53 protein-coding genes and 2 pseudogenes (2 of these 55 only partly in view) are annotated in these 57671 nt (G+C 58.3%); 19 read left to right on the forward strand and 36 right to left on the reverse strand.

Annotation, left to right across the window (positions count from 1 at the left end):
• The 8 genes from RWV98_RS13165 to RWV98_RS13200 form a co-directional block, all read right to left on the reverse strand.
• Window positions 1-1182: the 5' portion of a sulfatase gene (locus RWV98_RS13165; protein ID WP_317861298.1), read on the reverse strand. 348 nt of this gene lie to the left of the window's left edge; only the first 1182 of its 1530 coding nucleotides appear in the window; it begins with the start codon at window positions 1180-1182; the stop codon falls past the left edge of the window.
• A 16-nt stretch (window positions 1183-1198) separates the two neighbouring features.
• On the reverse strand, window positions 1199-1999 hold the full coding sequence (locus RWV98_RS13170) for an ABC transporter ATP-binding protein (RefSeq protein WP_442872062.1): 801 nt from the start codon (window positions 1997-1999) through the stop codon (window positions 1199-1201).
• Window positions 1965-2723: an ABC transporter ATP-binding protein gene (locus tag RWV98_RS13175; RefSeq protein ID WP_280961347.1), complete on the reverse strand. Its 759-nt coding sequence runs from the start codon at window positions 2721-2723 to the stop codon at window positions 1965-1967. The genes RWV98_RS13170 and RWV98_RS13175 overlap by 35 nt, the downstream gene beginning before the upstream one ends.
• Entirely contained in the window at window positions 2724-3509 is a 786-nt protein-coding gene (locus tag RWV98_RS13180) for an ABC transporter permease (protein WP_280961346.1), read from the reverse strand.
• Window position 3510: 1 nt separating this feature from the next.
• On the reverse strand, window positions 3511-4299 hold the full coding sequence (locus RWV98_RS13185) for an ABC transporter permease (RefSeq protein ID WP_280961345.1): 789 nt from the start codon (window positions 4297-4299) through the stop codon (window positions 3511-3513).
• Between the two features lie 347 nt (window positions 4300-4646).
• A complete protein-coding gene (locus RWV98_RS13190) occupies window positions 4647-5756 on the reverse strand; it encodes an ABC transporter substrate-binding protein (RefSeq protein WP_317861301.1) in 1110 nt (369 codons plus the stop codon).
• A gap of 232 nt (window positions 5757-5988) precedes the next feature.
• Entirely contained in the window at window positions 5989-7443 is a 1455-nt protein-coding gene (locus RWV98_RS13195; protein ID WP_317861303.1) for a response regulator transcription factor, read from the reverse strand.
• On the reverse strand, window positions 7440-9176 hold the full coding sequence (locus tag RWV98_RS13200) for a sensor histidine kinase (protein WP_317861305.1): 1737 nt from the start codon (window positions 9174-9176) through the stop codon (window positions 7440-7442). The genes RWV98_RS13195 and RWV98_RS13200 overlap by 4 nt, the downstream gene beginning before the upstream one ends.
• 258 nt (window positions 9177-9434) lie before the next feature.
• Here RWV98_RS13200 and RWV98_RS13205 point away from each other — a divergent pair, with 258 nt between their 5' ends.
• Window positions 9435-10211 carry a sulfite exporter TauE/SafE family protein gene (locus RWV98_RS13205; RefSeq protein WP_280961341.1) on the forward strand — a complete coding sequence of 259 codons (777 nt, stop codon included), beginning with the start codon at window positions 9435-9437 and terminating at the stop codon, window positions 10209-10211.
• A gap of 66 nt (window positions 10212-10277) precedes the next feature.
• On the opposite strand, the gene RWV98_RS13210 is transcribed toward RWV98_RS13205, so the two are convergent.
• From RWV98_RS13210 to RWV98_RS13220, 3 genes are read right to left on the reverse strand one after another with little or no spacing between them, the layout of a single operon-like run.
• Window positions 10278-11711 (reverse strand): 4Fe-4S dicluster domain-containing protein, encoded by a 1434-nt coding sequence (locus tag RWV98_RS13210; protein ID WP_317861306.1) that lies wholly within the window; start codon window positions 11709-11711, stop codon window positions 10278-10280.
• A gap of 42 nt (window positions 11712-11753) precedes the next feature.
• Window positions 11754-12305 (reverse strand): FumA C-terminus/TtdB family hydratase beta subunit, encoded by a 552-nt coding sequence (locus tag RWV98_RS13215; protein WP_317861307.1) that lies wholly within the window; start codon window positions 12303-12305, stop codon window positions 11754-11756.
• 2 nt (window positions 12306-12307) lie between these two features.
• Window positions 12308-13039, reverse strand: a complete 732-nt coding sequence (locus tag RWV98_RS13220) for a hypothetical protein (protein ID WP_280961338.1) — start codon at window positions 13037-13039, stop codon at window positions 12308-12310.
• Window positions 13040-13292: 253 nt separating this feature from the next.
• Between RWV98_RS13220 and ilvA the strand changes: the two genes are divergently transcribed.
• A complete protein-coding gene (gene ilvA / locus RWV98_RS13225) occupies window positions 13293-14504 on the forward strand; it encodes a threonine ammonia-lyase (protein WP_280961337.1) in 1212 nt (403 codons plus the stop codon).
• 43 nt (window positions 14505-14547) lie between these two features.
• On the opposite strand, the gene RWV98_RS13230 is transcribed toward ilvA, so the two are convergent.
• The 5 genes from RWV98_RS13230 to RWV98_RS13250 all read right to left on the reverse strand — a co-directional run bounded on the left by RWV98_RS13230 (window position 14548) and on the right by RWV98_RS13250 (window position 20912).
• Window positions 14548-15441 (reverse strand): Gx transporter family protein, encoded by an 894-nt coding sequence (locus tag RWV98_RS13230; RefSeq protein ID WP_317861310.1) that lies wholly within the window; start codon window positions 15439-15441, stop codon window positions 14548-14550.
• A 10-nt stretch (window positions 15442-15451) separates the two neighbouring features.
• Complete coding sequence (locus tag RWV98_RS13235; RefSeq protein WP_317861311.1) at window positions 15452-15823, reverse strand: NusG domain II-containing protein; 372 nt, start codon at window positions 15821-15823, stop codon at window positions 15452-15454.
• The gene (locus tag RWV98_RS13240; protein ID WP_317861312.1) at window positions 15813-16826 is read right to left on the reverse strand and encodes an FAD:protein FMN transferase; all 1014 of its coding nucleotides are present in this window, start codon (window positions 16824-16826) and stop codon (window positions 15813-15815) included. The genes RWV98_RS13235 and RWV98_RS13240 overlap by 11 nt, the downstream gene beginning before the upstream one ends.
• 163 nt (window positions 16827-16989) lie before the next feature.
• Window positions 16990-18717 (reverse strand): ammonium transporter, encoded by a 1728-nt coding sequence (locus RWV98_RS13245; RefSeq protein WP_442872063.1) that lies wholly within the window; start codon window positions 18715-18717, stop codon window positions 16990-16992.
• 107 nt (window positions 18718-18824) lie between these two features.
• Complete coding sequence (locus RWV98_RS13250; protein WP_280961332.1) at window positions 18825-20912, reverse strand: glutamine synthetase III family protein; 2088 nt, start codon at window positions 20910-20912, stop codon at window positions 18825-18827.
• 417 nt (window positions 20913-21329) lie between these two features.
• Here RWV98_RS13250 and RWV98_RS13255 point away from each other — a divergent pair, with 417 nt between their 5' ends.
• From RWV98_RS13255 to RWV98_RS13295, 9 genes and pseudogenes are all read left to right on the forward strand, one after another.
• A complete protein-coding gene (locus RWV98_RS13255; RefSeq protein ID WP_317861315.1) occupies window positions 21330-22427 on the forward strand; it encodes a class II glutamine amidotransferase in 1098 nt (365 codons plus the stop codon).
• Window positions 22427-23932 (forward strand): glutamate synthase-related protein, encoded by a 1506-nt coding sequence (locus tag RWV98_RS13260; protein WP_317861317.1) that lies wholly within the window; start codon window positions 22427-22429, stop codon window positions 23930-23932. The genes RWV98_RS13255 and RWV98_RS13260 overlap by 1 nt, the downstream gene beginning before the upstream one ends.
• A 215-nt stretch (window positions 23933-24147) precedes the next feature.
• Window positions 24148-24870 carry a glutamate synthase gene (locus RWV98_RS13265; protein ID WP_442872064.1) on the forward strand — a complete coding sequence of 241 codons (723 nt, stop codon included), beginning with the start codon at window positions 24148-24150 and terminating at the stop codon, window positions 24868-24870.
• A gap of 24 nt (window positions 24871-24894) precedes the next feature.
• On the forward strand, window positions 24895-26214 hold the full coding sequence (locus RWV98_RS13270; protein ID WP_280961329.1) for a glutamine synthetase family protein: 1320 nt from the start codon (window positions 24895-24897) through the stop codon (window positions 26212-26214).
• A gap of 40 nt (window positions 26215-26254) precedes the next feature.
• Window positions 26255-26824 (forward strand): ANTAR domain-containing response regulator, encoded by a 570-nt coding sequence (locus RWV98_RS13275; protein ID WP_317861319.1) that lies wholly within the window; start codon window positions 26255-26257, stop codon window positions 26822-26824.
• 131 nt (window positions 26825-26955) lie between these two features.
• Window positions 26956-27801, forward strand: a complete 846-nt coding sequence (dapF, locus tag RWV98_RS13280) for a diaminopimelate epimerase (protein ID WP_280961327.1) — start codon at window positions 26956-26958, stop codon at window positions 27799-27801.
• A pseudogene (locus tag RWV98_RS13285) lies at window positions 27798-29412 on the forward strand (CTP synthase). Before dapF ends, RWV98_RS13285 begins: the two are co-directional and overlap by 4 nt.
• Window positions 29402-30577 (forward strand): LL-diaminopimelate aminotransferase, encoded by a 1176-nt coding sequence (locus RWV98_RS13290; protein WP_317861322.1) that lies wholly within the window; start codon window positions 29402-29404, stop codon window positions 30575-30577. Before RWV98_RS13285 ends, RWV98_RS13290 begins: the two are co-directional and overlap by 11 nt.
• 62 nt (window positions 30578-30639) lie before the next feature.
• Window positions 30640-31290 carry a ComF family protein gene (locus tag RWV98_RS13295; RefSeq protein WP_317861324.1) on the forward strand — a complete coding sequence of 217 codons (651 nt, stop codon included), beginning with the start codon at window positions 30640-30642 and terminating at the stop codon, window positions 31288-31290.
• Between the two features lie 34 nt (window positions 31291-31324).
• Here the strand turns inward: RWV98_RS13295 and RWV98_RS13300 are convergent, their stop codons facing one another.
• The 6 genes from RWV98_RS13300 to RWV98_RS13325 form a co-directional block, all read right to left on the reverse strand.
• Window positions 31325-32428, reverse strand: coding sequence for a helix-turn-helix domain-containing protein (locus RWV98_RS13300; protein WP_317861326.1), 1104 nt, complete (start codon window positions 32426-32428; stop codon window positions 31325-31327).
• A gap of 152 nt (window positions 32429-32580) precedes the next feature.
• Entirely contained in the window at window positions 32581-32769 is a 189-nt protein-coding gene (locus RWV98_RS13305; RefSeq protein WP_280961322.1) for a hypothetical protein, read from the reverse strand.
• 92 nt (window positions 32770-32861) lie between these two features.
• A complete protein-coding gene (locus RWV98_RS13310; RefSeq protein WP_280961321.1) occupies window positions 32862-34070 on the reverse strand; it encodes an aspartate kinase in 1209 nt (402 codons plus the stop codon).
• Between the two features lie 111 nt (window positions 34071-34181).
• Complete coding sequence (gene thrB / locus RWV98_RS13315) at window positions 34182-35072, reverse strand: homoserine kinase (protein ID WP_280961320.1); 891 nt, start codon at window positions 35070-35072, stop codon at window positions 34182-34184.
• Between the two features lie 18 nt (window positions 35073-35090).
• Window positions 35091-36302, reverse strand: coding sequence for a homoserine dehydrogenase (locus RWV98_RS13320; protein ID WP_317861329.1), 1212 nt, complete (start codon window positions 36300-36302; stop codon window positions 35091-35093).
• A gap of 47 nt (window positions 36303-36349) precedes the next feature.
• Window positions 36350-36790 (reverse strand): ACT domain-containing protein, encoded by a 441-nt coding sequence (locus RWV98_RS13325; RefSeq protein ID WP_280961318.1) that lies wholly within the window; start codon window positions 36788-36790, stop codon window positions 36350-36352.
• Window positions 36791-37156: 366 nt separating this feature from the next.
• Here RWV98_RS13325 and RWV98_RS13330 point away from each other — a divergent pair, with 366 nt between their 5' ends.
• Entirely contained in the window at window positions 37157-38479 is a 1323-nt protein-coding gene (locus RWV98_RS13330) for a sodium-dependent transporter (protein WP_317861331.1), read from the forward strand.
• Window positions 38480-38541: 62 nt separating this feature from the next.
• Here RWV98_RS13330 and RWV98_RS13335 read toward each other — a convergent pair whose 3' ends face one another.
• The 9 genes and pseudogenes from RWV98_RS13335 to RWV98_RS13375 form a co-directional block, all read right to left on the reverse strand.
• The gene (locus RWV98_RS13335; RefSeq protein WP_280961316.1) at window positions 38542-38736 is read right to left on the reverse strand and encodes a helix-turn-helix transcriptional regulator; all 195 of its coding nucleotides are present in this window, start codon (window positions 38734-38736) and stop codon (window positions 38542-38544) included.
• 20 nt (window positions 38737-38756) lie between these two features.
• On the reverse strand, window positions 38757-39200 hold the full coding sequence (locus RWV98_RS13340) for a hypothetical protein (protein ID WP_280961315.1): 444 nt from the start codon (window positions 39198-39200) through the stop codon (window positions 38757-38759).
• A 106-nt stretch (window positions 39201-39306) separates the two neighbouring features.
• Complete coding sequence (locus tag RWV98_RS13345; RefSeq protein ID WP_317861334.1) at window positions 39307-40083, reverse strand: hypothetical protein; 777 nt, start codon at window positions 40081-40083, stop codon at window positions 39307-39309.
• An 81-nt stretch (window positions 40084-40164) separates the two neighbouring features.
• Window positions 40165-42094: pseudogene (gene ftsH, locus RWV98_RS13350) on the reverse strand (ATP-dependent zinc metalloprotease FtsH).
• A gap of 42 nt (window positions 42095-42136) precedes the next feature.
• Window positions 42137-42679: a hypoxanthine phosphoribosyltransferase gene (hpt, locus tag RWV98_RS13355; protein ID WP_280961312.1), complete on the reverse strand. Its 543-nt coding sequence runs from the start codon at window positions 42677-42679 to the stop codon at window positions 42137-42139.
• 5 nt (window positions 42680-42684) lie between these two features.
• Window positions 42685-44019 (reverse strand): tRNA lysidine(34) synthetase TilS, encoded by a 1335-nt coding sequence (tilS, locus tag RWV98_RS13360; protein ID WP_317861337.1) that lies wholly within the window; start codon window positions 44017-44019, stop codon window positions 42685-42687.
• A gap of 3 nt (window positions 44020-44022) precedes the next feature.
• Complete coding sequence (dnaB, locus tag RWV98_RS13365; RefSeq protein WP_280961416.1) at window positions 44023-45372, reverse strand: replicative DNA helicase; 1350 nt, start codon at window positions 45370-45372, stop codon at window positions 44023-44025.
• A 166-nt stretch (window positions 45373-45538) separates the two neighbouring features.
• Window positions 45539-45985, reverse strand: a complete 447-nt coding sequence (gene rplI / locus RWV98_RS13370; protein WP_280961310.1) for a 50S ribosomal protein L9 — start codon at window positions 45983-45985, stop codon at window positions 45539-45541.
• Window positions 45986-46006: 21 nt separating this feature from the next.
• Window positions 46007-48010, reverse strand: a complete 2004-nt coding sequence (locus tag RWV98_RS13375) for a DHH family phosphoesterase (RefSeq protein WP_280961309.1) — start codon at window positions 48008-48010, stop codon at window positions 46007-46009.
• A 154-nt stretch (window positions 48011-48164) separates the two neighbouring features.
• On the opposite strand from RWV98_RS13375, the gene RWV98_RS13380 reads away from it, so the two are divergent.
• Genes RWV98_RS13380 through RWV98_RS13390 form a run of 3 tightly spaced genes read left to right on the forward strand, consistent with a single transcriptional unit; the run spans window position 48165 to window position 49670 of the window.
• Window positions 48165-48536: a VOC family protein gene (locus tag RWV98_RS13380; RefSeq protein WP_317861339.1), complete on the forward strand. Its 372-nt coding sequence runs from the start codon at window positions 48165-48167 to the stop codon at window positions 48534-48536.
• Between the two features lie 28 nt (window positions 48537-48564).
• Entirely contained in the window at window positions 48565-49107 is a 543-nt protein-coding gene (locus tag RWV98_RS13385) for a chromate transporter (RefSeq protein ID WP_280961307.1), read from the forward strand.
• A complete protein-coding gene (locus RWV98_RS13390) occupies window positions 49104-49670 on the forward strand; it encodes a chromate transporter (protein ID WP_280961306.1) in 567 nt (188 codons plus the stop codon). The genes RWV98_RS13385 and RWV98_RS13390 overlap by 4 nt, the downstream gene beginning before the upstream one ends.
• Window positions 49671-49714: 44 nt before the next feature.
• Here RWV98_RS13390 and RWV98_RS13395 read toward each other — a convergent pair whose 3' ends face one another.
• The 5 genes from RWV98_RS13395 to hprK all read right to left on the reverse strand — a co-directional run bounded on the left by RWV98_RS13395 (window position 49715) and on the right by hprK (window position 54392).
• On the reverse strand, window positions 49715-50125 hold the full coding sequence (locus tag RWV98_RS13395; protein WP_317861341.1) for a C-GCAxxG-C-C family protein: 411 nt from the start codon (window positions 50123-50125) through the stop codon (window positions 49715-49717).
• 20 nt (window positions 50126-50145) lie between these two features.
• Window positions 50146-51399 (reverse strand): N-acetylmuramoyl-L-alanine amidase, encoded by a 1254-nt coding sequence (locus RWV98_RS13400; RefSeq protein ID WP_317861343.1) that lies wholly within the window; start codon window positions 51397-51399, stop codon window positions 50146-50148.
• 234 nt (window positions 51400-51633) lie between these two features.
• Window positions 51634-52554 (reverse strand): ROK family protein, encoded by a 921-nt coding sequence (locus tag RWV98_RS13405; protein WP_317861345.1) that lies wholly within the window; start codon window positions 52552-52554, stop codon window positions 51634-51636.
• 24 nt (window positions 52555-52578) lie between these two features.
• A complete protein-coding gene (locus RWV98_RS13410) occupies window positions 52579-53301 on the reverse strand; it encodes a phosphatase (RefSeq protein ID WP_317861347.1) in 723 nt (240 codons plus the stop codon).
• A 158-nt stretch (window positions 53302-53459) separates the two neighbouring features.
• Window positions 53460-54392 (reverse strand): HPr(Ser) kinase/phosphatase, encoded by a 933-nt coding sequence (gene hprK / locus RWV98_RS13415; protein ID WP_280961301.1) that lies wholly within the window; start codon window positions 54390-54392, stop codon window positions 53460-53462.
• A 280-nt stretch (window positions 54393-54672) separates the two neighbouring features.
• Between hprK and rpmB the strand changes: the two genes are divergently transcribed.
• The 4 genes from rpmB to RWV98_RS13435 all read left to right on the forward strand — a co-directional run.
• Window positions 54673-54861 (forward strand): 50S ribosomal protein L28, encoded by a 189-nt coding sequence (rpmB, locus tag RWV98_RS13420; RefSeq protein ID WP_280961300.1) that lies wholly within the window; start codon window positions 54673-54675, stop codon window positions 54859-54861.
• 97 nt (window positions 54862-54958) lie between these two features.
• Window positions 54959-55645 (forward strand): AzlC family ABC transporter permease, encoded by a 687-nt coding sequence (locus tag RWV98_RS13425; protein ID WP_317861350.1) that lies wholly within the window; start codon window positions 54959-54961, stop codon window positions 55643-55645.
• Entirely contained in the window at window positions 55646-55975 is a 330-nt protein-coding gene (locus tag RWV98_RS13430) for a branched-chain amino acid transporter permease (RefSeq protein ID WP_419195990.1), read from the forward strand.
• A 75-nt stretch (window positions 55976-56050) separates the two neighbouring features.
• Window positions 56051-57671, forward strand: the 5' portion of a protein-coding gene (locus RWV98_RS13435) for a Tex family protein (RefSeq protein WP_317861352.1). It continues 545 nt past the right edge of the window; the window shows 1621 of its 2166 coding nt (coding positions 1-1621); its start codon is at window positions 56051-56053; its stop codon lies off the right edge, out of view.

Here is a 57671-nt window from a genome sequence, read left to right on the forward strand (position 1 = left end):
TAGGGGCTGATTTTGCTTATCCTTTGCGGCGCGGAAATAGGTATATTTTCCGTCCGTCCACGCGACCTGCTTGCCGAAATAGCCGTACAGCGCGCCGTCCCGCACGGCTTCGGCCTGTCGACGCAGCAGCGGCAGCAAGCTGCGGCCATGCAGCGGGTATTGCAGCGTCTGCTCTGAAATGCCGAAGTACTCCATCACCGTGGGCATCACGTCGATATTTTGCGTCACCGCGCCGCACCGGCCGGGCGACACGCCCGGCGCCGCGATCAGCAGCGGGATGTGAAACACCTCGTTATAGGGCGCCATATAGTTTTTGGCCATGAAGCCGTGCTCGCCCAAATGATAGCCGTGATCGGTTGTCAGCACGACCATGGTGTCCTTCCACAGATCGTGCCGGTCGAGCACGTCGAGGATCTCACCGAGGTGCCGGTCGGTCATCGTGGTCAGCGCCTTGCAGCGGCGGCGCAAATGCGCGGTCTCCTCCGGCGTGAACTCATTGGGTGCATAGGAGGGGTGCGTGTAGTCCGGCCCATCATAGTCCCCCGCCTTCTCGTACAGATCCAGATAATATTTCGGGCAATCGTATGGCTCGTGCGGGTCGAACGCTTCTACCCATAGGAAAAAGTTATCCGCCCCATGGTTGTCCTCCAGCCATTCGGCGGCGTGCCACATGGTTTTAACGCTCGGATAATCATACTCGGTGCGGAAACGGGAGCGGTTTTCGCGTTCCGCCTCCGACCACGTGCCCTTGAAACCCGCGGGCGGCGTATCCGGCCGGATGCCGCTTTCACACGGGCGCGTCCAAACAGGGTCGCCCTCCTGCCCGCGGTTGACCTCCCACGCGGTAAAGCCCTTGGTATAGTTCTCGCCGCCGGGAATGACGTAATGCGCGTGGTCGGAAAACATTTGGGTGTGTATGTTCTTTTCCGCGCTCAGCACGCTTTGCAGCGACTGATCGAACGGCTCCATTGCGCCCCAAGGCTTTTCCAGAAAATTCAGCCGCCCTGTCATGATGTCGCGGCGGGCGGGCATGCAAGGCGCGGAGCCGCACCAGTGGCTGTCAAACACGACCGACCGGCGGGCCAGCCGGTCGATATTGGGCGTCATGGCCGGATCGTCCCCGCCGTAGGCCGAAAGCATGCGGCGGTTGAGCGTATCGCAGAGAATAAAGATCGTTTTCACGCGGCTTCCTCCTTTGTTACCACCATTTGATCAGATCGGTCACATGTTCGCGCAGCTCGACAAAGTCCTGCGCCATCACGTCGCGCGGCAGAGGCAGCGGATTTTGTATCACGGTCTTGATCGAGGTCGGCTTATTGGTCAGCACCATGATATTCTGGCCAAGGTAAACGGCTTCCTCAATATTATGCGTGATAAACAAAACCGTCGTCCCCGTGCGCTCCCACAGTTTTAAAAGCTCGTCCTCCAAACGGAACCGCAGGTCGATATCCAGCTGGCCGTACGGCTCGTCCATCAGGAGCAGCTCGGGGCGCGTGGCAAAGGCGCGCGCGATCACCACGCGCTGCAGCATGGAGACCGAGATTTGACCCGGATAGTAGTCCTGAAATTTGGTCAGGCCGACGATGTCGAGCATCTCCATCGCGCTCTCCTCGGCTTCCTTTGCGGGCACCTTCTTGATTTTCAGCCCCCACATGACGTTCTCCTTGACCGTCAGCCAAGGATAGGCCGAATACTCTTGGAATATGTACGAAATATTCTGCGTTTTGGGATCGACCGGAATGCCGTTCACCAGAATCTCACCGGCGGTCGGCACATACAGCTTGGTTAGGGTGTTTAAAAAGGTGGTCTTGCCGCAGCCCGTCGGGCCGACGATACACAGAAACTCGCCCTCCCGCACCTCAAAATTCAGGTTGTCCAGCACAAGGAGGTCGCCGAATTTCTTGGTCAGGCCGATCACCTTGACCTTTGCTTCTTTTTTTCTCTTGCATTTCGTCCCCTCCTTCTTACAGCGTATGGTCGACCACGTCGTTAATCTCACGCCGCAGGCGCAAAAACGCCGGGTCGGTATAGCTGCGCGGACGCGGCAGGTCGATCTCATACGCCGCCTTCACGCCGGTCGGGCAGTTGCGCAGCACCAGAATACGGTCGGCCAGATAAACTGCCTCTTCAATATTATTCGTCACAAAGATGACCGTGCGCTTTTCCTGCTGCCAAATGCGGGTCAGCTCCTCTTGCATCAGGTAGCGCGTTTGCGCGTCCAGATGGCCGAAGGGCTCGTCCATCAGCATCACAAGCGGCTCGTTGCAATAAGCGCGCGCGATGCCGACACGCTGCTTCATGCCGCCGGACAGCTTGATCGGATAAGCGTTTTCAAAGCCCTGCAAGCCGACCAGATCGATATAGTGCTGCGCGCGGCGGCGGCGCTCCTCCTTGCGCACGCCGCGCATACGCGGGCCGTATTCCACATTGCCCATGACCTTGAGCCATGGAAACAGCGCCGTTGTTTGAAATACCATGCCGCGTTCCGGGCCGGGCTTTGTCACCTTTTCGCCGTTTACCGTAATCTGCCCCTCCGTCACCTGTTCAAAACCGGCGATGGTGTTCAGAATGGTCGACTTGCCGCACTGTCCGGGTCCGAACAGCACGAGAAATTCGTTTTCACGCACCTGAATATCCAGATCTTCGATGACCTTGAATACGCCTTCCGGCGTGTCAAACTGCTTGCTCACATGGTCGCAGTGGATCAAAATGTTCTGTTCCATTTACTGTCCCCTCTCATTCCAGGCGCAAAGCCGGGCTTCCAGCTGCCGCATGATCGATACCAGCACCAGACCGGTCAGCGCGATGGCCACGATGCCGACCAGCACCTGCGGCATGTTGCTGGTCTCCTGTCCGCTGATGATGAGCCAGCCCACGCCTTCCGAGGAGCGGATCATTTCAGCCGCGACGATGGTGGCCCAGCTGCTGCCGATGGCCACTTGAAGACCGGCGAAAATATACGGCACGGTGGAGGGCATGACGATCGTGGTGAACAGCTGCCGGTCCTTTGCGCCCAGCATCTTGGCCGCGCGCACGATGGTTTCATCGACCGAGCGCACGCCCGAATAAGTATTAATGGTAATGGTCGGAAAGCAGGCCAGAAAGATCAGAAAATACTTGCTCATCTCCGCGAAGCCGAACCACGCGATCGACAGCGGGATCCACGCGATCGGCGGGATGGGCCGTATCAGCTCGATATAGGGCTTTACGATCGCTTCGAGCGGCTTGTACCAGCCCATAATAACGCCCAGAAGGATTCCCGCCGCGCAGGCCACCAGATACGGCAGCAGCATGCGGCGCAGGCTGGTCAGAATATGAAAGACCATGGTCTTGGTACCGATCGGCTCGACAAAGGAGGCGAAAAACTTTTGCAGCACCGTCACCGGGTCGGGCAGTATCTTGCCCAGCTCGGTGCCGTTCGTCGCCAAGAACCAAATCAGGCCGAACAGCAGCAGGCCGCCCGCGCCATAGGCTACCTTGCGGCCGTTTTTATTCCAGAATGCCGTCATATCAGTATTTTCCTCCCTTCAGCACGCGCTTTTCGATCAACGTGATCACGCCGGTCAGCGCCGCGCCGGTCAGGCCGATCACAATCATGCCGACGATCACGATATCCAGCCGGTAAATGCCGCGCGCCTGCTGGATCATATAACCGATGCCCTTGGTCGAAGCGAGCAGCTCCGCCGCGACCAGCGTCGTCCAAGCCGAGCCGAGGGCGATCTTGCAGCCGGTCATGATCATGGGCAGCGCCGATGGTATGGCGATCTGTGTCAGCAGCTCCCAGTTGGACGCGCCGAAGGTCTGGCCGACCCACAGGTGCACCTCCTTGGTCTGCTTGATGCCGGAATAGCTGTTGATGACCGTGGCGACCATGGCGGAGATAAAAATAACCAGCGCCTTGCTCAGCAGGCCGATGCCGGCGAGCGATACCATGACAGGGATCCAAGCGACGCCCGGCACCGTCCGGACCAGATCGAACACCGGCCGCACCGTCATTTCAATGCGGGGATACCACGCCATGATAATGCCGAGCGGAATGCCGAGGATCACGCCCAGCCCATAGCCCGACAGCGCTACCTTCAGGCTGGACAGCAGGTGCACGAACAGGGTGCCGCCCTCCGGGTTGGGATCGTACAGTTTTTTGATAAAGGTGCGGACGATGGTGTCCGGCGAAGGCAGGATGTTCGATCTGACCAGTCCCAATCCGGCCGTGACCAGCCACCACGCAAAGATACCCGCCGCAATGGAAAGAATGCTGAGCAGCAGATACCGATTGTTTTTCCACTTTCCGGTTTTCATACTTTTCCTCCGTTTCAAGCTTTGCCTGCCGGTATGACAGAATGATAAAAGGGGCCCATTTTCATGGGCCCCCTCAGGCTGTCAAAAAATTATTTTTGACAGCCTGTCGATCGAAACACAGCCCCATTTCGATCGAATATTCCGGCTTCTGCGCGCGCCTTGCAGGCACACTTGAAGTCGGCTTGTATAAAAACTGAGATACATGCTCCCAGTTTTTATGGATTTTGCCGATGCTGTCAAAATCCTATTTTATGCGCGCTGCGGCGCGAGGGGTTTTTTGACAGTCTGAGGGGCCCATTTTCATGGGCCCCATTTTTTGCCGTAAGCCCGGGGCAAATGGATTCTATTTAACCTGCGGTTTTTACCTCGATATCCAACGCGTCCTTGATCAGGCTGCCGTCGATCGCGTTTTTGACATTGTCCACCTGCGATTCCTCGATCGTACCGATGGAAGCAAAGAACTCGCCGGTGCCTACCATGCCGTATCCCAGCACGTAATCATCCGCCTGCATGTAGCTGGGCGTAACATAGGTGCGGGAGGCGATCTCCTGATCCAGCGCCTCTTCCGAGGTTGTCTTGCCGTTGTCGTTATAGAAATTGTAAGCAAATTCCTTGCGCACATCCGGATTGCTCTGCAGCTCTTCCGCCGCCTTGTACATGCCCTTTAGGAACAGCACGACATCCGCGCGGCGCTCCTCCAGCACGTCGTACCGCGCCAGAATACCGTTGAGAAATTCACCGCCGGTCGCATCCTGATAGCTGGCTACCTTTTTCATGCCCGCCTTTTCCATCTGCTCGACAAAGGAAAAATCCGAAACGCCGATCATATCGCCCTCGCCCGCAAGAAAAGCCTGCGCGGCGGCCGAGTTGTCCATGTTCAGGAATTCATAATCCTTGCCCGCGGTCAGGCCGAACTGATTCATGTAAGCCGCCGCCATGTGCTGCTGGATGGTGCTGGTCGGCCCTAAGATCTGCTGGCCCTTCAAGGTATCGGCGCTGCCGTACATATCGGGGTGCTCGGCGATTTCGCCCTGATGCGCAAACACCGCGTTGTCCGGCCGCGCGAACAGCCACGTGCTGTCTCCGATCGTATCGGTCTCACCGACCCATGCGCACAGACCGGAGGCCATGGAGAACACCGAAGCCAGCCCGTTGGACGCGATATCGAGCTGCTCCGCCGCGAGCCCTTCATTTTCCGGAGAGCCGTTCGGGAAGATCACCAGCTCCACATCGAGCCCCAAATCGTCAAAATATCCTTTTTCTTTGGCGTAAACGGTAGGCAACGAAATGATGGAGGACTGAACACCCACCACCAGCGGCTTGCTGCTGGCGCCGCCCGCGCCCGCGGTATCTCCGGAAGGCGCATCAGCGCTGTCCCCACAGCCGGATAAAACGCCCATCATCGTAGCGGAAGCCATCATGACGCTGAGCAGCCGCTTTCCCATATTCTTTTTCATCGTGTCACTGCCTTTCTTTCTCTTGATACTTCTTCTTAGTCCCCGGCGGGTCCGTTCGCCGCAAGGGGGTTCCCGATGCTGTCATTATGCCGGATTTCTGAACGGTCCGCCCCAGAAAAATCTTGACCTGTTTTTTCAACCTGTTGACTTCCGATCATGCCTCTCCGTCAACTTCTCCAATAAAGAAAGCAAAAGCATGGTCATATTGCACACAATACGGCCATGCTTTTGCTCAGTGCTTGCGACTTTCCGCCGGTGTGCCGCCAAACTGCTTTTTATATACCGATGTAAAATAGCTGACGTTGGGAATGCCGACCTGTTCGGCGATTTCGCTGACGCGCAGCTTTGTCGTCCGCAGAAGCCGCTGCGCCTCTTGCATGCGCAGCGTGAGCAGGTATTCGGAAAAGTTTACGCCCACCTCTTTTTTGAAACGGCGGCTGAAATACTCCGTATTGAGAAAAGCCGCCTTGGCCGCGTCTTGCAGCGTGATATTGTCTCGAAAGTGCTGCCGGATATAGCTTAGGGCCGATTCGATGTTTTCCGAATACCGCCTGTCGTTTTGCTCCAGCTTTTCCGCGAACTCGCCGAACATCTGCTGTAACTCCTCCAGATGCGCCGCGCCGACGATTTTAGCCAGCAGCACGGTCGTCGCCTGCGCGCTCTCCGCCGCCATTTCCGCGATAAAGCACAGCACCCGTTTCAGCCGTTCGGCGGGCACCTGCCGCTCGCACGCAAAAGCGAATAAACCTTCCGTCTGTTCGCGAAAGCTTGTCCAATCCCGCCCGGCCAACGCGTTGATCGCATTGTTGCGGAATACGAACATTTGCTTGAGCGCCGTTTCATTATCAATGGGATTTTGGGGCGGTTCCACGGTCCCTCGGTAAAAATCACGCGATAGGTTGCGTCTTGCATCGAGCAAGGCGCGTTTGAGTCCGGTCTCGTCATGATAGATGCCGCTGGCCCCCACCGGCTCCTCTGCGCAGGCGCGCAGCGCCGCGCAAAATTCAGCGAGCCGCCGCTGTTGTTCGCTGCCGCTCATGCCCCGCGCCAGATCGGCCAGCACAAAGATATCGCCGTCCTCGAGCGGCAGCGTCCATTGCCAGCGAATCCACGGAAAACGCATTTTGGCCAGACCGTCCAGCATGGATTTATTGTAACGGAACAGGCAAACAAAATAATCGCCCAGTTTATAGCTGAGCAGGTAGGCGCGCACGGTTTCACGATCCAGCAGATCGACGGCCGGATCGCTCAGCGCCTGATCCAGATACCGCCCGAACGACAGCCGCCGCGTCACGATCTGTTCCGGATGTTCGCGCAGCCGCTTTTCCGCGACCCGTTCCAGCAGGGTGCGCATGGTATCGGGTTCTATCTCGCTTTTTAAAATATAATCGGCGGCGCCCTGCTGCATGGCGCTGCGGGCAAACGCAAAATCATCGTGGCAGGTCAGCATGACCACATCGGTCTGCGGCCAACGCGCGCGGATCTGTGCCAAAAGCTCCAGCCCGTCCATGCGCGGCATGGTGATATCGGTGAGCACCAGATCGGCCGCCTGCTGCTCCAGCAGCCGCAGCGCGGCTGCTCCGGACGACGCGCTGACCACCGCTTCGCACGCCGCGCCTGATTCGCGGATGCAGTACGCAATATAGTCTTTGATCGGCAATTCATCGTCGACGATCAGAATTTTCACGGTTTATCCTCCTCCCGCACGATCACGATGCGAACGGTCGTGCCTTTGCCCTCCTCGCTTTCGATATCGATATGCGAACGTTCGCCAAACACATATTTGACCCGGCTGAGCACGTTTTTCAGGCCGATGCTGTTGATCGACCGCCGGCGGCCTTCCTCCGGTTCCCAGATATGCCGGAGCTGGCCGGGCGGCATGCCGCCGCCGTTATCCTCCACGGAAAGCACGATGTTGCCCCCAGAGCGGCAGGCGGTAAGCACGATCGCCCCCTCCGTCTCATCCAGCACGGCCAGCCCGTGAAAGATGGCGTTCTCGATCAGCGGCTGCAGGATCAGCGGCGGAATCATGAACTGTTCCAGACCTTCTTCAATATAGGCCGAACAGTGGAATTCCCGCCCATAGCGGCATTCCATCAGCGTGAGATAGCGGCGTACATATTCGATCTCATCATGCAGGCTGTGTCCATGCAGATCGGCCTTGATGGGAATATTCAGCATATCCATAAACGCGGAGAGCATTTCCAGCGCCCGCGCTCTTTGCCCCGTAACGATCAATCCCTTCACGTTCATCAGCGTATTGCGCAAAAAATGCGGGTTGATCTGCGCCTGCAAAAAGGCAAATTCAATGCGGCGCTTTTCATCCTCCTCCGCCTTGATGCTGCCGATTAGGTTGCGGATGCGTGTCAGCATCGCGTTATAGCCCGTGCTCAGCACCTCGACCTCGCGGTATTGGCGCTGCACCGGCATCAAGGCGAACTGGTCGCCTCGGATCAGCGCCATATGCCTTGCGCATTCGATCAGCGGGCGCGAAATCCGCCGGATTGACCAATAGCTTTGCAGAATGGAAAGTAGAAAGGCCGCCATAACGACAAGCAGCGTGATCAGAATGATCCGGCTGTATGAAAGAAAAAACTCGCCGACCGGCTGTTCTTCCACAAAGATCCAACCGCTGTCCGGGTCGCGGTAGCTCGACACCATCAGCGCCCGCCCGGCCTTCTTGGTCAGCGTATACGAGCCAAGCTTATATTGCCTTGTGAACGCTTCCACCGTGTACAGCCACACGCCGATCATGCTTGAGTTGGAGTGGCTGATGACGATCCCGTTTTCATCCAGTATGTAAATCGTGCTGCCGCCATCCAGCAGCTTCTGATAGGTGCGGAACAGCGACGACGGCGACGACGGCGACGAGCCCAGCAGGATTACGCCGATCGGCGCGCCCTGCCCATCATACAGCGTGTGCGCGTAGCACAGGCTGTAGCTGTCCAGATTCTTCGCATCCTGCACGCGCAGGTTCCAAGAGGTCACGCTTTCTCCGCTGAAATGCTTGATATACCAGTAGGATTGCATCATGCTTTTCAGCCATGCGTCGGAATGCGCGTACGAGGAGTACACCCGTTTATCGTTGAGCACCACGTCGATCGTGTAATCGCAGCCAAAGGTGGCGGCCTGCTTCTGTATTTCGCCAAGCAGATCGTTCACCTCGTTCTCGGGCAGATCCGCCGGTGCTGACCGGAATACAAAATAAGGCTCGATCTCCTCATAGATATGGCTCATGACACGGATCATGGTGCGGCGGTTACTGATATTGATCTCGCTGATCTGCTGCAACAGATCGACCCGCGCGTTGCCGCGTTCCTCCAACACGAAGCGGAAGGTCAAGACCAGCACCAGACACAACGCGCCCAGCAAAATCAGAATATTGTACACAAAGACACGTCGAAATATCAGTATCTTCATTTTGGGCGGTTTTCTGTTGTCGCGCTCAGCCGCCAATCCCATATCTGCTACGCTCCCATAATTCGTCAATTCTCGCGCTTCATTTTTTTCATTCTACCATCCTATCATCACGAATGCAACTTGAATAAATAACTGCGTTAAAAAAACAAAATATTGATAATAAATCACAAATCAACAACATTCTCCGTCGTTTATTCCCGATATAATGAGTAAAAATCCTTGCCTGTTCGGCGGGTTCTGGGAAAGAGGACGGATATAGTGACGGTGTATTTTCTCATCGCGATTTGCGCGACCACGGTCGGCGCGCTGACCGGCATGGGTGGCGGCGTGATCATCAAGCCCGCGCTCGATCTGCTTGGCGGCTATAACGCGGCGACGATCGGTGTGTTATCCTCCATCACCGTGTTTGCGATGTCGATCGTATCCATCGCCAAGCAGCTACGCCAGAAAACGCCGGTGCCGGGCGCTATCGCGTTGCCGCTGGCAATCGGTTCGGTGATCGGCGGCACGGTGGGCGAGCGCATCCTCAAAGCGCTGATCACCCTGCTGGGGGACAACCACGCGGTCGTGGTCACGCAAAACATTTGCCTGAGTATTTTGATCGGCGTGGTTTTTCTCTATATGCTGCACAAAAACAATCTGCCCACCTTACAGGTAAGCGGACTTCTGCCCTCCTCGCTCGTCGGGGTGCTGCTTGGTTTTTTTTCCTCTTTTCTCGGCATAGGCGGCGGACCGATCAACGTGGCGCTGCTCATTTTTCTTTTTTCCCTCAGCACCAAAACGGCTACCGTATGCTCGATCATCACGATCCTGTTTGCGCAAATTTCCAAGCTCGCCACCGTTTTGTTGACAACTGGCTTTGCTCCCTTCGATCTGAGCATGCTGCCCGTTATGGTTGCGGGCGCGGTCGCGGGCGGATGGCTGGGCGCGCGGCTGAATAAACAGCTTTCCGAAAAGACTGTGGAACGTGCGTTCAACGCCGTACAACTGCTCGTTTTGGCGGCTTGCCTATGCAACATCGTACGCAATCTGTAACCGGTCCGTTTTCCGCATGCAAAATGCCCCTTTCGAAAATCCGAAAGGGGCATTTTGATCTGCTTTTTAAACTTGTACCTTGTATTCTTCGATCGCGGTTTTAATTTCCTGTTTTTCGGCCTTTTTGCCGTACTGGTCCACCTTCACGCGGCTTTTCGGTTCGTGGTTTAGGCTGCACGCGCCGCCGACGCAGCCGCCGACGCAGGCCATACCCTCGATAAAGTTCTTATCCAGCTTGCCGGCCTTGGCCTTTAATAGCGCCAGCTTGCATTCCTCGATACCGTTGCACACCTCGGCCTTGACCTCGAAATCCAGCTTCTTTTCCTTGACCGCTTGCAGCACGGCCTCGGTCAGGCCGCCCGAGCGGCCAAAGATGCGGCCCCAAGGGGAAGCGTCCGCCAGCGGCGTTTCATCGAGCTGGTTCAGTTCGATCTCGCGCGCGTCCAGCATGGCTTGCAGTTCCTCAAAGGTGAGCACGCAGTCGATCCACAGGTCGACCGTCGGCTTCTGGCGTTCGGCCTTTTTGGCCGTGCACGGGCCGATAAAGATGGTCTTGACCGGCATTTCGCCGTTGATCTTTACATAGCGGCCGATCTCGGCCATGGGCGAAAGGTTATGCGAGATCTTGTCGCTCATCTCGGGCACCTGCTTTTGTATGTAAGAAACAAACGCAGGGCAACAGCTCGAAGTCAAAAAGCCCTTTTCAGCCAGCTCGTCGGTCTCCTTATCGGCAACCATGTCGGCACCCATGGCGGCTTCCACGACATAGTCGATGCCGAGCGCCTGAATCCCGGTCACCACCTGACCGAGACTGCAATCCTCAAACTGTGCGGCCAGCGCGGGCGCGACGATCGCGACCGTGCGATAGTTTTCACCGTCGCGCGCGTTGCGGATAATGTTGATCGCATCGACCATAAAGGATTTATCCATAATCGCGCCAAACGGGCACTGGTAGACGCACGCGCCGCACGCGATACACTTATCGATATTAATCTCGGCTTTTTTCTCCTCATTCATGCGGATCGCGCCGACCTTGCACGAGCGTTCGCACGGGCGCACATGCTCGGTGATCGCGCCATAGGGACAGACCTTGGCGCATCTGCCGCATTCAATGCACATATCAGGATCGATAATGGCCTTGCCGCTTTTAGATTTGGTAATGGCATGCTTGGGGCAGTTTTTAATGCAGCGCTGCGAAATACAGCCGCGGCACGATTCGCTGACCTGATAGCGCTCGACCGGGCATTCGTCGCACGCGATCGGGATGACCTCGACCACGTTCGGGTTGCGGCGGTCGCCGCCCATCGCCAAACGCACGCGCTCCTGCGCGATCGCGCGCTCCTTGTAGATACAGCAGCGCATGGTCGCCTTGGGGCCGGGCGAAATGATCTTAGGAATCTCGTAGTAGCTCTCCATCAGGTTGCCGTCGTACGCACGGCCGGCGACCTCTTTGAGCACGCGGTATTTCAAAAATTGTACATCGGTTTCAAAATTACGCACAGTAGTGTTCCTCCAGTCCCGATATCCTTATATCCTTGGGCCTTATCTTTTGTATTTCTCCATGCCTTCGCGGTACAGGTTGCCGCCCATGCAGTCCTGCGAAACGATGGCGCTGAAATTTTCCACCGTGAGCCGTTTGACCGACTCGCAGCCCAGCTCGTCATAGGCGATCACTTCCACGTTTTTGATGCTGGCCGCCTTAGCGGCGCCCGCGCCGCCGATCGCGACCATATACACCGCGCCGCATCGCGCCATGGCTTCTTCCACGGCCTTGCTTCTCACGCCCTTACCGATCATGCAGGCAAGCCCCGCGTCCAGAAGGCGCGGCGCGAACGGGTCCATGCGGCCCGAGGTCGTCGGCCCGATCGAGCCGATCACCTGACCGGGTTTTGCCGGTGTCGGACCGGCGTAGTATATGGCTGCGCCGTTTAGATCAAAGGGCAACTTTTCGCCCGCGTCCATCGCGGCGACGATCTTTTTATGCGCGGCATCGCGCGCGGTGTACACGGTGCCCGTCAGGCTGACCGTGTCGCCCGCCCGCAGACGGGGAGCCATATCTTTTAGCTGGTCGGTATGTAAATCGTAATGCGCCATGGTTATCCCTCCGTTTTGGGCTTGATGCCGCTGAGCATATCGCGAACAATACGGTTTTTCGGCTCCGCCGGCAGAACGGATTTGCTCAGCGTACCGCTGATGCGGTCGATCTCGCCGAGCACCTCGCCCGCCTTGCGCACCATCTCGGCGGATTCCGCCTGACTGCGCGAAAGCACAACCTTATAGTTTTCCTTCGCCGTGTCGAGCTGGCGCTTGACCGTTTCGATCATTTCCATCGATTGGCGGCGCAGCTTGGCCAGCTCGTTTTTTGCATCCTCTTCGATCTGCTTGGCGCGCCGGTAAGCGGACAGCTCCATTTCGGCGATTTTGTCCTTGGAGGCCGCGTATTCCCCGCACTTTTCCGAAAGCCGGGCGTTTTCCTCGGTCAGGCGGTCGTTATCCTCGGCAAGGGAGGCGGCGCGGGCGCTCTGCGCTTCGATTTCCGCCGTTTGCAGGGTGAAACCGCTTTCGATCTCGTCGAGCTTCAGGCGAATCTTGTCGGTGTCGAGCGTCATTTCGCCAAGGCGCTCCAACAGCTCCGCGTTTTTCGCGATCAGCTGATCGTTCTGCTCGCGCAGTTCGGCAAGCGCTGTTTGCGATTCGGTCAGCGCGCGCTGCAAGCTGTCCGTCTGCTCGTGGTATTGCCGGTCCATCTCTTCTATGTAGTGCAGCACATCCTCGCGGCGAAAACCGCCGAACGCAGCGCTGCGAAAGCCCTTTGCCTGTTCGTCCATTCCGTATATCCTCCATCGCCACGCGGGCGCGCTTCTGTCTATGTTAATAGTATAACAAAGTCCTTCCCGAATAGCAATACCAAAGAGAGAGTTGGCAAACTTTATCGCGCGTTTTCGCAGCCCCCCAAAATGCGTCCTTTCTTCCTATTAAAATAAAACGTGTTTTTCGCGCCGCGATCACGGTCACGCCCTTGCATTTGACGGTAAACTGTGCTAAAATAATGTTTATCTTGCTAAATGGAGAAAGAATATCATGCTTGAACTCAAGGATTTTGAAGCCGCCGCGGACCGTCTGAAAAATGTGATCCACGACGTTCCCCTGTCCACCTCCTCCACTTTTTCCGGTATGACCGGGGCCGAGGTGTACCTGAAATACGAAAACCAGCAGAAGACCGGTTCCTTCAAGGTGCGCGGCGCGTACAATAAAATCATGAAGCGCTACCGCGAGGGCGGGCTGAACGCGGTCGTCGCCTCCTCGGCGGGCAACCATGCGCAGGGTGTGGCTTTCGCGGCCTCGTCCGTCGGCGTCAAGTCGACCATCGTCATGCCCCGCTCCACGCCGATCGCCAAGGTCTCGGCAACCGAAGGCTACGGCGCGGAAGTCGTTCTGGCGGGCAATATTTACGACGAAGCCTATGCGCGCGCCTGCGAAATCTGCGAAGAGACCGGCGCGGAGTTCATCCATCCCTTTGACGACGAGGACGTGATGGCCGGTCAGGGCACCATTGCACTTGAAATTCTGCGTGATCTGCCGTTTGTCGATATGATCTTCGTACCGGTCGGCGGCGGCGGCCTGATTTCCGGCATCGCCACCTGCGCCAAGCAGATCAACCCCCGCATCCAAATCATCGGCGTGCAGGCCGAGGGCGCGCCCGCCATGGCAAATTCCTTCCGCACGGGCGATCTGACCCCGTCGGATTCCGTGCGCACCATCGCGGACGGCATCGCGGTCAAAACGCCGGGCGAGACCACCTTTGAATATGTAAAAAAATATGTGGACCGCATCGTCACCGTGTCGGACGCGGAGATATCCTCCACCGTGCTGCTGCTGCTTGAGCGCACCAAGCAGGTGGTGGAAACCTCTGGCGCAGCGTCGCTCGCCGCCGTGCTGAACGGCAAGGTCGATATCAAGGGCAAAAAGGTCGTATGCGTGCTTTCGGGCGGCAATATCGATGTGTCCTTTATCCACAAGATCGTGGAAAAGGGCCTTGTTACCCGTTGCCGCCATCTCAAGTTCTCCACCATCATGCCGGACGCGCCCGGCGCTTTGGAGCGCTTTGCCCATCTGGTGGCCGACCAAAACGCCAACATCATCCTGTTCCAGCATGACCGCGTGCAGGCCGATCTGGACATCGGCGAGGCCATCATTCAGGTCGTGTGCGAGGTCGGCGGCGTGGAGCACGGCAAGCGCCTGATCGACAATCTCACCCGCGAGGGCTATCAGATCTTTACCACACAGGTCTAAACACAAAAAACTGCTGCAAACTTTGCAGCAGTTTTTTTGCGTTTTATTCTACCGGTACGGTCTTATCGGCGGCGTTGTCGTCCGTCGCGTTGTTCACACTGTTCGTGTCGTTGTTCGGATCGTTGGTTCCGGTCAGCGCGTCGCCGGCCTCGTCCAGACCATCCTTAATGTCGTTGCCGGCATTTTCAGCCGCGTTGCCCGCGTCGTTCATGCCTTCGTCCACAGGGTTGTTGTCCGTGTTCCCCTCAGTCGTACCGTTGGTTGTTCCGTTATTGTTTGCATCGTTGGCTTCGTTTTTCTGATCGTTCGCCGTGTTTCCGCAGCCGGTCAGCAGCAGGGTAAACACCGCGAGCATAGCAATCAGCGTTTTCATTGCAGTTCCCTCCTTGCGTGTTTGCCGATAGTATGGCGAGGGAAGCGAAACATTATACGAAAAATTTGATTTTTTTAAATGCGTCAGCGCCACCGCGCAGGTAAGCCCGGTGACCAGTCCGAGCGGCACCGCCATCACGAGCAGGAACGGCAGGTAGGCGATCACGGCGTTTGTGCCCATCCAGAATACCGCCGCGATCATTTGGCCCACGTTGTGCGCCGCCGCGCCCGCCACGCTGACCCCGAGCAGCGAGCAAAACCGCCCCTCCGCTTGAAGAAGCGCCCACATGACAAGGAGCGACAGCAGACCGCCCGACAGGGAAAACAAAAAGCCGGTCACGCTGCCCATGAGCAGCGAGGATAAACCAACCCGGCAAACCAAAATGGCGAACGCTTCGCGCGGACGCAGCCGTGTCAGCGCAAAAAGCGTGACCACATTGGCAAGACCCAGCTTAACCCCGGGCACCGGAATGACCGCATCCAGCGGGAACAGGCGTTCCGCGAGGGAAAGCACGATCGCGAGCGCGGTGAGCAGGCCGCACAGCGTCAGTTTTTTTATCTTCATGCGCGCCCCCTTATGATACGATCGCGTCCACTTCGTTTTTTTCGCCCACCAGCTTTAGGACAACGCGGTTGGGCAGGCACACCGCGGCCTGCCCCGCGCGGGAAAGCGTGCCGGTGCGCACGCACACCTGATCGCGGCAGTCCGCCCCGGCCATGCGCGCGGTCAGTCCGTCGAGTACAATGGTATTGTGCCCGTCCAGATCGATGGTCTCTCGGGTATCCGGCGTGAGCGCGACGCGCTGCGTCAGTTCGCCGTCTTTCCAAATTTCGGCGTAGAGCCGGTCGCCCGCCGCCTGCATGGCCAGAAAAACCGCGAGCGCCGCCGCCGCAAGCAGCACGGCGGCGATGATGACGAAGTCGCCCCACCTCATTTTACTGCGCATAGGTATAGCCCTTGTCTTCTCCGTCAAAGGTAAAGGTGCACGCCTTTGCCACTGCGGGCGTGGTGTAGACCCGCTTGTCCGATGTGATGAACACCGCCGCGACGCCGTTCGCCTCACAGAAAGCCATGCCGTCCTCCAGCCCCATCACGAACAGGGCGGTCGTGAACGCATCCGCCCGGGTCGAATTTTCATCGATCACGGTCACGCCGCGCAGTCCGCTTTCCGCCGGGTATCCGGTGCGCGGGTCGAAGATGTGGTGATACCGCTTGCCGTCCTGCTCGAAATAACGTTCATAATCGCCCGAGGTAACGACTGATCGGTCCTCCACCGCCACGGTCGCGATATATTCTACGTTGTTATCCGGGTCGGCTATGCCGATCCGCCACGGCTTGCCGTTATTCGATCCGACCGCGTAGATATTTCCGCCCAGCATCAGCAAACCGGACGCATCCGCTTCCCGCAAAATGGCGGCGCATTCATCCGCCGCGATGCCCTTGGCGATACCGCCAAGGTCGAGCTGCGCGCCGCCCGCCAGCGAAACAAAGCCGCTGTTTTGATCGACTACAATGTTGGCCGCGCCAACGGTCAAAAGCGCCTCGTCTATCTCGCTTTGCGCGGGCACGCGGGGTTCGTCCGTGCCGATGCCCCATAGATCGGTCAGCCGGGCGGTCGTGGGATCGAACAGACCGTTTGTTTGTTCCGAAAGCGCCTTGGCCGTTTGAATATAGCCGCCCTCATCAACCATGCCGGTGCCTGACGGGGCGTGGTTGATCAAATAGACCGCGCTCGCCTTTACGTTGTTTTCCCCGCTGCGTGTGCGGGACAGCAGGCCTTCCAGTTCGTTTACCCGCCGTTCGCACTGCTGGGCGGCGTCTTGCCCCGTCTCCCCCAGCACGGTGACCGACATGAAGGTATCCATCGCGAAAAAGTCCGTCGAATATTCCTTGGGCGCGCACCCACAAAGCAGTAAAAGCGGCAAAACGGCCGCCAGCATTCGTTTCATATAGTATCTCCCGGTCTAATGATTTTCCTCACTTATTATAATGCACCGCCGGTCGATGCGCAATCCCCAATGCGCAAAAGCGCCCTCCGGATCAAATATCCGGAAGGCGCTTTTGCGAGGGATATAAAGATAAGGATAAGAAGGTGGTTAGGAGGCGGCGATATTATTCATCGTCCTGCAGCGCGTCGAAGCCCTCCGCGCCGGTGCGCACCTTGATGACGTTTTCCACGTTGTAAACGAAGATCTTGCCGTCGCCGATGTGGCCGGTATACAGGACCGCCTTGGCCGTTTCCACAACGGTCTCGACCGGCACGGCGGACACGACGACCTCCATCTTGATCTTGGGCAGCAGGTTCACATCCACTTCGGCGCCGCGGTAATACTCGGTCGCGCCCTTCTGCACGCCGCAGCCGATGACGTTCGCCACGGTCATGCCGGATACGCCGATCTGATTGAGCGCGTCCCTGAGCGCTTCAAACTTGGACTGCTTGGTAACGATGACGACCTTGGATAGCTTGTGCGCGCCCGCTTCGTCCGTCACTCTGGTAACGGGCACCGCGTGCTCGACCGCCACCGGCGCGCCCGCAGCCTGCACGGCCTGCATTTCGCCCGCCTTGGTGCCCAGCACCTGCGGAACGACCGGCATAAAATCCGCGTAGGCGGAAACGAGGCCGTGCTCGGGCTGGTCAAGACCCATGACCTCCTCCGCCGTGGAAACGCGCAGACCGATGGTGTGCTTGATGAGTTGGAACACGATGGTCATCGTGACGGCAACCCACGCGATGACCGCGACGACGCCGAGCACCTGAACGCCGAAGAAGCGGAAGCCGCCGCCGAAGAATAGGCCGAGCGGCGCGCCTGCGTCGTCCGTCAGGTAGTAGGCCAGCAGGCCGGTCAGCAGCGTGCCGGTCGCGCCGCATAGGCCGTGCACGCCGACCGCGCCGACCGGGTCGTCTACCTTGACCTTCTGGTCGATCAATTCAATGCCGAACACCACGACAAAACCTGCCACGATGCCGATGACCGCCGCGCCCACCGGCGTTACGGCGTCGCAGCCCGCGGTGATCGCGACCAAGCCGGCCAGCGAGCCGTTCAGCGTCATGGAGACATCGGGCTTCTTATAGCGCAGCCACGTGATGCACATTACCGTTACCGTAGAAACCGCGGCGGCAAGGTTGGTGGTGACGAACACACGGGCCGCGGTCTCGGCCGCGCCGCCCGAAAGGGCCACCGTGGAGCAGCCGTTAAACCCGAACCAGCAGAACCATAGGATAAATACGCCGAGCGCGCCCAGTGTGAGCGAGTGGCCGGGAATCGCGCGCGCCTTGCCGCTCTTCGTGTACTTGCCGATACGGGGGCCGAGGATCAGCGCGCCGACAAACGCCGCGACGCCGCCCACCATATGCACCGCGGCGGAACCCGCGAAATCATGGAAGCCCAGCTCGGCCAGCCAGCCGCCGCCCCAGATCCAGTGGCCCGAGATCGGATAGATCAGAGCCGAAATGACCATGGAGTAAATGCAGTAAGCGGAAAACTTGGTGCGTTCCGCCATCGCGCCCGACACGATGGTCGCGGCGGTCGCGCAGAACACGGTCTGAAAGATCAGCGTGGACCAGCTGTGTCCCTCGCCCACAACGCCGTCGGCCAGAAAATCAAAGCCGCCGAAAACGCCGCTTGCCGAACCGAACATAATGCCAAAGCCAAGCAGCCAAAAGATCGGCGTGCCGAGGGAAAAATCCATCAGGTTCTTCATGATGATATTGCCCGCGTTCTTGGCGCGGGTAAAGCCCGTTTCTACCATTGCAAAGCCCGCCTGCATAAAGAAAACGAGCGCCGCGCCGAGCAGGATCCAACCGGTGTCAAGCGCGCCTGCTAACATAGTGATGTCCATTTTGTCATGTACCCCCTTAAAATTTAAAAAGGCGTGTATTCTCCCCGCCTTTTACGGGGAAAATACACGCCTTTGTGTACGGGTCATTCAGTTTTTCCGCTGTGCGATCAAACGTAGAAGAGAATGTCGGAATAGGTCGGGAACGGCCAGCCCTTCTTAGCGACCAGACATTCCAGCGCGTCCGCCGGTTTACGCGCGGCTTCCATCGCGGGAATGACGGCGTCGTGGTAGTAATGGGCGCTCTGCTCCGCCGAGCCCTTGGGCGCCGAGGCCACCGCCTCGTCCAGCGCGTCGCAGTGGCTGGAAAGCGTTTCGATCAGGGACGAAAGCTCGGCAACCAATTTTGCTTCCATGCCGCCCGTTACGCCGATATCCTGCTTGAGGCGCGCGGTCTTGGCCACGCTCTGCTCGTATGCAAGGCACGCGGGCACGATCTCCTGCCGGATCATTTCGATCATGGTGAGCGCTTCGATGTGCAGCGTCTTGGCGTACTCCTCAAGCAGGGTCTCCTCGCGGCTTTCCATCTCCGCGCGGGTATAAACGTTGTGCTGCGCGAACAGCTTCAGGTTTTTCTCATCCGTGTAGTGCGGCAGCGCTTCGTCCGTCGAACGGAAATTGGACAGGCCGCGCTTTTCCGCTTCGACCACCCAGGCTTCGTCATAGCCGTTGCCGTTGAAGATGATGCGTTCGTGCTTTTTGATTTCGCGGCGGATCAGCGCGGACAGCGCGCTGTCGAAGTCCTCGGCCTTTTCCAGCTCGTCGCAGAATACGCGAAGCTCCTCCGCCACGGCGGTGTTGATCATGATATTGGCGCACGCGATATTAAAGGACGAACCCAGCATGCGGAACTCGAATTTGTTGCCGGTAAAGGCAAAGGGCGAGGTACGGTTGCGGTCGGTCGTGTCCTTCGGAATATCGGGCAGCACGGCGACGCCGAGGTCCATCTTGGTCTTTTCCACATCGGTGTAATCGGCGCCGGAGACGATCGCGTCCAGAATACCCTGCAATTCGTCGCCGATGAACATGGAAACGATGGCCGGAGGCGCTTCATCCGCGCCCAGACGGTGATCGTTGCCCGCGTTCGCCACCGAGATACGCAGCAGATCCTGAAACTCATCCACAGCCTTGATCACGGCGGTTAGGAACAGCAGAAACTGCGCGTTTTCGTGCGGGGTCTTGCCGGGCTCGAGCAGATTTTCGCCCTCGTCCGTCGAAAGCGACCAGTTGTTGTGCTTGCCCGAACCGTTGACGCCGTCAAACGGCTTTTCATGCATCAGGCAGATGAAGCCGTGCTTCTGCGCGACGCGCTTCATGACCTCCATCGTCAGCTGGTTATGGTCGGTCGCAATATTGGTGGTGGTGAACACCGGGGCCATTTCGTGCTGGGACGGCGCCACCTCGTTGTGCTTGGTCTTGGCGAAGATGCCGAGCTTCCAAAGCTCCTCGTCCAGCTCCTGCATGAACGCGGCCACGCGGGGACGGATGGAACCGAAATAATGGTCCTCCATCTCCTGCCCCTTGGGCGGCTTGGCGCCGAACAGCGTGCGGCCGGTAAAAATCAGATCCTTGCGCTTTGCATAATCCTTCTTTTCAATCAGGAAGTACTCCTGCTCGGGGCCGACCGTGGTGGTCACGCGCTTGACGTCCTTGCCGAACAGCTTCAGCACGCGGCTGGCTTGCAGGCTGATCGCGTCCATCGAGCGTAGGAGCGGCGTTTTCTTATCCAGAATCTCGCCGGTGTACGAGCAGAACGCGGTCGGGATGTATAGTGAGCCGTCCTTGACAAAGGCGTAGCTCGTCGGGTCCCACGCGGTGTAGCCGCGCGCCTCGAACGTGGCGCGCAGGCCGCCGGAGGGGAAAGAGGATGCGTCCGGTTCGCCGCGCACAAGCTCCTTGCCGGAAAACTCCATCATCACGCCGCCGTCGTCCGTCGGGGAGATGAAGGAATCGTGCTTCTCGGCGGTGATGCCGGTCATCGGCTGGAACCAGTGGGTGTAGTGGGTCGCGCCCTTGCTGATCGCCCAGTCCTTCATCGCCGTGGCGACGACCGCGGCAACGGCGGGGTCAAGCGCCTTGCCCTCCCGAATGGTCTGCTTGAGCTTCTTGAAGGTGTCCTTGGGCAGGCGCTCCTTCATCACGGTCTCGTTAAAGACCATGCTGCCGAACAGCTCCGGTACATTGCTTGCTGTGCTCATGAATGGTTCGCTCCTTACTGTAGTAACTTTACCTGTCATGATTTACCCGGATCCCCAAAAGAATGCGGGAAAATAAAAAAATGCGCTGCGGGTCGTGTTCCCACAGCGCCTTTGCTGTTTACACGCTAAATTATAGATTCGCCTGCCGCCTTTGTCAAGGGAAAACCCGTATTTTTTTCGTTTTCGGGCGTTTTTTATGATAAGAGAGTAAATCCGGCATGGTGAAGCGCCCGGTTTTTATGCAATTTGTGAAAACTTTGCGAAAAGGGCCCTTTTTCCGCTTGACGAACGCCCTTTCCATGCATTATGATTAAAAACACGGACAAAGGCGTCCGCTGCCCGGAAGGGGCCAAACTGCACGTTTGGTTCTTTTCGGGCGGCGGGCGCTTTTTTTGTTTTGATAAGGAGGAACCACCCATGCTGCAAAAAGAAGGTCAGGTACGCATTCCGGCCGGCTGCGCGATCTCCGGCATTTTCCATAAGGACGGCGCGCGCGAAAACGGCGCGCGTATCATAGAATCCATCCGCATGATGCACGACCGCTCCAACGGACTGGGCGGCGGCTTTGCCGGCTACGGCATCTACCCCGAATACGCCGACTACTATGCGCTCCATGTATTCTATGATACGCAGGCCGCCAAGGAAGAATGCGAACGCGAGCTGGAACGCCATTTCGATATCGTCAACCTTTCCAAGATCCCGACCCGCCGCCACCCCCGCATCAAGGAGGAGCCGATGATTTGGCGGTACTTTGTCGCCCCGCTGCCCACCCGGCTGGCCGCCAGCCAGATGGGCGAGCGCGAGTATGTCGCCCGCTTCGTCATCCGCATCAACCATACGCTTGCGGGCGCGTACATCTTTTCCTCCGGCAAGAATATGGGCGTATTCAAAGCGTCCGGCTTTCCGGAGGATGTGGGCGAATATTACATGCTGGAAAACTACGAAGCCTACTCGTGGACGTGCCACGGCCGCTACCCGACCAACACCCCCGGCTGGTGGGGCGGCGCGCACCCCTTTGCCCTGCTGGACTGGGCGGTGGTGCACAACGGCGAAATCTCTTCCTACGATGCAAACCGCCGGTTTATTGAAATGTTCGGCTACTCCTGCGACCTGCTGACCGACACCGAGGTGATCACCTATATCGTCGACTACCTCAGCCGCCGGGTCGGGCTGACGCTGGAAGAGGTCAGCCGCGTGCTCGCCGCGCCCTTCTGGTCCACCATTGAAAAGCAAGAGCCCGCTGAGCGCGAACGCCTGACCTATCTGCGCAACGCCTTCGCTTCCCTGATGGTGACCGGCCCGTTTTCCATTTTGGTTGGCTTTACGGGCGGCTTGATGGCGCTGAACGACCGGCTCAAGCTGCGCAGCATGGTCGTGGGCGAAAAAGACGAAACGGTGTTTATCGCATCCGAGGAGTGCGCGATTCGCCGCATCTCGCCCGAACTCGATTCGATCCGTGCGCCGCGCGGCGGCGAGGCGGTCATCGTCACCCTGAACTTTGGAGGGAATCAGTAATGGCTATCGATTTTTTATATCCGGAATACGAGGTCGTGCGCAACAAGGACCGCTGCATCTCGTGCCGCGTCTGCGAGCGGCAGTGCGCGAACGAGGTACACCGCTTTGACCCCAGCTTCGGCTACATGACGGCGGACGAATCCAAGTGCGTTTGCTGCCACCGCTGCGTCGCTCTGTGCCCGACGCGCGCGCTCAAGATCGTCAAGACCGACCATACCTTTAAGGAAAACGCCAACTGGACCGGCAAGGCCATTTCCGAGGTATACCGGCAGGCGGGCACGGGCGGCGTGCTGCTCTCCTCCATGGGCAACCCGGAGCGGGGCCCCATTTACTGGGATAAGATCTTGATCAACGCGTCGCAGGTCACCAATCCTTCGATCGACCCGCTGCGCGAGCCGATGGAGACCAGAACCTTTCTCGGCAAAAAGCCGGGTCGGATCGAACGCGACGAGGAGGGGCGCATCCGTCCCAACCTCTCCCCGCAGCTTAAGCTGAACATGCCCATCCTGTTTTCCGCGATGAGCTACGGCTCGATCTCCTATAACGCGCACGCCTCGCTCGCCCGGGCCGCCAAGGCGCTCGGCACCTATTACAACACCGGCGAGGGCGGCCTGCACGAGGATTTCTATGAATACGGCCCCCATACCATCGTACAGGTCGCCTCCGGCCGCTTCGGCGTACATAAAGATTATCTGGAGGCGGGCGCCGCGATCGAGATCAAGATGGGTCAGGGCGCGAAGCCGGGCATCGGCGGCCACCTGCCCGGCCTGAAGGTAGGCCCGGATATCTCCAAAACCCGCATGATCCCGGAAGGAACGGACGCGATCTCGCCCGCCCCGCACCACGATATCTATTCCATCGAGGATCTGCGCCAGCTTGTCTTTTCGCTGAAAGAAGCGACCGCATATCAAAAGCCCGTGCTGGTCAAGATCGCCGCCGTGCACAATGTCGCGGCGATCGCGTCGGGCGTGGCCCGCTCGGGCGCGGACGTGATCTGTATCGACGGCTACCGCGGCGGCACGGGCGCGGCGCCCACCCGCATCCGCGACAACGTGGGCATTCCGATCGAGCTGGCGCTCGCGGCGGTTGACCAGCGGCTGCGGGACGAGGGTATCCGCGATCAGGTGTCCGTCGTCGTGGGTGGCTCGATCCGCAACGCGGCCGATCTGGTCAAGGCTATCGCGCTCGGCGCGGACGCCTGCTACATCGCGACCAGCGCGCTGATCGCCCTTGGGTGCCACCTGTGCCGCTCGTGCCAGACCGGCAAGTGCAACTGGGGCATCGCCACGCAGCGGCCCGAGCTGGTGCGCCGCTTGAACCCGGATATCGGCTGCGAGCGCCTTGTGAATCTCGTCACCGCTTGGGATCACGAGTTGAAAGAAATGATGGGCGGCATGGGCATCAATTCGATCGAAGCCCTGCGCGGCAACCGGCTGATGCTTCGCGGCCTAGGCCTCACCGACCGCGAGCTTAAAATCCTCGGCATCAAGCACGCGGGTGAATAACGAAAGAATGAGGTAGGAGTTAGGAGTGAGGTAGGAATGAGGAGTTAGGAGTTGGATTATCGGCTTTGCCGATAATCCTAATTACCGAAGCGGTTGGCTTCCCAAACTTCCACCTTTCTAACGCCTCCTGCCGACGCTATCATTACTAATTACTAATTCCTAACTCCTACTTCCTAACTCCTAACTCCTAATTAAACGAAAGGGTGTTGATAAAAGTGACCATCACTGCAAACCTTACCTATTATAAAGAGCTGGGTGAAATGATCCGCGCGCAGCCGGACAGCGAGTTGACGATCGACCGGGTTGTGGGCCAGCGTTATATCGGCTGCGGCTCCGCCGGTAAAAGGCTCACGGTGCGCGGCACGCCGGGTAACGGACTTGGCCAGTACCTGAACGGCTCCACGATAGAGGTGTTCGGCAACGCGCAGGAAGCCGTCGGCGACACGATGAACGCGGGCGATATCATCATTCACGGCTCTTGCGGGGATACCTGCGGCTACGGCATGCGCGGCGGGCGCATTTTTATCAAGGGAAACTGCGGCTACCGCGCGGGCATCCATATGAAGGCCTATCAGGAGCAGTGCCCGGCGGTCGTCATCGGCGGGCGGGCCGGTTCGTTCCTTGGCGAGTATCTGGCCGGCGGCCTGATCTTAGTGCTTGGCCAAGGCGCCGGCGGCGCGTATCCTGTCAGCAATTTCTGCGGCACGGGTATGCACGGGGGCAAAATTGTGCTACACTGTGATAAAGTGCCAGAGGATCTGCCCCGTCAAGTGCTCGTACGCGAGGCAAGCGAAGCCGACCGCGCCGAGATCGCCCCCCATATCGACGATTACTGCCGCTTTTTCGGCGGCGACGCGGCGGCGCTCAAAGCCCAGACGTATTATGTGCTGACGGCCAACCCGGACGCGGGCTACCACCAGCTTTACACCTTTAATTAGCGCTAAAACAGGAGGTTCGGAACCATGGATCAGACCAAAAGCGAAGTGATTTCGTTCATTGAGGAAAACGATGTGAAGTTCATTCGCCTTGCTTTCTGCGATATCTTCGGCAACCAGAAAAATATTGCCATCATGCCGGCGGAGCTGCCGCGCGCGTTTGAAAGCGGCATCCATTTCAACGCCGCGGCGCTCAAGGGCTTTCTCAACGTGGCCGATTCCGACCTGCTGCTCTTCCCCGACCCGGCCACGCTCGCCGTGCTGCCGTGGCGGCCCAGCCAAGGGCGCGTGGTGCGGTTTTACTGCGATATCAAATATCCCAGCGGCGCGCCCTTTGAGGGCGACGGCCGCCAAATTCTGCGGAGCGCCTGCCGCCGCGCCCAGCGCGCGGGCTACTCGCTCACTATGGGCACGGCGAGCGAATTCTACCTGTTTGAGCTGGATGAAAACGGCCACCCCACGCTGACCCCGCACGACCACGGCGAATACTTCGATATCGCGCCGCTCGACCGCGGCGAAAACGTGCGCCGCCAGATCTGCCTGACGCTGGAGGAAATGGGCATCCAGCCGGAATCCTCCCACCACGAGCAGGGCCCAGGCCAGCATGAGATCGATTTCCGCTACGCCGAGGTCATGGAGGCCGCCGATAACTTTTTAACGTTTAAATCAGTCGTCAAATCCATGGCCATGGGCAGCGGCCTATTCGCCAGCTTTTTGCCCAAGCCCCTGCCCGACGCCCCGGGCAACGGCCTGCACCTGAGCCTTTCCATTTTTAAAAACGGAAAGAACCTGTTTCACCCCTGCTTCACCGAAGCAAAGGAAGGGCAAAGCTTTGTCGCCGGCGTGCTGCGCCGCGCGGCGGAGATCACGATTTTCGGCAGCCCGCTCACCAACTCCTATTCCCGCCTTGGCGAATTTGAAGCGCCCAAATACATCACTTGGTCGCACCAAAACCGTTCGCCGCTCATTACCATTCCCCTCATGGCGGACGGCATGCCAAACCGGCTGAAGATGCGCGCGATGGACGGCTGCATCAATCCATATATCGTGCTTGCGCTGATTATACACGCCGGGCTGGACGGTATCGACGAAAAGCTGCCGCTCGCGCCCGCGTGCGATATCGATCTGTTTACCGCCCCGCCCGAGGTCGTCGCGCGGTATCAGGCCCTGCCCGCCTCGCTGTGCGACGCGGTGCGGCTGGCACAGGCATCGGACTTTATTCGCGGCATTTTGCCCGCGCGCACGCTGGAAAGCTTTTTCGCCGCCAAACAAAACGAGCACGACCGCATCGCCTTGTCGGACGACCGGCTTTCCGCCGAGCGCCAGCTGTATTTCGAGCGATACTAAGCCTTTGTCCAACCCAATGGAGAAGGAGGGAAATCATTCGTTGGAACGCATTCTGATCGTTTCCGCAGCCGATAAGGCCTATCGCGCGCTCTGCTCCGTATTGACCGGCGGCGGCGTTAGGGCCGAATTTTCCCTTGCCCGTTCGGGGGCCGAGGCGCGCCGGGGTCTTGCCCAAACAGAATACAGCCTTATTTTTGTCAACACGCCGCTGCCTGACGAATTCGGCCACGAGCTGGCGCAGGCCGCGGCGCATGAAACGCTTGCGGGCGTGCTCCTTCTGGCCGCCGCCGAGGTATCGGACGCGGTCAGCGAAAAGGTGGAACTGGACGGCGTGTTCGTGCTGCCCAAGCCGCTCGACCGCGTGATGCTTTTTCAGGCGCTGCGCATGGCGCGCGCCGCGCGCAGCCGCTTGACCGGCCTGCAAAACGAAAACCGCAAGCTGCTGCGCCGGATCGAGGATATCCGTCTGGTGGACCGCGCCAAGTGCCTGCTCATCGAATGCCGCGGCATGACCGAACCGGAAGCGCACGCCTATATCGAACGCCGCGCCATGGACCGGCGGCAGACCAAGCGCGCCGCCGCCGAGGCGATCTTGAACGGCGAAGCTTGAACGGCTGAAAAATTTTTGTCTTTTTTTCTGCCGGATAGAGAATTTCGTACGATTTTATGATATACTGAATGGTGTATGAGCAGGTTTGAACCCGCCCATGCGCCATTTTTTAGTTCAAGGAGTGATTGCACGTGAAGCTGGCTTTCACCAAAATGCACGGCTGCGGCAACAATTACATTTATTTCAACTGCTTTGACCAGACGGTGCCCGATCCAGAAGCGCTATCCGTCCGGCTGAGCGAGCCGCATTTTGGCATTGGCGGCGACGGCGTCATACTCATTTCCCCATCGGACAAGGCGGACGCGCAAATGCGCATCTTCAACGCCGATGGGTCGGAGGGCAAGATGTGCGGCAACGGCATCCGCTGCGTCGGCAAGTACCTGTACGATAACGGCATGGTGAACGGCCGCACCACGGTTACGGTGGACACGCTTTCCGGCGTAAAAACGCTGCGGCTCGCCACCGAAAACGGCAAAGCGGTAACGGCTAGAGTCGATATGGGCGCCGCGATCCTGCAGCCGGACCTGATCCCGGTCGCGCTCGACGGCGACCGCGTGATCGACGCTCCCCTCGTCGTGGACGAAAAGGTTTACCATATCACCTGTGTTTCCATGGGCAACCCGCACTGCGTGATCTTCAGCGAGGAGGACATCGATTCGCTGGATCTGACCCGCATCGGCCCCAAGTTTGAACACCATCCGCTGTTCCCCGAGCGCGTCAACACCGAGTTTGTGAACGTTCTAAAGGACGGCACGCTCAAAATGCGCGTGTGGGAACGCGGCAGCGGCGAAACCTGGGCCTGCGGCACGGGCGCGTGCGCGGTCGGCGTGGCGGCCTGCCTTGGCGGGCATGCGCAAAAGGACAGCGATATCACCGTGCACCTGCGCGGCGGCGATCTTTTGATCCGATATACAGACGAAACCGTGTTCATGACGGGCGCGGCGACAACCGTATTTAAGGGGGAAATAGAGTTATGACAAAATACATCTTCGTGACCGGCGGCGTCGTTTCCGGTCTGGGCAAGGGCATCACGGCGGCGTCCCTCGGGCGGCTGCTGAAAAGCCGCGGCCTTAAGGTCGCCGCGCAGAAGCTCGATCCGTACATCAATGTCGATCCCGGCACGATGAGCCCGTTCCAGCACGGCGAGGTCTACGTCACCGACGACGGCGCCGAGACCGATCTGGACCTTGGCCACTACGAGCGCTTTATCGATGAGGATCTGAACAAGTTTTCCAACCTGACGACCGGCAAGGTCTACTGGAACGTGCTGAACAAGGAGCGCGCCGGCGAATATCTGGGCGAGACCGTGCAGGTCATCCCCCACATCACCAACGAGATCAAGTCCTTTATCCATTCGGTGGGTAAAAAGACCTCGGCCGATGTGGTCATCACCGAGATCGGCGGCACGACGGGCGATATCGAATCGCAGCCCTTCCTCGAAGCCATTCGTCAGGTCGCGGTCGAGGTAGGCCGCCGCAACTGCCTGTTTATCCATGTTACGCTCGTGCCCTATATCTCGGGCTCGAACGAACCCAAATCCAAGCCCACCCAGCACTCGGTCAAGGAACTGCGCGGACTTGGCATTTCGCCGGACATCATCGTCGCCCGCGTCGACCGTCCGATGGACGATGATATCAAGCGCAAGATCGCCATGTTCTGCACCGTTTCGGAGGACTGCGTCATTGAAAACCGCACGCTGCCCGTGCTGTATCAGGCGCCCATGATGTTGGAGGAGAGCCACCTTTCCGACATCGTCTGCCGCGAGCTCGCCATCGGCGCGCCCAAGGGCGACATGTCGGAATGGACCGCCATGCTCGAGCGCATCGCGGCCCGCAAGGAGCATGTCAAGATCGCGCTGGTCGGCAAATATGTAAAGCTGCACGACGCTTATCTCTCCGTTGCCGAGGCGCTTCCAGCACGGCGGCTATGAAAACGGCGTGTTCGTCGATATCGAATGGGTCGATTCCGAGGAACTGACGGCCGCGACCGTGGACAAGCTTCTGGGCGAGATTGACGGCGTTATCCTGCCCGGCGGCTTCGGCCCCCGCGGGATCGAAGGCATGATCTGCGCGGCCAATTATTGCCGCACGCAGGGCATCCCCTATTTCGGCATCTGCCTTGGCATGCAAATCGCTGTGATGAGCTACGCCCGCAATGTTTTGGGCTTTGCGGACGCGAATTCCAGCGAATTTGACGCCGATTCCACCCACGCGGTGATCGACCTGATGGAAAGCCAGCAGGGCATTTCCAAAAAGGGCGGCACGATGCGCCTTGGCGCTTACCCCTGCAAGGTGCGCCCGGGCACGATCATGGCTTCGGCCTACGGCGAGGAGATGATCTCCGAGCGCCACCGCCACCGCTACGAGTTCAACAATGTTTTCCGCGAGGAGATCGAAAGCCACGGCATGATCATTTCCGGCACCTCGCCCACGGGCGAACTGGTCGAAACGGTTGAGATCCCGTCCCATCCGTTCTATATCGGCGTGCAGTTCCACCCCGAATTTAAATCCCGTCCCAACCGCGCGCATCCGCTGTTCAAGGCGTTTGTCGCGGCATCTCTAAAAAGGAGCAACGAACATGCAGATTAATGAAAACTTTAACAATCTGGAACAGAGCTATCTGTTCTCCACCGTGGGCCGCAAGCAGCGCGAATTCGCCGCCGCGCACCCGGAAGCGGATATCATCAAGCTTTCCATCGGCGATGTGACCCGTCCCCTCGTGCCCGCCGTGATCGAAGCCATGCACGCGGCGGTGGACGAGCAGGCCCATCAGGAGACCTTCCACGGCTATGGAGACGAGCAGGGCTACGGCTTCCTGCACGACGCGCTGGTCGGCTATTATCAGACGCACGGCGTTTCGCTCGATACCGACGAAATTTTCATTTCGGACGGCGCGAAAAGCGACCTTGGCAACATCCTTGATATTTTCGGCACGGACAACACCGTGTTGGTGCCCGATCCGGTTTACCCGGTCTATGTCGACACCAACGTGATGGCGGGCCGCAAGATCGTGTTCGCCGATGCAAACGAGCAAAATGGCTTTCTGCCGCTGCCGGACGCTTCGGTAAAGGCCGATATCATCTATATGTGCTCGCCCAACAACCCGACCGGCGCGGCTTATGACCGGAAGAGCCTCAAGGCTTGGGTCGATTACGCGAACGTGCAGAACGCGGTCATTCTGTATGACGCGGCTTATGAGTGCTTCATCGAGGACGAGGCGCTTCCCCGCTCGATCTATGAGATCGAAGGTGCGAAAAGCTGCGCGATCGAGTTCTGCTCGTTCTCCAAGATGGCGGGCTTTACCGGCACCCGCTGCGGGTGGACGGTCGTTCCCAAGGCGCTGGCCGACGGACAGCTTAATAAAATGTGGCTGCGCCGCCAGACGACCAAGTTCAACGGTGTGCCTTATATCGTGCAAAAGGGCGCGGCTGCTTGCTTTACCGAAGATGGTCAGAAGCAGATCCACGAAACGCTTGCCTACTATAAGCAGAACGCGAAGGTGCTCTCCGAAACGCTTGACGAACTCGGCATCTGGTACACGGGCGGTAAATCCAGCCCATATCTGTGGCTCAAGTGCCCGAACGGCATGGGCTCGTGGGAGTTTTTCGATTACTTGCTTGAAAACGCGCACGTTGTCGGCACCCCGGGCGCGGGCTTTGGCAAGAACGGCGAAGGCTTCTTCCGCCTGACCGCCTTCGGCGATCAGCAGCGCACGCTGGAAGCCGCGGCACGTCTAAAGAAACTGCTTGGATAAATTAAATGGGCTGTCCCTCGCGGACAGCCCATTTTTTCTAACAGAAGGGAGGATATGGCTATATGGGTGTGATCTACCCAAAAAAGTGCATTCTATGCGGCGAAACGTTGCCGCTGGCGGGCACGGGCGCGGCCTTATTGTGCCCGGACTGCGCCCGCGCCGTCCGGCGGGATTACCGGGAAACGAGCGGCGTGCGTATTCCTGACACGGACGGCGCGGTAGCCTCCCTGCGCTACACCGGCCGCGTGGCCGAAGCCATGAAGCGCTTTAAATTCAGCCATTACCAGCACTACGCACCGTGGTTTGCCGCACAGCTCACGGCTGCGCTCACCGCCTATTTAGACGCATGGCAGCCCGACCTCGTCACCTTTATCCCCATCGGTCTGGTACGCTGGTATCAGCGCGGCTACAACCAGTCCGAGCTGATCGCGGCGGACGTTGCCGGGCAGCTTGGCCTGCCGCTCGTTCCCCTTCTGAAAAAGCGGCGGTTCGTGCGCAAGCAATCCGCCCGGCAAGGCAAGGCCGCGCGCACCCAAAACATCAAACACGCCTTTCTCCCCATGCCGGATCACGATCTGACCGGCAAAAATGTGCTTTTGATCGACGATATCATCACCACCGGCGCCACCCTTTCCGCGGCGGCGGATACCCTGCGCGCCATGGGCGCGGCCCGCGTGTACGCCGCCGCCCCCACGGTAGCGCGGCACAAATAAAAAACCGCCGTATAGGCGGTTTTTTATTTGTACATTACCACGTTTGCCAATCAAAGCTATCGCTCAGATCCAAACCGTAAGCGTCCTTTACGGTTACGTCAAAGCGGATGCTGCGCGCGCCCGCCGGTATCTCGTAGGCCGGGAACGCGGCGCGGCAATACAGCGTGGCGGAAGTCATCTCCTCCATATCGCTTTGGTAGCCCATATTGTCCAGCGCCACTGCACCGAGCTTAGTCTCGCCGGCGATCATGGTCGCGGTGCCGCTGACCGGATAGTTGCCCCCGCCATCGGGAATGGCTATCTTTAGAATAAAGGTGCTCTCCCCGATTCGATCATCCTGCCGATCGCCGCCTTCTGCCTCCATGCCTTCAATGGTGAGGGCATACTGGCTTCGCATGTCAAAATATTCCGTGACAGGCAGGCTACGTGTCTTACCATCCTTAGTCAGCAGCAAAAACGCCTGATAGCTGTCTTCCAGACCGATCCGCACGCTGGCGTTGTATGCGCCATCCACCCACGCGGCGTCGGCCGACTCGGTCGTTCCATTGCCCTTGAGCATGACCTGCGCGGTCTCGGCCTCGTCGCGCTCCACCGGTACGATCTGAAAGGTAAAGCACAGCTTGCCGCTGGCGCCGTCATAGTCGCACTGCTCCGTAAAGCCCGCGATATCTCCGCTTGTGAAGGAAGGCTGCGGCTCAGACGGTACATAGACCGTACCGCCGCCGAGCGGCAGGCTATCCACCTGCTCTTGCAGCCGCGCGACCCAAACGAGAGAAACCACGCTACATATCGCGCTCACGGCAAACAACAGCGCGAGGCCCCCAATGACCCACTTGGTCTTTTTCGTCAGCTGCGGCTGATCGGATACGGAAAAGCCCGCCGGCGTAACGACAGCCGCCTGCTCTTCGGAACTGTCCTGCTGCTCTTTCCCGGGGAATGGCTCGTTCGGCCGCAAGAGCGCGTCTACCGTCACGCCAAACAGCTTTGCCAGCTCGACCAGATTGTCCATGCCCGGCACGGCCTGATCGGCCTCCCACTTGGATACCGCCTGTCTGGAAAGCCCCAGCTTGTCGGCCAGCGCTTCTTGGCTCAAACCCTGTTCCCGGCGAAGCGCCGCGATCTTCTCTCCTGTCGTCATCACCCTTCACCTGCCTTTCTGCTTTCAGTGTGCGCTAAATACGCGCAAAACGCCACCAACCGGCCGTTTCTTTTTGTCAACCGGCGGTTGCCCCCTACAAAAAAGTCCCGAAAGATCACTCTTTCGGGACTTTTCACCTGCTATGTAGAACCTTACTCGATCCCTTCGTCCTCGCCCTCATGGCGATGATTCTCGGCATAATCGGGACATTTGGCCTTTGCTTCGTCCTCTGTGGCGTAAGGGCAGGCGCGCACGCGGCCCTCGGTCTCCTGCAGGGCGACACAAATCTTTTCTCCCGGATTCGCGCCTCGGCGGCGGAACAGACACCAAAGCTTTTTCATGAGGTTCCTCCTTTTTTACGCTTCGTTACATTTCTATTATAGCGTGGCGCACAGCGCTTGTCAACGAAATCGTTATAAAAATATCAATGTCTTTATTCGCCAAAGAACTGCTCATGAATGACCTTGACCGCCTTTTCGCTGTCCTCTTCATTGATCAGGACGGAGATCTTGATCTCAGAGGTGGAGATCATACGGATATTGATGCCCGCCATGGCAAGCGCTTCAAACATCTTGGCGGCAACGCCGGAATTAGAGGCCATGCCCGCGCCGACGATGGACACCTTGGCCACGCGCGTGGAGATGGAGACATCCTCATAACCCAGCATCGCGGCGTTATCGCGCAGGATCTTGCCGACGCGCTCCGCGTCGTCCTGCGGTATGGTGAAGGAGATGGACTTTTTATTGTCGCGGCCCACCGCCTGCAAAATGATATCGACGTTGACCTTGTGCTTGGCCATGAGAGAAAACACCTTAAACGCGGTGCCGGGCGTATCGTCCACATTGATAATGGCCACACGCGCGCATTTATTATCGCGGGCTACGCCGCTTACATTCAACTTTTCCATGTTAGAGCCCTCCTTGACTTTGGTACCCGGATTACGGGTAAAGCTGGAAACGACTTCGAGGTCGACGTTATACTTCTTTGCCATTTCTACGCTGCGGTTATGCAGCACCTGCGCGCCCAGACTGGCCAGCTCCAGCATTTCATCATAAGTGATCGCGTCGAGCTTGCGCGCGCCCGGTACGACGCGGGGATCGGCGGTGTACACACCGTCCACATCGGTATAGATTTGGCAAAGATCGGCGCCCAGCGTGGCCGCGATGGCGACCGCCGTCGTATCCGAGCCGCCGCGGCCCAGCGTGGTCAGATCGCCCATCTTGTTCAGGCCTTGGAATCCCGCGACGATCACGATATGGCCGTTGTCCAGCTCGGCCTTGAGCCGGTCGCCCGCGAGGCGCTTGATGCGCGCGTCGGAATAGTTGCTGTCGGTCTCCAGACCGATCTGCCAGCCGGTCAGCGATACCACCGCGTGGCCCAGCTTCTGGATCGCCATGGCCAGCAGGGACATCGAGATCATTTCGCCGGTATTGAGCAGAACGTCCATTTCGCGCTTGGACGGGCTTTCGTTCAGCTCGGCCGCGCGCTCGATCAGATCATCCGTGGTGTCGCCCTGCGCGGATACCACCACGACCACTTGGTTGCCCGCCTGCGCGGTGCTGGTCACGATATCCGCGACGTTTTTCAGCCGTTCGGTGTTGGCAACCGAGCTGCCGCCGAACTTTTGTACAATCAGACTCATAACTTTGTACCTTATCCTCCTTATACTCATCCCAAATAAAAACCAGCGTTTTTATTCACGCCGCCTTGGGCCGCGTGAGCGGGTCGCCCCGCCCGAGACGGTTACCGTCACTTAAAGCCGCTTCACGACCGCGCCGACTTCGTCGCAGCGCAAGAGCTGGGGCTTCCAATGCGGGTATTTCTCCTTGCAAAGCGCTTCGGCGCGCGCGATATAATCGCGGTCGCCCTTGTAGTTGATCGCAATGATGGACGGGCCGGCGCCCGATATGTACGCGCCCAGCGCGCCAAGCTCCTTCGCGTCTCGCGTGAGATCGAGGCCGCCCTCGATCAGCGGGAAACGATAGGGCTGGTGCAGGCAGTCGCCGGTGGCGACGTCCAAATTTTCCAGTTTGCCGGTGGTGAGCGAGCCGGCGAGCAGCGCGGCGCGCGCTAAATTAAACACCGCGTCGCGGTGGTCGATCGTTTTCGGCAGCGCGGCGCGCGCCTTTTCCGTGGAAAGCTTAAAATCGGGGATGAATACGATAAAATCGATCGCGCCGTGCACGGGCACGCGCACATGGTGCACATGGCCGTTTTCCAGCAGGGCCACGCAAAAGCCGCCCAAAATGGCAGGGGTGGAATTATCCGGGTGCCCCTCGATCGTCGCGGCCAAATCGATTACGGCCTGCCGGTCGAGCGGATCGCCAAGCAGCGCGTTCGCGCCCATGATGCCCGCGACCGTGCACGCCGAGGACGAGCCCAGACCGCGTGTTTGCGGAATGGCGCAGTCCTCCAGAATACGCAGGCCGGAAAGCGGCTTGCCGCATTCGTCATAGACGCGCTTGGCGCACTGGTAGATCAGGTTGCGCGCGTCCTTCGGCACATGCGCGCCGTTTTTATCCGAAATCTCGATGTGATCGGATTCCTCGATGTCGATGATGTTGTAAAGCTCCAGCGCAATGCCGATGGAATCATAGCCCGAGCCCATATTGGCGCTCGTTGCGGGAACGGTGATACGAACCATGCCTTTTCCCCTTTCCCGTTACAGCATACGCATGGCCGCGAGCACCTGCCCCTTTTGGGCCAGCTCGCTCGCCTTTTTCGCCATATCGTTGGTGGAGAGCTTGCGGGTGCGCACGACGACCACGCCCTGCACCGGTTCGGATACGCTTTCGACCGGCAAAACCGCTTCCGCGTCGGCGGAAGCGCCCTTGAAGCGGACATACCACGCGCTTTGCAGCGAATCGATCGGGCGGAGCAGATTCTTAGAGCCGTCGCCCCACATGATGCGGCGGCGGTGATCCGCGTGCTCGATAGAGTCCAGCATATCCGCCGCGACGGCGGAGGCGGTCGCGAGCTTGCCCGCGCCCTTGCCGTAGAACATCACTTCGCCGGTAGCGTTGCCGTCCACCATAATGGCGTTGAACACGTCCTCCACAGCGGCCAGCGGGCTTTCCTTATGGATCAGGTGCGGCGCGACGTAGGCGTAAGCCGTGCCGTCCTCGCATCGCACCGCGCGGCCCAGCAGCTTGATAACGCAGCCGAGCTTGTCGGCGTTGGCAACGTCCTCGAGCGTGATCTTGGTGATGCCCTCGCAGCTGACCGCGTCCGGGTCAAACTTATCGCCAAAGGCCAGATCGGACAGGATGCATATCTTACGGCAGGCGTCGTGTCCCTCGATGTCGGCGGTCGGGTCCTTTTCCGCATAGCCGGATTCCTGCGCCTGCCGCAGCGCATCCTCAAACCGAACGCCGTTATGGATCATCTGCGTTAAAATATAGTTGGTCGTACCGTTTAAAATACCGCAGATCTCGTTAAATTCATTCGCGGCCAGACATTGCAGCATGGGGCGGATGATCGGGATGCCGCCGCCGACCGACGCTTCAAACATGTAATTTACGCCATGCTCCTCCGCAATGCGGAGCAGCTCCTCGCCGTGTGTGGCGACGAGCTCCTTGTTGGACGTGCACACGCTTTTGCCCGCTTCGAGGCAGCGCTTGGTAAACTGGTAGGCCGCGCCTACGCCGCCCATGACCTCGGCCACGACCGAGATCTCCGGATCGTTTTCGATCACCGCGAAATCGGTCACGAATTTATGACCATAGGGCAACGCGGAAAAATCGCGCAGATCGAGCACATATTTCACCTCGACCGGCTCGCCGACGACGCGCGCGATCTTTTCGGCGTTCATCTCGAACACCTCATATACGCCCGAGCCGACCGTGCCGTGGCCCATAATAGCTGCTTTAATCATCTTTCTATGCTCCTCCCGGAATATCTATGTTGTGCCTCCCCCATCGTTCACTCAGAGGCTAGGATTTCTACCTTACCGACGCCGTCGAGCGCTTCCGCGCGGTGCATCAGCTCTTCCACCGAATATTTCATTTCACCCGTGCGGGCCGCGATCGTCACGGAAGCCTGCCCGCGCATGGGAATGGACTGGTTCACGGTCAGCAGGTTGGCGCCGGAACGCGCCATCAGCCCCAGAATGCTGGAAAGCACGCCGGGCTGATCGTGCAGCATGAAATGAAAGGTGACGATCCGATCGGTCGTTACCTCAAAGAAAGGCCGCACGCCATCCTTATACTTATAATACGCGCTGCGCGACAGACCCGCGATCTTAGCGGCTTCGCTCGCCGTGGCGGCTTTGCCGGAGGCGAACGCTTCGTTCGCTTCGATCACGCGCTGGAACACTTCGGGCAGCAGCGAGCGCTCCACCAGATAATACTTCGGTTTTACCATGCGTTGTCCTCCCTAAAAAGACAAGTGTCTTTTTCACGCTTCAATAGCATACCATACCGCGTGCCACAAAGCAAGGGAATATCTGATAAATTTCTTCATTTTCCGCAATTCCTTTTGACAAATATGACAAAGCGCCCTGTTCGCCGGACGCACGCAACCGCCAAAGCGTAACCTTTATTTCTATGGAATTCGTATATGGTCTTTTGCACAATATCTGTGGTATAATAGCCGCAAAACGGCTATTATACCCTGATTAAATTAATTATACCATCAGCGGCATTTGAGACATGTCAAGGCTTTCAAAAATACCGCCGCTGTGGTATAATATTAAAGCTTGTGACAAATAAAATCGGAGAGTAAAGAAACATGCAACAAAAAAACGGTAACGGCACTTTTTCCTCCAAGATCGGCTTCGTGCTTGCGGCTGTCGGCTCGGCGGTCGGCATGGGAAACATTTGGCTTTTTCCTTACCGCACCGGACAATACGGCGGCGCGGCCTTCCTGATTCCTTATCTTCTATTCGTCGCCCTGTTCGGCTATGTCGGCCTATCGGGTGAATTTGCCTTAGGCCGCCTGACCGGCACCGGCCCGATCGGCTCGTACGACTACGCGGTAAAGTCGCGCGGCAAAAAGGGCGGCTCTATTCTAGGCGCGATTCCGCTGTTCGGCTCGCTCGGCATCGCGATCGGCTACGCCATCATCGTCGGCTGGGTGGTCCGCTCGGCGGCGGGAGCGCTGACCGGCACGCTGATGAACACCGAACCCGAGACTTTCTTCGGCCAGATGAGCGGTGCACACCTTTCCAGCGTGCCGTGGCACATCGTCGTCGTGGTCATCACGGCAGCCATCCTCATTTTTGGTATTTCAAGCGGTATTGAGAAGATCAATAAGGTGATGATGCCCGCTTTCTTCATTCTGTTCCTTGTAATCGCGGTACGCGTCGCTTTTCTGCCCGGCGCGTTCGAGGGCTATAAATACCTGCTCGTACCGGATTGGAGCTACCTGAAGAGCCCGGAAACCTGGATCATGGCCATGGGACAGGCCTTCTTCTCACTTTCGGTCACGGGGTCAGGCATGATTATCTACGGTTCGTACCTGTCCAAAAAGGAGGACATCGTGCATTCCTCGGTCATGACCGCGGTGCTCGATACCTGCGCCGCCATGCTGGCGGGCTTTGCGGTCATTCCGGCGGTTTTCGCCTTTGGCCTTGATCCGCAGGCCGGTCCCAAGCTGCTGTTCATTACCCTGCCCCGCGTATTCCAGCAAATGCCCGCAGGCCGGTTATTCGCTTTCCTTTTCTTTATTTCGGTGCTGTTCGCAGGCATCACCTCGCTGGCCAACATGCTGGAAGCGGTATCCGAAGCCGCCCAGACCCGCCTTGGCCTAAAACGAAAGACCGCCGTACTGCTCGCGGCGCTTGCCACACTCATCGTCGGCCTGTTCATCGAATACGAGCCCTACATGGGCGCGTGGATGGACGCGATCACGATCTATGTCGTCCCGATTGGCGCGGTGCTTGGCGCGATCATTATCTACTGGGTGCTCGGCGTGACCAAGGTAAAGGAAGAGCTGATGCAGGGCCGCGACAAGCCCCTCTCCCGCTCCTTCGGGTTTCTCGCCAAGTATGTCTATGTATTTCTGGCCGCCGCTGTGGTTATTTGCAGCTTCATTTACGGCGGTATCGGATAAAAACTCATGAAAAAGCTGGCGACCATTGGTCGCCAGCTTTTTATTCAATCATCGTTATGCAGTTATGCATCTAAAAAGAAAATGCTTTCCACCGGCCGTTCCAGCAGACGCGCGACCTTCATGGCCAGCTCCAGCGTGGGATCGTATTTGTTGTTTTCCATGGCCACAACGGTCTGACGCGATACGCCGAGCAGATTTGCCATGTCCTCCTGCCGCAGCCCCTTCGCCTTGCGCAGCTCTTTAATATTATTTCGCATAAGCAGCCGCCTCCCTTTGCTTACAAAGCTAGACCAGCGATTGTCAGCAGGCCACCCAATATGCCGATCAGCGCGGCAATGCCGACAATCCAGAGCAGCGTTTTCCAAGGTGCATACGGCCGGTATTCCTCGTCGCCTTTCGTATTACGATAGCGCAGCACGAGCGTCGCGGTGCCTTGTGTCAGTAAGCCGAGCAGCAGCACGAGATTCGAGAGCGGCAAGGCCTCCCGTTTGACAAAGGAACTGTAAAATGTACAGCCAAGCAAACCAAATAACATGACATTATAGGCGATCACCACCGCTTTATACTGTATCACACGTTCCATTTCATCCATTTTGGTCACACCGAAGCGCTCCGCGACCGATCTTGCCCGTTCGGACTTTCCCTTCCTGATCCAATACGCAAAACCAAAGGACAAGCCCAGCAATAAGCAGGGTATTGCAATAAAAGCCACATATCTCATTCTCTAATCCTCCTGACAAAATGTTAAATTGTTTTGACATATGTATTATATGTCCTACTCAGCAAAATGTCAAGAACTTTTTACATTAGAGCTTTACTATGCGCTTTTATTCCTGCACCGCATTGCTTTCCACCTTGGCGCGCAGGATGGCGGCATGCAAACGAATGCTTGGATCGGTACGGCTTTTCTCATCCGCGCGGAGAAACAACTTGTTTTCCATGCCGCCGAGTCGATAGGTGACGGTGACAACGCTCGATTCGTTGCGCTCCTTCTTCGGCGCGGCGAACGCCAGAAAGCCGAGCGCCAATAGCCGCGTGGCGGTAAAGCGCTGAGAAAGCTGCTCAGTCGTGAACAGTTCCGCGCTGATGATATCCTGCAGGGGAATGGCAAACTGCTTTTTGACAACATGGTACTCGATCCGGTCCGCATAGACAAACAGCATGCCGCTTGACGACTTTTGCAGATAAGGATAACCGCCGCAATAGCGGCAGGGTAAAATCTCCTTTGGCCGTTGGGGCTTATCGTGTTTCCGGGTCTCGGTCTCGATTTCCGCTGAAATCGGCGCTTTGACAAAGGAGAGCACCCGCTCCACATTCGCCTGATTTTTGCCCCAATCAGCTAACTGCAGCGAGGCTTCCAACCGCGAGGATACGCGGACCAGCGTTTCCGCAGCACTCAGGCGGTCGATCCATATGGAGATCGACTCTCCCTTATTGGAATACCGCCCTTTATCCGCGTGCACGTCTAAAGAATAGCCGTTTTCCGTCTGCGCCGAGCGGTCAAGATGCAGATCCGTGGCCACGCTAATGCTTTGTACCAGATTTTCACGTGCCTGTTCCGCGCTGTATGGAAAACGCGCCTGTCCGGTTGCTTCTTTCGGCACTGCTTTTCTCTCCCTTCCCAAATAGAAAAAGCGCGCGGCAAACCCTTTGGTCTGCCGCGCGCCCGTTTCGCACGTTATATTTTACGGCTGGCTGGATTTCCGCTCGCCTTCGGGCGTGATCACGGTAGCCTCTGCCTGTGTCTCGGTCTTTTCATTGTTCAGCTCTTCCAACAGGTCTTCGCCGACCTGTTTATCCGGTACGAGCTCTCCGTTGTAGACCTTCTTAAACACATCGCCATCCATCGTTTCATTGCGGATCAGATATTCGGCAACGCGCTTCATTTCCTCGCGGTGCTCGGTAAGCAGCTTTTCGCAGCGGCGGTGCGCCTCTTCGATGATGCGGTGGATCTCCTCATCGATCTCGGCGGCCTTGACCTCGGAATAGCCCTTGCCCGCCGCAAAGTCGCGGCCAAGGAAGATCTCGCCGTTGTCCGCCGCGTAATCGATCGGGCCGATCCGGTCGCTCATACCGTAGCTGGTGACCATGGCGCGCGCCATCTGCGTGGCCTGCTTGATATCGCCGTACGCGCCGGTCGAAATATCATCCATCACCAGCTGCTCCGCCACACGGCCGCCGAGGCATACGATAATGTATTCCTCCATATAGCCGCGGGTGCGGTAGGCCTGATCCTCCTCGGGCAGCGGCATGGTGAAGCCGCCCGCGCCGGAGGAACGCGGAATAATCGTCACATGGTGCACCGGATCCTGCGTGGGCAGCACGTGGAAGCAGACCGCATGACCCGCTTCGTGGTAGGCGGTCAGCTTTTTATCTTTCTCGGTGATGATATGGGTCTTCTTTTTCCACGCCCATGACGACCTTGAGGAGCGATTCCTCGATCTCTTCAAGCGTAATGAATTTCTTATTGCGCCGCGCGGCAAGCAGCGCCGCCTCGTTGAGCAGGTTTTCCAGATCGGCGCCGGTAAAGCCCGCCGTCGTCTTGGCGATCGAGTCGAACTTTACGTCCGGATCGAACTGCTTATTGCGCGCGTGTACCTTCAGGATGGCTTCGCGGCCCTTGACGTCGGGCGCGCCGACGTAGACCTGCCGGTCGAAACGGCCCGGACGGAGCAGCGCGCCGTCCAGAATATCCTTCCGGTTCGTCGCCGCGATGACGATGACGCCTTCGTTCGCGCCAAAACCGTCCATCTCGACGAGCAACTGGTTGAGCGTTTGCTCGCGTTCATCGTGTCCGCCGCCGAGGCCTGCGCCGCGCTGACGGCCGACCGCGTCGATCTCATCGATAAAGACGATGGAGGGCGCGTTTTTCTTGGCCTGCTCAAACAGGTCGCGCACACGGCTCGCGCCAACGCCGACATACAGCTCGACGAAGTCCGAACCCGAGATCGAAAGGAAGGGCACGCCCGCCTCGCCCGCGACCGCTCTTGCGATCAGCGTTTTACCGGTGCCCGGAGGGCCCACCAGCAGCACGCCCTTGGGGATGCGCGCGCCAATCTGCACAAACTTTTGCGGATTTTTCAAAAATTCAACGATCTCCTGCAGCTCGGCCTTCTCTTCGTCCGCGCCCGCCACATCTTCAAACGTGACCTTGCGCTTATCATCCTGCGCCAGCTTGGCGCGGGCCTTGCCGAACTGCATCGGATTGCCGCCGCCGCCCGATTGCTTGTTCATCATAAAATACCAGAACGCGCCGAGCAGGATGATGAGGATCAGGTAGGGCACAAAGCTGGCCCACCACGGGATATTTTGCGTTTTGTACGTGAAGTCCTGCAGCGTGCCGTTTTCCATCTGCTCCAGCAGCTCGGGCTTGAGGTCGTCGTGGAAAACGCCCACATAATCGCCAAGGTCGAAGGAACGCATCGAGCCGTCCTTAAGCTGCATGGTGATGATCTGGTTTTCGTCTACAACGGCCTTTTCGACTTGCTCCTCTTTAAACAGGCGGACAACGTCGGAATACTGGATCTCCTCAGACTTCTGCGACTGGCTGAGCACATAGCTGACGCCCGCCAGCAGGAACACCAGTATGATCAGGTAAAGGCCAAAGCCTTTCATTTTGCCTTTCAATTCGGTACCACACCTTCCTTTGGGGTAATTTTACTCCGCGCCGTAAACGGCCGGCTTTAGAATGCCGATATACGGCAGGTTGCGGTATTTCTCCGCGTAGTCGAGCCCGTAGCCCACGACAAATTCATCCGGGATCTCGTAGCCGAGGTAATCGACCTTTACCTCCACCTTACGGCGGGAGGGTTTGCTTAAAAGCGTGCACAGGCGGATCGAGTTCGCGCCGCGCGCCGTGAGTATCTGCATCAGGTAATGCAGCGTGACGCCGGAATCGAGGATATCCTCCACGATCAGCAGGTCGCGCCCGTCGATCGGCTGTTCGATATCCTTGATGATCTGCACCTCGCCCGTGGTCTTGGTGCCCTTGCCGTAGCTCGATACCACCATAAAATCCACATTGCAGGGTACGTCGATCTGCCGCGTCAGATCGGCCATGAACACGTACGAGCCCTTGAGCACACTGACGATCAGCGGGTTTTTATCCCGATAATCCTCCGTGATGCGTGCGCCGAGCTCCCGCGCTTTGTCCTTTAGCTGCTGTTCGGTGAACAGCACCTCTTTGATGTCGTTCCTCATTGCCGTTAGATCCTCTCAAATCTTATTTCTATGCTATCGCCGCCCAATGGGCGGCGGGAACAGTCCATGCCCAGCCCTTCGACCGCGATGACGCCGTCCCGGTCGGCCACTACGGCCAGCCGGTCGCGTTCCTCACGGGGAATGCGGCGGTCGATCATCAGCTTTTTCAGCGTCCGGCTGCCGCCTCCGTCGGTCAGACGCAAGCGATCGCCCGCTTTACGCGCGCGAACGGACAAGGTTTCAAAGTTTATTTTACCACAATCCACGCAAAAAGTATTGAATGAATTGTAAAAAGCCGAATTTTTTTCTTGCCGATCAAGCGTGAGCCACGTGCCGGAGGGGCCGACCGGACCATGAAACGGAACGGAAAGGGGAATTTCGTCAAAACGCGGCGCTTCTTCCGCCTTTTGCACTGCAACGGTGTCATAGATCCGATACGCCCGATAGCCGCCCGGCAGATCGAGCGCGGCGGAGGGATCGTCCGCGCGCAGCAGCCCCTCCAGTAACGCGATATGCCGCTGCGCGGTCTGGCGCGGAGGCACCCCCGCTTCCGCAAGCAGCAGGCGCAGCGCGCGCGAACACACCGCGCCGTCTGCTTTCAGCAGGGTTTTCACGCAAAAGCCGCCGGGCCGCCGCGCGGTTTTCAGCGCTTCTCCCGCGAGCTTTTCCAAATAGATCTCGTCCTGCCGCGCGAGCGCGGTCAACCGGCTGACCGCCGCGCAGAGCGCGGGATTGATATCGCGCAGCACGGGCACGACCTCGTGCCGGATACGGTTTCTCGTATAATCCACGGAAAAATTGGTGCTGTCCGTTACAAACGGCTGGCCAAGGGAGGCAAGGTAGCTTTCGATCTCCGCCCTGCCTGTTTCCAGAAGCGGACGCACGATCGCGCCGCGCACGGGCGGAATACCGCCGAGGCCCTTGGGGCCGGTGCCGCGCGTTAAATGAAACAGCACGGTCTCCACGTTATCGTCCGCCGTGTGGGCTGTCGCGATACGCGCGCCCCGCGCGTCCTCCGCCAGCATTTGATAGCGCAGGTGCCGCGCGGCGGTCTCGATGCTTTCGCCCCGCTCCGCGGCGGCTGTGCGGATATCCGCGCGGCGGACCGCAAGCGGCACGCCGAGGGAAGCGCACAGGGTTCTGACAAAGTCCTCATCCCGCTCGGCTTCGTCCCCGCGCAGGCAGTGATTCAAGTGAAACGCCCGCGCCCGATAGCCCAAAGCGAGCAAGGCGCGCAGCAGCGCCACCGAATCCGCTCCGCCGGATAGAGCGACGAGCACCTCGCCGCCGGGCTCTAACATGCCGTACCGCGCGATCGTATCCGCTACTTGTTTCAGCATCGTCTACGCCTCGTGCACACGGTCGGGGTTGGAGAAGGTCGTATACTGGCCCACCCATTGCAGCTCGATCGTGGTGGTCGCGCCGTGCCGGTTTTTTGCCAAAAGGATTTCGGCGATGTTTTTCATTTCGCTCTCGTCGTCGTAGTAATCGTCGCGGTAAATAAACATAACAATATCGGCGTCCTGCTCGATTGCGCCGGATTCACGCAGGTCGGACAGCATCGGCCGTTTATCCGCGCGCTGCTCGCTCGCACGCGAGAGCTGCGACAGACAGACGACCGGCACATTCAGTTCCTTGGCCATGATCTTGAGGCTTCGCGAGATCTCGGCCACCTCCTGCACACGGTTATCCGAATGGCGGCCGCCCGAATGCATCAGCTGCAAATAGTCGATCACGATCAGCCCAAGCTCGTCGCCCAGACGGCGGCACTTGGCCTTGATCTCAGGCACGGTGATGGCCGGATTATCATCCACATAAATGTCCACGCCCGCGAGCACCGAAGAAGCGCGCGCGATCTTGACCCAATCATCCGGCGTGAGGTTGCCGGTCTTCAGCTTCTGCGATTCGATCAGCGCTTCGCTGGAGAGAAAACGGCTGGCGAGCTGCCCCTTGCCCATTTCGAGCTGGAACACACACACGCCCGTTCCCTTTTTGTAGCCCTTCGGCTTGCCCTTGACCGCCGCCTTGGCCGCGTTGAGCGCGATATTCAGCGCAAACGCGGTCTTGCCCATGCCGGGACGCGCCGCGATCAAAATAAGGTCGGATTTGTTCAGGCCGGTCAGCGCGGTGTCCAGCGCGTGGAAGCCGGTCGACAGTCCGGGGATATCGCTGTCCGACTTGGCGCGCTCGTCCAGCTCGTTGTAAAGGTCGGCAATGACCTCGCTGAGGCGGGACAGGCCCTTGATCTCGCGCCCCTGACGGATCGCGTAAATGCGCTGCTCGGCCAGCTCGGCGATTGAAGAGGCTTCTCCCCGCGCCTCCATGGCGTTCTGCTGGATCTCGGCGCCCGCGTCCGCGAGCTGCCGCAGCAGGCTTTTGTCGCGCACGATGCGCAGGTATTCGCCCACATTGCGCGTATTGGGCGTTACCTCCATCAACTGGAACAGATACGCTCTGCCGCCCGCCTCGTCATAGTAGCCCATGCGCGTCAGCATATCCAGCACCGTGACCGGGTCGATCCGCTGCGCGCCGTTAAACATGGAATAGATCACTTCAAAAATGCGCTGGTTTTCCTCCGCGTAGAAGTCCTCCGCGCGCACCTGCTCGATCACCTCAGGGATGCAGCTCGGGTCGACCAGCATCGAACCGATCAGCGATTGCTCCGCCGAAAGATCCTGCGGCACCTGCCGCATTAAAAGTTCATCCACGTTGGCATCCCCCCTTTTAATTCTGAGTTAGTAATTAGGAATTAGTAGTTAGTAATTAATTGGACCGCACCCCATTATCGCCAACTCACAAAATAGTGCCATTGAAGCCCACCCCGCAATTACTAATTACTCATTACTAATTACAAATTTATTACGCCTCAACAACCTGCACGAGGATCTCGCCCGCGATCTCGGCGTAGAGCTTTGCCTTGATGCGGTGCACGCCGAAGGTCTTGATCGGCTCCTCGAGCACGATCTTGTTCTTGGGCACATTGACGCCGTACTGCTTCTTCAGCTCCTCGGCGATCTCCTTGGCTGTGACGGCGCCGAACAGACGGCCGCCCGCGCCGCCCTTGGCCGGAACCTTGACGGGGCTGATTTTCAGCTTTTCCGCCGCTTCGCGCGCGGCCTGCTGCTCCTGCGCCACACGGCGCGCGTGCGCTTCGTCCTGCGCGCGCTTGACGTTCAGGTTATCCGCCGTAGCCGGCTCGGCCAGCCCGCGGGGCATCAGGAAGTTGCGTCCGTAGCCCTCGCTGACCTCGATCAGGTCGCCCGCTTTGCCCTTGCCCTTAACATCCGCTTTTAAAATGACTTTCATCGGTATTTGCTCCTTTTATTCTTAATTGTTATCGTTTGATTTTTCAGACTGCTGATCGCTGAGATAGCCGGCGATCGCCTCGGTAATCACGCGGCTTGCTTCCTCCGCGGCCATTCCACGCAGCTGCGCGCCCGCGGCCGCGTGGTTGCCGCCGCCGCCGAGCCGCTCCATCAGCAGCTGTACGTTGACCTGCCCCGCCGAACGGGCGGAAACCGCCATATCCGGCCCGCTGCGAAACGCCACAACGCTTGCCCGCGTGCCGATAATGGAAAGCAGCTCGTCCGCCGCCTGCGCGGCCGCGACGCGGTCGATCTCTTCCGCGCTCACCGCGAGAATAACGCCCTGCCCGCAGTCCTGCGCGGAGGAAATGAGCTTTTGCCGCTCCATATACTGGTCAAAGGTGGATTGGAACAGATGCTTGACGTCGGACACCTCCGCCCCGGCGCGGCGCAGATAAGCCGCGGCTTCAAAGGTGCGCACGCCCGTGCGCGCGGAAAAGCCCTTGGTATCCAGATAAATGCCCGCGAGCATTGCTTCGGCTTCGCCGGCGAGGATACCGGTGGTCGGCACTAAGTACTGCAATAGCTCGCTGACCAGCTCGGAAGCCGAGGAGGCGTACGGCTCATGCAGATTGACCACACTGTTTTCGATATAATCCGCCGCGCGCCGATGATGATCGATCACCGCGACCTTGTTGATCGACTGCAGCAGCGCTTGACTTTCCACATAGCCGGGGCGGTTCACATCCACCACGATCAAAAGCGTGTTGAAATCGCAAAGCACCATCGCGCGTTCCGCGTCGATGAATACATCCTTATATTCGGGAAGGCTTTCCAGATGGCCGATCAGTTCGGACGCGACCGTATGCTCCCGGTCAACGACGATATGCACCGGCTTGCCTTTTTCGCGCGCCGCGCACACCATGCCGGAGGCCGCGCCGATGGCATCCATGTCCGAATTACAGTGGCCCATGATGAGCACCTGCGAGGAATCGCGGATGAGCTGGCTCAGCGCGCCCGCGACCACACGGCTTTTGACCTTGGTGCGCTTTTCCATCTCTTCGCTCAGGCCGCCGTAAAACTCAAAGGAATACCTGTTTTTGATGACCGCCTGATCGCCGCCGCGCGACAGCGCCATATCGATCGCCAGACCCGCGTAGCGATAGCTTTCCGCCAGAGTCTCGCCGTCCTTGCCGATACCGATCGACAGCGTGGCGACGACGCCCTCGTGGTTCTGGATATCGCGCACCTCCTGCAAAACAGAGAACTTTTTGGCCGTTAGGTTGGCCAGATCGCTGTTTTCCAGAATAAAGATATATTTATCCCGATCGTACTTGCGCAGGATCGCGCTGCTGTCCTTTGTCCAGCTGGAAAGCCGCTTGTCGATGCCCGCCAAAATCGCCGATTTTTCAGAATCGGTCGTGTTCTTCATCAGTTCTTCGTAGTTGTCGATCGCGATGACGGCGATCGCGGGGCGGCTGGTCTCGGCTTCGTCGCGGAGGTGCACGAACTCGGTGCAGTCGATAAAGTGCAGCACCATCAACTGGCCCGCGCCGCCGGAAACCATACAGCCGTATACTTCAAAGCTTTTTTTGCCGATGCGCAGCTCGGCGGGCATTTGGTTCTTGCCCTCAATCAGCCAGCGGGTCTCAAAGGTAGGGGCCAGCTCGCTCATGCGCATGTGCACCGCGCCGCCAAGCTGTCCGGAAAGCTCGGCAAACGCGTCGTTCGACCAAATGATCTCGCCCGTCGTCGCCAGCGCGACGACCGTCGCCAGCGGCGAACGAATGATGGACGGGTGGATGGTGCCATCCGTATTCAGCTGGATATTATCCATCAGTTCCTGTGTGCGCCGCTTTTGCTCGGCGCGCTGCTTCATGGAGATCAGACGCAGCAGCACGCAGATCACGATACCCGCAATGCCGTAAGGCACCGAGTATAACAGACCGGCCACCGCAAATAATAGAAAAATGATAAGAAACAGCGTCTGCCCGGGCTGCAGCGACCGTTGAATTCGTTTATGCAATCGCTTCGTCCTCCTTTCGGACGCAAATATTCACGTTAATTATAACATTGCCTTGGGGTATTGTAAACAAAAATCGCCTGCGCGGATTGTCTTTTTGCCCAATTCGTGATACAGTATCCGCAGGAGAACCGAATGAATAAGGAGGAAAACCATCATGCAATTCCGTTTTGCCCACAATAATCTGAACGTACTGGACTTGGACAGATCGCTCGCCTTTTATAAGAACGCGCTCGGCCTTACCGAGGCGCGGCGTAAAGAGGCGGCGGACGGCAGCTTTATCATCGTATTTCTGTCCGATGGCGGGCTGACCCCCCATCAGTTGGAGCTGACTTGGCTGAAGGACCGCAAGGAGCCCTATAACCTTGGCGAAAACGAGTTCCACCTTGCTTTCCGCGTGGACGATTACGAGGCCGCGCACCAGAAACATGCCGAGATGGGCTGCATCTGCTTTGAAAACCCGACCATGGGCATTTACTTCATTTCGGACCCGGACGGCTACTGGCTGGAGATCATCCCCACAAAGTAATGAGCCGCCGAAAGGAGCGAAGCTTTTCTTGAACCCCTATCTCGATCTGTTCCTTACCTTTGCGCGCGTCGGCGTGTGCACGTTTGGCGGCGGCTACGCCATGCTGCCGCTGCTGCAGCGCGAAGTCGTTGAGCGGCGCGCTTGGGCGACCGATACCGAATTGATGGATTATTACGCGATCGGTCAATGCACGCCGGGCGTGATCGCGGTGAATACCGCTACCTTTATCGGCTATAAGCAGCGCGGCGTTTGGGGCGCGATCTGCGCCACAGCCGGCATGGTTTTTCCATCCCTCGTGATCATCACGGCCATCGCGGCCTTTATCGCACAGTTTTCCCACCTTGCAGCCGTGCAGCATGCCTTTGCGGGCGTGCGGCTGGCGGTATGCGCGCTCGTGCTCCGCTCGGTCTACCAGATGGCGAAAAACGGCGTGATCGATCTCACCACCGGCATTTTGCTTGTTGTCACTTTTGCCGCGGTCGCATTTTTGGGGCTGTCTCCGGTGTTGATGATCGTGCTTTCCGGGGTGATCGGCGTGATCGCCGGTCTGATCAGGAGGCGGCGCCAATGATCTATTTACAGCTGTTTTGGGAATTTTTCAAGACCGGCCTGTTCGCGGTAGGCGGCGGTCTGGCAACGCTGCCCTTTTTGCAGCAGATCGCCGCGCGCTATCCATGGTTCACGCCGGACGATCTGCTCAATATGATCGCCGTTTCGGAATCAACGCCCGGGCCGATCGGCGTCAACACCGCCACCTACGCGGGTTTCCACGCCGCGGGCCTGCCCGGCGCGCTGACGGCCACGTTTGCGCTGGTGCTGCCCTCGGTCGTGATCATCATGCTGGTATCCCGCGCGCTGCAGCGGTTTCGCGATAGCGCGCTGGTGCAGGATGTGTTCTACGGCCTGCGGCCCGCGTCCGCCGGGCTCATCCTCGGGGCGATCTGGGGCGTGTTCCTATCCGCGCTGTTCCACATTGAACGTTTTGCGGGACTGTCCTCGCTGCCCAGCGTGATCAATCTGCCCTCGCTTTTGTTTTTCGCGCTCATGCTGCTGGCCGTGTGTAAGCTTCCCCGCCTGCATCCCATTCTGTTCATTCTCTGCGGCGCGGTCTGCGGCGTTGTATTTCAATTTTAAAAAAGAGGCCGGTAAAACGCAATCCGCGTTTTACCGGCCTTTCCTTACTTATTTTCCAGCAGCTGTTCTTCGATCAGACGGCATGCGTCTTCGATACAGCCGGGGCAGGTGCGGCGAACAACGCCGTCCGTCATGCCTTTCAGCTCATGGCAGAGATAGGAGCCGTTTTTCTCCTGAAACGCCTTACCGAGCGCACGGGTTGCCTGATAGGTCCGGCCCTTGGTCTCGCCCGGGTGCGCGGTGCCCTTGCTGCCCATCACGCCCGCGAGCATGAACGCGCCGGTCAGCGCGCCGCATACCTCAAACAGGCCCATACCGGAGCCAAAGCCCTCCGCCATTTTAAAGGCGGTTTCCTCATCCAGATCGAAAGCGTCACAGTAGGCGCAAACAACGGACTGCGCACAGTTGTACCCCATCTTATGCAGGCGCTCGGCCCGCTCCATTCTGGTTTCCATTTTCTTAAAGAAGCCTCCCCTTAATACTCTACCTGCGAGAAATAGCTCATAATCGCCGTGCACTGCGCGCGCGCTTCCGCTTGCCAGTCCTCTTCGCTGTCGATAAACTTCGCGTCCTCCGCGTTGTCGATGAAGCAGAACTCACTGATCACCGCGGGAATCTGCAGTTTTGCCGCGATGCGGTTGGTGTAGTAGTAATCGCCGTTCGAGCCGACGCGGAACCAAGTCGGGCGAATGGTCAGCCCCAGCTTTTCATATTCGTAGGCAAGCTCTTCCGCGAGCAGCTTGGTCGGCCCGCCGTTCTCATCCGCGATCTGCGCGAGCACCTGCGCGCCGCGCGCCTGTGTATTGGCCGCGTTATGGTGCAGCCCGAAGAAAAGATCAACCGAATCGACATATTCCTCCATCAAATCGCCGCGCAGCGACAGCGAGGAGCCTTCTTCCAGCGAATCGCGCACCATAATGACCGTTACGCCCTCGTCTTCGAGGTATTCCTGTAAGTACTGCGCGACATAAAGGTTAATATGCTTTTCATCCATCCCCAGCTCTTCGTTCTTTGCGCCGGGGTCGCTGCCGCCATGGCCCGCGTCGATGATTACGGTGATTTTGCCGTCGAGCTGTGAGGTACGCGGCTCCGGCTCGGGTTCCGGCTCAGGTTCGGGCTTCGGGGTGGGTTCGGGATCAGGCTCCGGATCGGGCGTGGGCTCGGGTTCGGGCTCCGGGGTTTGGATCAGCACGGTCTTGCTCGCGCTTTCATACAGCGCGGTGAAGCCGATCTCGCTTGCCAGATCCGCAATCTTAAAGTAGTTATTGCCATTGATGTTGTAACCGCTAACCGCTACCTTCTGCCCGTCCAGCAGTATCTTGGAGGACGAGGCGGAAACGCTCAATTTACCGGAAGAGGAGACCGCCATTTCCCCGCCCACGGCGGAATATTTGGAATTGCTGATCATATTAATCGCCTGCGCCTTGCTATCCCATTTAACGTCGAACGTGGCGGTGGAACCGCTGAGCAAATAGGCGATATCGCGCAGTTTAAAATAATTGTACCCATCCACATTATATGCCTGCGGCTGCACCGCCTTGCCGTTTACCTTCACCTTGTGCGTGGAAGGCACGACCTTGGGCGCAACCGAAGCCGCCTTTTCAGGCGTTTTTTGCTGTACCGCGGGCGTTCCCAGCTCCGGATCGATCGCGGCGTTCGCCGCCAAAGCCTGAGCGGGCAGTAAAAAGAAAAAAGCGCATAAAAGCGCCGCAAAGCGTTTGAAATGCATGGTGATCCTCCATAGTCCTGCGCGTGAACAGCTTCCACAGGAAGCCGAGATAGTACGGAAAGTATATCACCAAATCCGATATTTTTCAATAAAAAACGGGTTACTTCGACTAATTTGTAATATTACAGCGCCCAATGCCGTATCCGCCCAATGCCTATATACAAAAAAGCAGCTTTCCCGGATGCGGCTTGCAAGCCGTTTGCCGAGAAAGCTGTTTTACTCAAATTTCTTATATCAGAGCATGGCCGCGCCGATCAGGCCGGCGTCGTTGCCAAGCTGCGCGACCACGAGCTTAGTGTTTCTTTCTTCACAGCGAAAGGTGTCGTGCTCGGTCAAACGGCGCAACGGCGCGAGCAGCTTTTCGCCGTAACCGGCCAGCCCGCCGCCCATCACGATGCATTCCGGCTGGAAGATGTTGATCACGTTGGACAGGCCGCACGCCAAATTGCGGCAGTATTCCTCAAACAGCTCGATCGCGAGCTCGTCTCCCTCGTCCACCGCGTCGCAGATCATTTTGGCGTTGAGCTTTCCCTTGTACGGCATCATGCTGCTTTCGCGGCCGGCTTCCAGCGCCCGCTCGGCGAAATTTACAAAATGCATCGCCGAGGCGTATGCTTCCAAGCACCCCAAACGGCCGCAGTTGCACGGCTCGCCGCCCTGATGGATCACCATATGGCCTATTTCGCCCGCGATGTCGTTGAAGCCGGAATACAGCTTGCCGTCTATCACGATGCCGCCGCCCACGCCTGTGCCGAGCGTGATCATGACCACATCCTTCGCGTTTTGCGCCGCGCCCGCGATCGTTTCGCCAAGCGCCGCGCAGTTCGCGTCGTTATCCAGCCCCACCGGGCAGGAAAACTCCGGCTCGAACGCGTGCGCGAAACCGACCTCGTTCATGCCGAGATTGGTGCCGAAGATCAAACGGCAGTTTGCCTTATCGAGCGAACCCGGCACGCCCAGACCGATCTGCGTCACCCGGTCGGGTTCTATGCCATGTTCGGCGCACAGGGCAAGCGCCAGCCGCTTCATATCAGCGCGCAGGCCGTCTGGGTCGCCGGTACGGGTCGGGCAGCTCTGCTTGCGCAGCAGCGAGCCGTCCTCGCCGCAAAGGGCCACCTTTACGCTTGTGCCGCCCAGATCGATGCCAATTCTCATTCTCTCTTCCTCCTTTGGCCGCTTTTAAAATAAATGGACGCCCCGGCCCGTAAAATAAGCGTTCAGCCGCTCCACGCTGCTATTGATCACCAGTTCCTCCGGAAATTCGATCTCCTCCAGCATGGCGAGCGCGCCGTCCACCCGGCCCACGGTGAATTCAATGTGTGAATCGCTGTTGACCACGACCGGCACCTCGTATTTCTTGCACAGGCGCGCGATCTCGGCGCAGTTTTCCCGGCTGCCCGGACGAATGTGCAGCGAATTGTTATTGATCTCCACAATTTTTCCATATTCGTTGCAGCGGGAAATAATATATTCCATATCAAACGGAAATTTGTTGTTGCCCGGATGTCCAAGCGCGTTCACCTGCGGATTGTGCAGCACGGCTTCGAGCGCTTCGGTGTGCTTTGCGCGGGTAGCGGGCGGGTAGCAATCATCGTGAAACGAAGCGAGGGCGAACTCGACCGCGTGCATGCCCCGGCCGCCCATTTCGTCAACATGGCCGTCCGGCGCGCAAATATTCAGTTCAACGCCGCGGATCACGGTTACGCCCTCCATCTGCCGGGGGATAATATCGAGATTGGCAAAGTGCCACTGATGCGCGCCGTCCTCCATGGCGGGGCCGTGGTTGGTGATACCAATGGCGACAAGTCCGGCTCTCTGCGCGCCTTGCGCCATTTCGCGGAGCGAGCTGTAGGCGTGGTCGGATACGCTGGTGTGTGTGTGCAGGTCTGCGACGATTTTCATATAGTACTATAATCTCCTTTGTTCATACAAAACGTACCCGTTGCCATAAACGGGCGGCCAAAGGTCGCCCCTGCGGAAACACAAGGGGCTGAAAAGCAAACCCTCCGTACCGTAGGGGCGACCCGCGGTCGCCAGCGTGCAGCGACGCTGCGTATTTTTTAGTTGCCGTACTGCCGGAGCATGCGCTCCTGCAATTCCTTGGCGGCGTTAAAGCCCATCTTCTTCTGGCGGTCGTTCATGGCGGCGACCTCGATGATCACCGCGAGGTTGCGCCCGGGCTTGACCGGAATGGTAAGGCTGGGCACGGCGATATCGAGGATGCTGGTCGTCTGCCCGTCCAGCCCCAAGCGGTCGTACTGCTTGCCGTCCTCCCAAGGCTCCAAATTGATGACGAGTTCGACCTTTTCGGTCATTTTGATCGCGCCGACGCCGAAGATGCGGCGCACATCGACAATGCCGATGCCGCGCAGCTCGATAAAGTGGCGGATGACTTCGGGCGCGGTGCCGACAAGGGTCTTGTCCGAAACGCGCTTGATCTCGACCGCGTCGTCCGCGATCAGGCGGTGGCCGCGCTTGACAAGCTCGATCGCGGTTTCGGATTTACCGACGCCGGAATCGCCCAAAAGCAGCACGCCTTCGCCGTAAATTTCGATCAGCACGCCGTGCAGCGTGATGCGCGGCGCGAGATTCACCTTTAAAGAGGCGATGATCGCGCTCATCACGGTAGAAGTAAATTCGTTGGTGCGCAGAATCGGCACCTTATATTTTTCCGCCGCCGCCATGCACTCGGGAAAAACGTCGATATTGCGGGAAATGATCATTGCGGGAATGCCGGTGGCGAACAGCCGGTCAAAGCTGGCGCTTCGCGCTTCGGGATCGAGCTGCTCCATATAGCTGGTTTCGACCTTGCCCATGATCTGGATACGGTTGGGATCGAAGAAATCATAAAAACCGGCCAGCTGCAGGCCGGGACGGCTGACGTCGTCCTTGGTGATCTCTATCTTTTCAAAGCCTTCCGGGCCATGGACGACCTCGAAGTTGAATTCCTGCACCAAATCACCCAGACTAACGCCGAACTCTTTTAACTGCATGTGGTTTCTCCCTTCTTCTATTTCGACACACACCGCGCGCGAAGCGGCTTTACCCGCCGCAGCTTTACCGGCATGGTGAAAAATTTGCTCCCGGATTATCTGTTATAACCGTATTATACCCCAGATTCGCCACCTTTTCAACGGTTTTCCAGCTCTCCCCTGCAAAACACAGAAAAACCGAAAAAGCATATCTTTTTTTCACAAAGCGCTTGCATTTGGCAGAAGTTTGTGGTAATATAATATGCGTTACTCAATGCGTGGAAAAAGGAGGTGCAGGAAAATGGCAAAGTGCGATATTTGCGGCAAGGGCGTTACCTTTGGTATTCAGGTTTCTCACTCTCATCGCCGTTCTAATCGGACGTGGAAGCCGAACGTTCGCCGTGTCAAGGCTCTTATCGACGGTACTCCCCGCCATGTCAACGTATGTACTCGGTGCCTCCGCTCCGGCAAGGTTACTCGTGCGGTCTGATTTTATCAGAGCAAACGTTGAAAAGCATCCTAAGCGCTCTGCTTGCAGAGCGCTTTTCTATTGACATTCTTTCAAAATCCGTAGGTGAGTGTTACCCATGAAAAAAGCATTCCGCCCCGCCTTCGCCGTGACTGTTCCGGTGCTGTGCGGCTATCTGTTTATCGGCTTCGCGTTCGGCGTTATGCTGCGGGACGCGGGCTTCGCGCCCCCTTGGGCGTTTCTTTCCAGCTTGACGATCTACGCGGGCTCGGGGCAGTATTTGCTCGTTTCGCTGTTATCCGCCAACGCTTCTCTCGTTACCGTCGCGGTGATGACGCTGCTTTTAAACTGCCGCCACATATTTTACGGCCTATCCTTTTTAGAGCAGTTTCAGCAGATGGGCAAGGCAAAACCGTACATGATCTTTTCGCTGACCGACGAAACCTATTCCCTGCTCTGCTCGCTCAAAACGCCGGAGGGCGTCGACCCGAGCGCCATGCGGTTTGCGATCGCGCTGCTCGATCAAAGCTACTGGATCATCGGCTCGGTCATCGGCGCTGTAATCGGCGGCGTTTTGCCGTTCGATTCGACCGGTATCGACTTTGCGATGACCGCGCTTTTCACCGTCATCTTTGTCGAGCAATGGAAGAGCAGCAAATGCCATATCCCCGCCTTTCTCGGGCTGGGCGCGGCGGCCGTATCGCTCGCGCTGCTTGGGCCGGATCAGTTCATCCTGCCCGCCATGCTGGCCATTTGCGTTATGCTGGTCGCCATGCGCGGCAAGCTGTCTAAGGAGGTGGCGTAAGTGAGTTTCGGACGCACGCTCGCCATGATCCTTGTCGCCGCCGTGTGCACCTTTGCCACGCGCGTGGCCCCTTTCCTGCTTTTCAACGGGAAAAAGCCCATTCCGCCCATCGTCCGCTATTTGGGCGAAGCGCTGCCGCCCGCGGTGATTGCGCTGCTGGTGGTGTACTGTGTCAAAAATGTGAGCTGGGTCTCCGCGCCGCATGGCGCGCCCGAGCTGCTTTGCATTGCCGTCGTCGCGCTTTTACATGCGTGGAAACGCAACAACCTGCTTTCCATCGGCGTGGGCACGGCGCTATATATGTTTTTGGTGCAGGCTGTTTTTATTTAAAATTGCTGAAAGACATGGGTTTACCATGTCTTTTATTTTTGGTAAAATAAGTACAGCTATTAAAGGAGAATTTTGATGGAAACAATGATACAGATCTTGGCCCGCGAGCTGGGCCAAAAGGAAGAGCATGTCAAAAACGTCGTTCAGCTTCTGGACGAGGGCAACACCGTCCCCTTTATCGCGCGCTACCGCAAGGAAATGCACGGCACGATGGACGACCAGCTGATCCGCACGCTGGCCGACCGGCTGGCGTATCTGCGCAGTTTAGAGGAAAAGCGCGCGGATATTCTCGCTTCCATCGAAGCGCAGGACAAGCTGACGGACGAACTGCAAGCCGCGATCATGCAAGCGCAAACGTTGGCCGCGCTGGACGACCTTTACCGCCCCTATCGCCCCAAGCGCCGCACGCGCGCGTCGATCGCGCGCGAAAAGGGGCTGCAGCCTTTATCCGAAGCGCTGCTTGCCGCGCGCAGTCCCATCCCCACCGCCGAGGAACTGGCCGCCCCCTATGTTGACCCGGAAAAGGAGGTCGCGACCGCGGAGGAGGCGCTCGCGGGCGCGTGCGACATCATAGCGGAAAACATATCGGACGACGCTTCGCTCCGCGGCCGCCTGCGCGGGCTCATCCATCGCACCGGCGTGCTCCACACCGCCGGGCTGGATGACGAAGACGCGGTTTATGCCATGTACCGTGAATTTTCCGAGCCGGTGCGCAAATTGCAAAGTCACCGCGTGCTGGCCATCAACCGTGGCGAAAAGGAAGGCAAGCTAAAGGTGACCCTTACCGTGGACGACGCGGAAGCGATGGTGAACCTGAACCGCGCTGTGCTGCACCCCAAAAATCCGTTCGGTGAGCTGCTGCGCGCCACCACGGCGGACAGCTGGAGCCGTTTGCTGTTTCCCTCGCTTGAGCGAGAGCTACGAAACGAGCTGACCGACGCGGCAAGCGAGCAGGCAATTAAAACCTTCGCGCTCAACCTGCGTCCGCTGCTGTTGCAGCCGCCCATCAAAAACCGCGTGACGCTTGGCTTTGACCCAGCCTACCGCACCGGCTGCAAGCTGGCTGTGGTGGACGAGACCGGCAAGGTACTGGAAACGGCGGTGATCTACCCTACGCCGCCGCACAAAAAGATAGAGGACGCAAAAAAGACCCTGAAGCGCCTTTGCGACCGGCACCATATTTCCTGTATCGCGATCGGCAACGGCACGGCTTCCAAGGAAAGCGAGATCTTTGTGGCCGAATTTATTCGCGAATACGGCGGCGCGCTTTCCTATATGGTGGTATCCGAAGCGGGCGCTTCGGTTTATTCCGCTTCCAAGCTGGGCGCGGAGGAATTTCCGGAATTTGACGTTTCCCTTCGTTCGGCGGTATCGATCGCCCGGCGGCTGCAAGACCCGCTCGCCGAGCTGGTCAAGATCGATCCCAAGGCGATCGGCGTGGGCCAATACCAGCACGACATGCCACAGGCGCGGCTCAGCGAAGCGCTGGACGGCGTGGTGGAGGACTGTGTCAGCTCGGTCGGTGTGGATCTGAACACGGCTTCGCCCGCGCTGCTGAGCCGGGTCGCGGGCGTCACGGGCGCGGTATCCAAAAATATTGCCGCCTACCGCGAGCAAAACGGACGGTTTGAGAGCCGGAGACAGCTATTAAAGGTAAAGGGCCTAGGCCCCAAGGCATACGAGCAATGCGCGGGCT

This window comes from Agathobaculum sp. NTUH-O15-33 (genome assembly GCF_033193315.1).
Lineage (GTDB): Bacteria > Bacillota > Clostridia > Oscillospirales > Butyricicoccaceae > Agathobaculum > Agathobaculum faecihominis_A.

What these genes read in the sequence shown, in the direction of transcription:
- RWV98_RS13330 (WP_317861331.1), top strand. Translation starts at nt 37,157, where the DNA reads ATGCAACAAAAAAACGGTAACGGCACTTTTTCCTCCAAGATCGGCTTC.
- tilS (WP_317861337.1), bottom strand. Translation starts at nt 44,019, where the DNA reads ATGCTGAAACAAGTAGCGGATACGATCGCGCGGTACGGCATGTTAGAG.
- RWV98_RS13190 (WP_317861301.1), bottom strand. Translation starts at nt 5,756, where the DNA reads ATGAAAAAGAATATGGGAAAGCGGCTGCTCAGCGTCATGATGGCTTCC.
- RWV98_RS13325 (WP_280961318.1), bottom strand. Translation starts at nt 36,790, where the DNA reads ATGGTAAAACCGAAGTATTATCTGGTGGAGCGCTCGCTGCTGCCCGAA.
- RWV98_RS13235 (WP_317861311.1), bottom strand. Translation starts at nt 15,823, where the DNA reads ATGCGCAGTAAAATGAGGTGGGGCGACTTCGTCATCATCGCCGCCGTG.
- RWV98_RS13340 (WP_280961315.1), bottom strand. Translation starts at nt 39,200, where the DNA reads ATGAGATATGTGGCTTTTATTGCAATACCCTGCTTATTGCTGGGCTTG.
- RWV98_RS13270 (WP_280961329.1), top strand. Translation starts at nt 24,895, where the DNA reads ATGGATCAGACCAAAAGCGAAGTGATTTCGTTCATTGAGGAAAACGAT.
- RWV98_RS13400 (WP_317861343.1), bottom strand. Translation starts at nt 51,399, where the DNA reads ATGCATTTCAAACGCTTTGCGGCGCTTTTATGCGCTTTTTTCTTTTTA.
- RWV98_RS13410 (WP_317861347.1), bottom strand. Translation starts at nt 53,301, where the DNA reads ATGAAAATCGTCGCAGACCTGCACACACACACCAGCGTATCCGACCAC.
- RWV98_RS13305 (WP_280961322.1), bottom strand. Translation starts at nt 32,769, where the DNA reads ATGAAAAAGCTTTGGTGTCTGTTCCGCCGCCGAGGCGCGAATCCGGGA.
- hprK (WP_280961301.1), bottom strand. Translation starts at nt 54,392, where the DNA reads ATGCAGTTAAAAGAGTTCGGCGTTAGTCTGGGTGATTTGGTGCAGGAA.
- RWV98_RS13200 (WP_317861305.1), bottom strand. Translation starts at nt 9,176, where the DNA reads ATGAAGATACTGATATTTCGACGTGTCTTTGTGTACAATATTCTGATT.
- RWV98_RS13290 (WP_317861322.1), top strand. Translation starts at nt 29,402, where the DNA reads ATGCAGATTAATGAAAACTTTAACAATCTGGAACAGAGCTATCTGTTC.
- rplI (WP_280961310.1), bottom strand. Translation starts at nt 45,985, where the DNA reads ATGAAAGTCATTTTAAAAGCGGATGTTAAGGGCAAGGGCAAAGCGGGC.
- RWV98_RS13320 (WP_317861329.1), bottom strand. Translation starts at nt 36,302, where the DNA reads ATGATTAAAGCAGCTATTATGGGCCACGGCACGGTCGGCTCGGGCGTA.
- RWV98_RS13215 (WP_317861307.1), bottom strand. Translation starts at nt 12,305, where the DNA reads ATGGCGCATTACGATTTACATACCGACCAGCTAAAAGATATGGCTCCC.
- RWV98_RS13310 (WP_280961321.1), bottom strand. Translation starts at nt 34,070, where the DNA reads ATGAGTCTGATTGTACAAAAGTTCGGCGGCAGCTCGGTTGCCAACACC.
- RWV98_RS13390 (WP_280961306.1), top strand. Translation starts at nt 49,104, where the DNA reads ATGATCTATTTACAGCTGTTTTGGGAATTTTTCAAGACCGGCCTGTTC.
- RWV98_RS13335 (WP_280961316.1), bottom strand. Translation starts at nt 38,736, where the DNA reads ATGCGAAATAATATTAAAGAGCTGCGCAAGGCGAAGGGGCTGCGGCAG.
- RWV98_RS13180 (WP_280961346.1), bottom strand. Translation starts at nt 3,509, where the DNA reads ATGACGGCATTCTGGAATAAAAACGGCCGCAAGGTAGCCTATGGCGCG.
- RWV98_RS13255 (WP_317861315.1), top strand. Translation starts at nt 21,330, where the DNA reads ATGCTGCAAAAAGAAGGTCAGGTACGCATTCCGGCCGGCTGCGCGATC.
- RWV98_RS13405 (WP_317861345.1), bottom strand. Translation starts at nt 52,554, where the DNA reads ATGAGAATTGGCATCGATCTGGGCGGCACAAGCGTAAAGGTGGCCCTT.
- thrB (WP_280961320.1), bottom strand. Translation starts at nt 35,072, where the DNA reads ATGGTTCGTATCACCGTTCCCGCAACGAGCGCCAATATGGGCTCGGGC.
- dnaB (WP_280961416.1), bottom strand. Translation starts at nt 45,372, where the DNA reads ATGCGGCAGGTGCCGCAGGATCTTTCGGCGGAGCAATCGCTGATCGGT.
- RWV98_RS13260 (WP_317861317.1), top strand. Translation starts at nt 22,427, where the DNA reads ATGGCTATCGATTTTTTATATCCGGAATACGAGGTCGTGCGCAACAAG.
- RWV98_RS13240 (WP_317861312.1), bottom strand. Translation starts at nt 16,826, where the DNA reads ATGAAACGAATGCTGGCGGCCGTTTTGCCGCTTTTACTGCTTTGTGGG.
- RWV98_RS13220 (WP_280961338.1), bottom strand. Translation starts at nt 13,039, where the DNA reads ATGGACGAACAGGCAAAGGGCTTTCGCAGCGCTGCGTTCGGCGGTTTT.
- RWV98_RS13300 (WP_317861326.1), bottom strand. Translation starts at nt 32,428, where the DNA reads ATGACGACAGGAGAGAAGATCGCGGCGCTTCGCCGGGAACAGGGTTTG.
- RWV98_RS13250 (WP_280961332.1), bottom strand. Translation starts at nt 20,912, where the DNA reads ATGAGCACAGCAAGCAATGTACCGGAGCTGTTCGGCAGCATGGTCTTT.
- RWV98_RS13230 (WP_317861310.1), bottom strand. Translation starts at nt 15,441, where the DNA reads ATGAAGATAAAAAAACTGACGCTGTGCGGCCTGCTCACCGCGCTCGCG.
- RWV98_RS13395 (WP_317861341.1), bottom strand. Translation starts at nt 50,125, where the DNA reads ATGGAAACCAGAATGGAGCGGGCCGAGCGCCTGCATAAGATGGGGTAC.
- RWV98_RS13175 (WP_280961347.1), bottom strand. Translation starts at nt 2,723, where the DNA reads ATGGAACAGAACATTTTGATCCACTGCGACCATGTGAGCAAGCAGTTT.
- rpmB (WP_280961300.1), top strand. Translation starts at nt 54,673, where the DNA reads ATGGCAAAGTGCGATATTTGCGGCAAGGGCGTTACCTTTGGTATTCAG.
- RWV98_RS13245 (WP_442872063.1), bottom strand. Translation starts at nt 18,717, where the DNA reads ATGGACATCACTATGTTAGCAGGCGCGCTTGACACCGGTTGGATCCTG.
- RWV98_RS13380 (WP_317861339.1), top strand. Translation starts at nt 48,165, where the DNA reads ATGCAATTCCGTTTTGCCCACAATAATCTGAACGTACTGGACTTGGAC.
- RWV98_RS13295 (WP_317861324.1), top strand. Translation starts at nt 30,640, where the DNA reads ATGGGTGTGATCTACCCAAAAAAGTGCATTCTATGCGGCGAAACGTTG.
- hpt (WP_280961312.1), bottom strand. Translation starts at nt 42,679, where the DNA reads ATGAGGAACGACATCAAAGAGGTGCTGTTCACCGAACAGCAGCTAAAG.
- RWV98_RS13185 (WP_280961345.1), bottom strand. Translation starts at nt 4,299, where the DNA reads ATGAAAACCGGAAAGTGGAAAAACAATCGGTATCTGCTGCTCAGCATT.
- ilvA (WP_280961337.1), top strand. Translation starts at nt 13,293, where the DNA reads ATGCTTGAACTCAAGGATTTTGAAGCCGCCGCGGACCGTCTGAAAAAT.
- RWV98_RS13425 (WP_317861350.1), top strand. Translation starts at nt 54,959, where the DNA reads ATGAAAAAAGCATTCCGCCCCGCCTTCGCCGTGACTGTTCCGGTGCTG.